Origin of the sequence: Actinoallomurus oryzae, from assembly GCF_039541955.1 — a bacterium.
Taxonomy (GTDB): Bacteria; Actinomycetota; Actinomycetes; order Streptosporangiales; family Streptosporangiaceae; genus Actinoallomurus; species Actinoallomurus oryzae.
The window spans coordinates 1-42,146 of sequence record NZ_BAABHF010000088.1 but is presented as its reverse complement, the minus strand read 5'-3'; the positions used below and the strand labels follow the sequence as shown (position 1 = coordinate 42,146).

46 protein-coding genes and 2 pseudogenes are annotated in these 42,146 nt (G+C 68.0%); 16 read left to right on the top strand and 32 right to left on the bottom strand.

Annotation, left to right across the window (positions count from 1 at the left end):
* Positions 1 to 301 precede the first annotated feature (301 nt).
* The 3 genes from ABEA10_RS50745 to ABEA10_RS50735 all read left to right on the top strand — a co-directional run bounded on the left by ABEA10_RS50745 (position 302) and on the right by ABEA10_RS50735 (position 3,308).
* The gene (locus tag ABEA10_RS50745; RefSeq protein ID WP_345475912.1) at positions 302 to 697 is read left to right on the top strand and encodes a hypothetical protein; all 396 of its coding nucleotides are present in this window, start codon (positions 302 to 304) and stop codon (positions 695 to 697) included.
* 723 nt (positions 698 to 1,420) lie between these two features.
* The gene (locus tag ABEA10_RS50740; protein WP_345475911.1) at positions 1,421 to 2,566 is read left to right on the top strand and encodes a hypothetical protein; all 1,146 of its coding nucleotides are present in this window, start codon (positions 1,421 to 1,423) and stop codon (positions 2,564 to 2,566) included.
* Between the two features lie 229 nt (positions 2,567 to 2,795).
* On the top strand, positions 2,796 to 3,308 hold the full coding sequence (locus ABEA10_RS50735) for a GntR family transcriptional regulator (RefSeq protein WP_345475910.1): 513 nt from the start codon (positions 2,796 to 2,798) through the stop codon (positions 3,306 to 3,308).
* A 1,072-nt stretch (positions 3,309 to 4,380) separates the two neighbouring features.
* Here the strand turns inward: ABEA10_RS50735 and ABEA10_RS50730 are convergent.
* Positions 4,381 to 5,112, bottom strand: a complete 732-nt coding sequence (locus tag ABEA10_RS50730) for a hypothetical protein (RefSeq protein WP_345475909.1) — start codon at positions 5,110 to 5,112, stop codon at positions 4,381 to 4,383.
* A gap of 234 nt (positions 5,113 to 5,346) precedes the next feature.
* On the opposite strand from ABEA10_RS50730, the gene ABEA10_RS50725 reads away from it, so the two are divergent.
* Both ABEA10_RS50725 and ABEA10_RS50720 read left to right on the top strand, forming a co-directional pair.
* Positions 5,347 to 5,703, top strand: a complete 357-nt coding sequence (locus ABEA10_RS50725) for a hypothetical protein (RefSeq protein WP_345475908.1) — start codon at positions 5,347 to 5,349, stop codon at positions 5,701 to 5,703.
* Between the two features lie 20 nt (positions 5,704 to 5,723).
* Positions 5,724 to 6,947, top strand: coding sequence for a hypothetical protein (locus ABEA10_RS50720; protein ID WP_345475907.1), 1,224 nt, complete (start codon positions 5,724 to 5,726; stop codon positions 6,945 to 6,947).
* A gap of 313 nt (positions 6,948 to 7,260) precedes the next feature.
* Here ABEA10_RS50720 and ABEA10_RS50715 read toward each other — a convergent pair whose 3' ends face one another.
* From ABEA10_RS50715 to ABEA10_RS50705, 3 genes are all read right to left on the bottom strand, one after another.
* Positions 7,261 to 7,626 carry a hypothetical protein gene (locus ABEA10_RS50715; protein ID WP_345475906.1) on the bottom strand — a complete coding sequence of 122 codons (366 nt, stop codon included), beginning with the start codon at positions 7,624 to 7,626 and terminating at the stop codon, positions 7,261 to 7,263.
* A 183-nt stretch (positions 7,627 to 7,809) separates the two neighbouring features.
* The gene (locus tag ABEA10_RS50710; RefSeq protein ID WP_345475905.1) at positions 7,810 to 9,285 is read right to left on the bottom strand and encodes a competence protein CoiA; all 1,476 of its coding nucleotides are present in this window, start codon (positions 9,283 to 9,285) and stop codon (positions 7,810 to 7,812) included.
* Between the two features lie 227 nt (positions 9,286 to 9,512).
* Positions 9,513 to 9,998, bottom strand: a complete 486-nt coding sequence (locus ABEA10_RS50705) for a hypothetical protein (protein WP_345475904.1) — start codon at positions 9,996 to 9,998, stop codon at positions 9,513 to 9,515.
* Between the two features lie 345 nt (positions 9,999 to 10,343).
* On the opposite strand from ABEA10_RS50705, the gene ABEA10_RS50700 reads away from it, so the two are divergent.
* Entirely contained in the window at positions 10,344 to 11,324 is a 981-nt protein-coding gene (locus tag ABEA10_RS50700) for a hypothetical protein (protein ID WP_345475903.1), read from the top strand.
* 268 nt (positions 11,325 to 11,592) lie between these two features.
* Here ABEA10_RS50700 and ABEA10_RS50695 read toward each other — a convergent pair whose 3' ends face one another.
* The 3 genes from ABEA10_RS50695 to ABEA10_RS50685 form a co-directional block, all read right to left on the bottom strand.
* Positions 11,593 to 12,024: a DUF6083 domain-containing protein gene (locus tag ABEA10_RS50695; RefSeq protein ID WP_345475902.1), complete on the bottom strand. Its 432-nt coding sequence runs from the start codon at positions 12,022 to 12,024 to the stop codon at positions 11,593 to 11,595.
* Between the two features lie 389 nt (positions 12,025 to 12,413).
* Positions 12,414 to 13,922 (bottom strand): hypothetical protein, encoded by a 1,509-nt coding sequence (locus ABEA10_RS50690; RefSeq protein WP_345475901.1) that lies wholly within the window; start codon positions 13,920 to 13,922, stop codon positions 12,414 to 12,416.
* Between the two features lie 77 nt (positions 13,923 to 13,999).
* Entirely contained in the window at positions 14,000 to 14,815 is an 816-nt protein-coding gene (locus ABEA10_RS50685; RefSeq protein WP_345475900.1) for a hypothetical protein, read from the bottom strand.
* A 315-nt stretch (positions 14,816 to 15,130) separates the two neighbouring features.
* Here ABEA10_RS50685 and ABEA10_RS50680 point away from each other — a divergent pair, with 315 nt between their 5' ends.
* Positions 15,131 to 15,328 (top strand): hypothetical protein, encoded by a 198-nt coding sequence (locus ABEA10_RS50680; protein WP_345475899.1) that lies wholly within the window; start codon positions 15,131 to 15,133, stop codon positions 15,326 to 15,328.
* Positions 15,329 to 15,592: 264 nt separating this feature from the next.
* On the opposite strand, the gene ABEA10_RS50675 is transcribed toward ABEA10_RS50680, so the two are convergent.
* Entirely contained in the window at positions 15,593 to 15,766 is a 174-nt protein-coding gene (locus tag ABEA10_RS50675; protein WP_345475898.1) for a hypothetical protein, read from the bottom strand.
* Between the two features lie 381 nt (positions 15,767 to 16,147).
* Here ABEA10_RS50675 and ABEA10_RS50670 point away from each other — a divergent pair, with 381 nt between their 5' ends.
* Positions 16,148 to 16,972: a MarR family winged helix-turn-helix transcriptional regulator gene (locus ABEA10_RS50670; RefSeq protein ID WP_345475897.1), complete on the top strand. Its 825-nt coding sequence runs from the start codon at positions 16,148 to 16,150 to the stop codon at positions 16,970 to 16,972.
* A gap of 179 nt (positions 16,973 to 17,151) precedes the next feature.
* Here ABEA10_RS50670 and ABEA10_RS50665 read toward each other — a convergent pair whose 3' ends face one another.
* Entirely contained in the window at positions 17,152 to 17,844 is a 693-nt protein-coding gene (locus tag ABEA10_RS50665) for an AbiV family abortive infection protein (RefSeq protein ID WP_345475896.1), read from the bottom strand.
* 105 nt (positions 17,845 to 17,949) lie between these two features.
* Here ABEA10_RS50665 and ABEA10_RS50660 point away from each other — a divergent pair, with 105 nt between their 5' ends.
* Positions 17,950 to 18,912 (top strand): hypothetical protein, encoded by a 963-nt coding sequence (locus ABEA10_RS50660; RefSeq protein WP_345475895.1) that lies wholly within the window; start codon positions 17,950 to 17,952, stop codon positions 18,910 to 18,912.
* A gap of 169 nt (positions 18,913 to 19,081) precedes the next feature.
* Here the strand turns inward: ABEA10_RS50660 and ABEA10_RS50655 are convergent, their stop codons facing one another.
* From ABEA10_RS50655 to ABEA10_RS50650, 3 genes and pseudogenes are all read right to left on the bottom strand, one after another.
* Positions 19,082 to 19,210, bottom strand: coding sequence for a hypothetical protein (locus tag ABEA10_RS50655; protein ID WP_345475894.1), 129 nt, complete (start codon positions 19,208 to 19,210; stop codon positions 19,082 to 19,084).
* A gap of 17 nt (positions 19,211 to 19,227) precedes the next feature.
* Positions 19,228 to 19,443, bottom strand: a pseudogene (locus tag ABEA10_RS51505) (GNAT family N-acetyltransferase); the annotation flags it as partial.
* Between the two features lie 192 nt (positions 19,444 to 19,635).
* Positions 19,636 to 20,580: a tyrosine-type recombinase/integrase gene (locus tag ABEA10_RS50650; RefSeq protein WP_345475893.1), complete on the bottom strand. Its 945-nt coding sequence runs from the start codon at positions 20,578 to 20,580 to the stop codon at positions 19,636 to 19,638.
* A gap of 212 nt (positions 20,581 to 20,792) precedes the next feature.
* On the opposite strand from ABEA10_RS50650, the gene ABEA10_RS50645 reads away from it, so the two are divergent.
* The gene (locus ABEA10_RS50645; RefSeq protein ID WP_345475892.1) at positions 20,793 to 22,643 is read left to right on the top strand and encodes a hypothetical protein; all 1,851 of its coding nucleotides are present in this window, start codon (positions 20,793 to 20,795) and stop codon (positions 22,641 to 22,643) included.
* 47 nt (positions 22,644 to 22,690) lie between these two features.
* Here ABEA10_RS50645 and ABEA10_RS50640 read toward each other — a convergent pair whose 3' ends face one another.
* The gene (locus tag ABEA10_RS50640; protein WP_345475891.1) at positions 22,691 to 23,227 is read right to left on the bottom strand and encodes a hypothetical protein; all 537 of its coding nucleotides are present in this window, start codon (positions 23,225 to 23,227) and stop codon (positions 22,691 to 22,693) included.
* Between the two features lie 1,255 nt (positions 23,228 to 24,482).
* Here ABEA10_RS50640 and ABEA10_RS50635 point away from each other — a divergent pair.
* The 3 genes and pseudogenes from ABEA10_RS50635 to ABEA10_RS50625 form a co-directional block, all read left to right on the top strand.
* Positions 24,483 to 24,710: pseudogene (locus tag ABEA10_RS50635) on the top strand (helix-turn-helix domain-containing protein); the annotation flags it as partial.
* A 381-nt stretch (positions 24,711 to 25,091) separates the two neighbouring features.
* Complete coding sequence (gene sigM / locus ABEA10_RS50630) at positions 25,092 to 25,682, top strand: RNA polymerase sigma factor SigM (RefSeq protein ID WP_345475913.1); 591 nt, start codon at positions 25,092 to 25,094, stop codon at positions 25,680 to 25,682.
* Positions 25,683 to 25,797: 115 nt separating this feature from the next.
* On the top strand, positions 25,798 to 26,553 hold the full coding sequence (locus tag ABEA10_RS50625; protein ID WP_345475890.1) for a hypothetical protein: 756 nt from the start codon (positions 25,798 to 25,800) through the stop codon (positions 26,551 to 26,553).
* 90 nt (positions 26,554 to 26,643) lie between these two features.
* Here ABEA10_RS50625 and ABEA10_RS50620 read toward each other — a convergent pair whose 3' ends face one another.
* Positions 26,644 to 27,219, bottom strand: a complete 576-nt coding sequence (locus ABEA10_RS50620; RefSeq protein WP_345475889.1) for a hypothetical protein — start codon at positions 27,217 to 27,219, stop codon at positions 26,644 to 26,646.
* Entirely contained in the window at positions 27,216 to 27,497 is a 282-nt protein-coding gene (locus tag ABEA10_RS50615; RefSeq protein WP_345475888.1) for a hypothetical protein, read from the bottom strand. The genes ABEA10_RS50620 and ABEA10_RS50615 overlap by 4 nt, the downstream gene beginning before the upstream one ends.
* A 186-nt stretch (positions 27,498 to 27,683) precedes the next feature.
* On the opposite strand from ABEA10_RS50615, the gene ABEA10_RS50610 reads away from it, so the two are divergent.
* From ABEA10_RS50610 to ABEA10_RS50600, 3 genes are all read left to right on the top strand, one after another.
* Positions 27,684 to 27,815 (top strand): hypothetical protein, encoded by a 132-nt coding sequence (locus tag ABEA10_RS50610; RefSeq protein WP_345475887.1) that lies wholly within the window; start codon positions 27,684 to 27,686, stop codon positions 27,813 to 27,815.
* Between the two features lie 434 nt (positions 27,816 to 28,249).
* Positions 28,250 to 29,323, top strand: a complete 1,074-nt coding sequence (locus ABEA10_RS50605; RefSeq protein WP_345475886.1) for an SEL1-like repeat protein — start codon at positions 28,250 to 28,252, stop codon at positions 29,321 to 29,323.
* Positions 29,324 to 29,744: 421 nt separating this feature from the next.
* Complete coding sequence (locus ABEA10_RS50600; RefSeq protein WP_345475885.1) at positions 29,745 to 30,335, top strand: hypothetical protein; 591 nt, start codon at positions 29,745 to 29,747, stop codon at positions 30,333 to 30,335.
* A gap of 239 nt (positions 30,336 to 30,574) precedes the next feature.
* Here ABEA10_RS50600 and ABEA10_RS50595 read toward each other — a convergent pair whose 3' ends face one another.
* The 17 genes from ABEA10_RS50595 to ABEA10_RS50515 all read right to left on the bottom strand — a co-directional run bounded on the left by ABEA10_RS50595 (position 30,575) and on the right by ABEA10_RS50515 (position 42,025).
* Positions 30,575 to 31,447, bottom strand: a complete 873-nt coding sequence (locus ABEA10_RS50595) for a ParB/RepB/Spo0J family partition protein (protein WP_345475884.1) — start codon at positions 31,445 to 31,447, stop codon at positions 30,575 to 30,577.
* On the bottom strand, positions 31,447 to 32,115 hold the full coding sequence (locus ABEA10_RS51500) for a ParA family protein (RefSeq protein ID WP_425551076.1): 669 nt from the start codon (positions 32,113 to 32,115) through the stop codon (positions 31,447 to 31,449). Before ABEA10_RS51500 ends, ABEA10_RS50595 begins: the two co-directional genes overlap by 1 nt.
* A gap of 181 nt (positions 32,116 to 32,296) precedes the next feature.
* Positions 32,297 to 33,871 (bottom strand): hypothetical protein, encoded by a 1,575-nt coding sequence (locus ABEA10_RS50585; protein ID WP_345475883.1) that lies wholly within the window; start codon positions 33,869 to 33,871, stop codon positions 32,297 to 32,299.
* Between the two features lie 360 nt (positions 33,872 to 34,231).
* A complete protein-coding gene (locus tag ABEA10_RS50580) occupies positions 34,232 to 34,435 on the bottom strand; it encodes a hypothetical protein (protein WP_345475882.1) in 204 nt (67 codons plus the stop codon).
* 247 nt (positions 34,436 to 34,682) lie between these two features.
* On the bottom strand, positions 34,683 to 35,330 hold the full coding sequence (locus ABEA10_RS50575; RefSeq protein WP_345475881.1) for an HNH endonuclease family protein: 648 nt from the start codon (positions 35,328 to 35,330) through the stop codon (positions 34,683 to 34,685).
* Positions 35,331 to 35,333: 3 nt separating this feature from the next.
* On the bottom strand, positions 35,334 to 35,849 hold the full coding sequence (locus ABEA10_RS50570; protein ID WP_345475880.1) for an AAA family ATPase: 516 nt from the start codon (positions 35,847 to 35,849) through the stop codon (positions 35,334 to 35,336).
* Positions 35,846 to 36,172 carry a hypothetical protein gene (locus ABEA10_RS50565; protein WP_345475879.1) on the bottom strand — a complete coding sequence of 109 codons (327 nt, stop codon included), beginning with the start codon at positions 36,170 to 36,172 and terminating at the stop codon, positions 35,846 to 35,848. Before ABEA10_RS50565 ends, ABEA10_RS50570 begins: the two co-directional genes overlap by 4 nt.
* A 24-nt stretch (positions 36,173 to 36,196) precedes the next feature.
* On the bottom strand, positions 36,197 to 36,529 hold the full coding sequence (locus ABEA10_RS50560; protein WP_345475878.1) for a hypothetical protein: 333 nt from the start codon (positions 36,527 to 36,529) through the stop codon (positions 36,197 to 36,199).
* Entirely contained in the window at positions 36,526 to 36,930 is a 405-nt protein-coding gene (locus ABEA10_RS50555) for an RRQRL motif-containing zinc-binding protein (RefSeq protein WP_345475877.1), read from the bottom strand. Before ABEA10_RS50555 ends, ABEA10_RS50560 begins: the two co-directional genes overlap by 4 nt.
* Entirely contained in the window at positions 36,930 to 37,241 is a 312-nt protein-coding gene (locus ABEA10_RS50550) for a hypothetical protein (protein WP_345475876.1), read from the bottom strand. Before ABEA10_RS50550 ends, ABEA10_RS50555 begins: the two co-directional genes overlap by 1 nt.
* A gap of 87 nt (positions 37,242 to 37,328) precedes the next feature.
* The gene (locus tag ABEA10_RS50545) at positions 37,329 to 38,339 is read right to left on the bottom strand and encodes a hypothetical protein (RefSeq protein WP_345475875.1); all 1,011 of its coding nucleotides are present in this window, start codon (positions 38,337 to 38,339) and stop codon (positions 37,329 to 37,331) included.
* An 88-nt stretch (positions 38,340 to 38,427) separates the two neighbouring features.
* Positions 38,428 to 39,204: a ParB/RepB/Spo0J family partition protein gene (locus tag ABEA10_RS50540; protein ID WP_345475874.1), complete on the bottom strand. Its 777-nt coding sequence runs from the start codon at positions 39,202 to 39,204 to the stop codon at positions 38,428 to 38,430.
* Complete coding sequence (locus ABEA10_RS50535; RefSeq protein WP_345475873.1) at positions 39,201 to 39,521, bottom strand: DUF4031 domain-containing protein; 321 nt, start codon at positions 39,519 to 39,521, stop codon at positions 39,201 to 39,203. The genes ABEA10_RS50540 and ABEA10_RS50535 overlap by 4 nt, the downstream gene beginning before the upstream one ends.
* On the bottom strand, positions 39,518 to 39,853 hold the full coding sequence (locus ABEA10_RS50530) for a hypothetical protein (protein ID WP_345475872.1): 336 nt from the start codon (positions 39,851 to 39,853) through the stop codon (positions 39,518 to 39,520). The genes ABEA10_RS50535 and ABEA10_RS50530 overlap by 4 nt, the downstream gene beginning before the upstream one ends.
* Entirely contained in the window at positions 39,850 to 40,221 is a 372-nt protein-coding gene (locus ABEA10_RS50525; RefSeq protein ID WP_345475871.1) for a DUF1707 SHOCT-like domain-containing protein, read from the bottom strand. Before ABEA10_RS50525 ends, ABEA10_RS50530 begins: the two co-directional genes overlap by 4 nt.
* Before the next feature lie 31 nt (positions 40,222 to 40,252).
* Positions 40,253 to 41,338: a DUF5131 family protein gene (locus tag ABEA10_RS50520; RefSeq protein ID WP_345475870.1), complete on the bottom strand. Its 1,086-nt coding sequence runs from the start codon at positions 41,336 to 41,338 to the stop codon at positions 40,253 to 40,255.
* 36 nt (positions 41,339 to 41,374) lie between these two features.
* Positions 41,375 to 42,025, bottom strand: coding sequence for a hypothetical protein (locus tag ABEA10_RS50515; protein ID WP_345475869.1), 651 nt, complete (start codon positions 42,023 to 42,025; stop codon positions 41,375 to 41,377).
* Between the last annotated feature and the right edge of the window lie 121 nt (positions 42,026 to 42,146).

Here is a 42,146-nt window from a genome sequence, read left to right as displayed (position 1 = left end):
GCCCTGGCCCCCGCCTGGACCAAAACGACGCCGGCCTTCCGGCCCCGGCGGTCTACGTGCCGCAGCGGGACCTGGAACCCGCCATCCCCGCCTCATTGGCGTTCGTCTCCGCCGGCACGCACATGGCCGTCTTCTCCCTCGCCCTCGGCCGGATCGAATAGCCCGGCGGAGCCTCCGCTGTCGCATCGTTGCGAGGGGGGACACGCGGGGGCTCCGCCACCCGGCGACGCGGCGCACAGGCGCGGCGCGCCCTTGCCGGCACCCTTGACAGTGCGCTCCGAGGTGGGCAAACGTCGAGCCCGTGACCAATCCGACGAGGTGCCCGCGCGGTCACCGGCTCGGCCCCGGTCGCATCGTCGTCGGCTGGTGGCCGTGCGAGTGCCCGGCCGCACTGGACAACTTCGGCGGACACCAGACCTGGCTGTGCGGCCCGTGCCGTGAGGAGGGCTGGACCACCCGGCGCTACGATCCGCCGCATCCGCGCACCGCGGCCGACGTCGCCGCCGAGATGGTCCCCGTACAGGCCGAGTGCGAGCGCGCCCAGTCCGCCGTCGACGCGCTCGCCGGCGAGGTCGGCCCGGCTGCGGAACGCGCCGCCGCGCGTCTGCGGATCGGCCGCCAGGCGCTGGAGGAGATGGAGACGATCCGTTCCTCGCTGTCCGCCGCGGAATGGCGTGCACACCACGGCGGACGCTGATCCGGCCCGGTGCCGATCGGCATGCCGATGGTGTGCCGACCAGACCGGCACACCCGGATCCTGCGGAACGGGCAGGTCCGCGCGAATCTGGCTCTACCGGTGGTCCTCCCGACTCATGTACCGCCCCTTCCTCCTGGCATATGAGCGTGCACCGAGGGGGCCGTTTCCCCCCGCCTATCAGGGCATCCACCAGCCCGCCCACTTAGGACCAGGTGCGCCTCGGGCACGACAGGAGCGCTGGTCAGCGGCGATATAGACGCACCCGTATGACGACGCGACCGGCAGGGCGCACACGCTCCTGAGCGCCGGGAGAGAGGGGCGGAACGCAGACTGTTCCGTGACGCGAGCTCGCGCGGCCGCGGCCGTACGAAACGCTCCGCGTTCCGTCGGCGCTCCACTTCCGTCCGTACGGAGCGCTCCACCGTTCCCCTGTCGTTCCGCTCCGGAGCGCTCCGCATTCCAGTGCGTTCCGCCAGCGGAATCCGCGCACCGTCCCTCCAGCTCCGGAGCGTCCCCGTCTGTTCCACGTTCTGTTCCGGCCTGGTTGTCGGCGGCCGCCGGTAGAGTCCGACCCGTGGCCACCACGCTGGCCAGTCTCCGAGCCGCAGGCGCCCACGCCGCCGGCGGCGACGAGGACAAGGGCACCGACTCGCGTGCTCGCTTCTCGCCTGTTCTCGACGTCTCGGCGGGGTGCGTGGGACCGTCCGCCGAAGGGACACCGACATGACCGAGAACAAGGCCCGCAAGAAGGCGATCCGCGAGCGCATGGCAAAGACGGGCGAGCCGTACAGCGTCGCACGCCGGCGCCTCGCCGAACAGGCGACCGAGTCGGCCCCAGAGCGCACCCCCGTACCGCTGCAGGATGACCTAGCGGACCCGACCGGCGAGGACATCGCCGCGTACGCGCGGCTGCTGTTGGAGCGGCTGCGGACCCGCCGGCCTGAGGCCGCGCGCCCGGACTGCCGCCATCCGTGGGAGTTCACCCGCGCGATCGATGCGGCGATGGCCGCCGGGCTCGACCTGGTCGACCAGGTGACCGCCGGCAACGTCGGCCCCCAGGCCGTCAAGCGGGCCACCCACCTGGCCGAGCAAGTGCAGACGGCGCAACGTGCGACCGTCAACGCGCTGAACTTCAACATGGTGCACGACGTGGCCGCCGCCTACCTGCTGGTGCGCGGGACCCGCGCCGTCCAACAGGGCCGGTGCCTGCTCGGCCAGGCCGCCCCGACCGACTGCTCACCCGACCCGGGCCGGGTCCGGTTGCGCATCCACGACGCCTTTGGCCACGAGGACACCGATTCGGGATGCCTGCAGCACGCCGCCGAAGAATGGACCCGCTGGGATCACGGCGGCGAGGTCACCCTTGAGGCCATCGGCCCGGCCACCCTCGCCGCGGCCGTCGCCGAGCTCGGCGAGCAGCTGCGCGCCGAGCGAACCCGCGCCGACGACACCAGCACCGGCACCGTGACGCTGTACGGGACCGACCTCGGCGACTCGATCGAGGACCAGGACCTGATCAACAACGGTCTGTGGAACCGGGAAGGCACCTACGGCCAACCGGACGCGGCGCTGTGCGAGGAGGAGAACTGGGACTACGTCGCGGTGATGAACGCCTGGTGCGCCCACGCCGCCGCCCAGCTCGCCCGCGACGGCATCGTCTGGGACCGGAACACCGACAAGGTGACGCTGCCCGCCACACTGCCGGTGTCGGAGGCGGCCCTCACCTGGCAGCGCGTCCTCGACGGCTTCGACGCCTGGATCACCCGCGTGGTGGATGAGGTCCGCGACGGCGTCGGCCGCGCCGAACCCGACGACATCCGCCCCGACGACGCGCCCGGCGCCCGCTGGATCACCTACAGCACCGCCTGACCAAGCCGGCCAGCGCCACGGCCGAGCGCTCCGAAAGCTCGACGCGCCCGCGGTTCAGTGCTCGGCATATCGAAAGGTCCCCGCGCGACGACCCCCCGGGCGCCGAGTGAATGAGAAATGCCGATCATCAACCACTCGCGCGCGGGGACCGACCCGACGACCACTCATCACTTATCGCGATAGGAAAGTTAACCCTACTCATCGCGATGAGTGGCGGTAAGCTGTGGTCATGGCTAGATACCAAGAGATCGCGGACTCGCTGCGCAGCCGGATTCAGGCAGGAGAGTGGCCGGTGGGCGCCATGCTTCCCGGCATCAACGCCCTGCAGGATGTGTACGTGGATGAGGACGGCAACAGGCCCGGGCTCAACACGATCCGTGCCGCCCAGCAGCTCCTGGTCGAGGAGGGGATGCTCACCACCCGGCAGGGGGTGGGCGCCATCGTCACCTCGGCCAAGTCCCTCCGCCAGGTCGACGTCATCGACACCCTCAAGCGCGCCCAGCAGGGGATTACCACGGCCATCGCGGCTCTGGAGGCTCCCACGCACGCCGTCACCTTGGACCTCTCCGACGAGCACGCCTACTTCGTCCTCACCGACGCACTCGGGGAGTGGGCCCACCGCCAGCGCGGCGAGGCCCAGGATGAACTCGCGGACGACCCCCAGGACACCACCGCGGCGTCTCGGCTGGAATGGGCCGCGACCGCGGACAAGCTGCTGGACCAGATCGAGGCGGCCCTGTAGCCGCGCGCGTATGGGTTGGCTTACGACGAGCCCGCTTAGCCTGACGATCGCGTCACCGGGTTCCAGACTGCGGCCGCTGACGAGATCGAGCAGCACGAGCGCGCCAGGCGGATCCCGTTCCTGTACGCATCCCCGGAGTACGCGGCGGCGGGTCCTCGGACGACGAGTCCCCCGACGGGTTCCGACCTGCGGCGACGAACCACCTTCGTGTAGTTAGGCCCAGGACTCCCGAACGCCCGGCGCAAGGTAGGACGGCGCGACGTTGTCCTTGGAGGACTCCCCTTCCACGGGAATCTCAGAAAAAAGTTCCGCGAGCCCATGAACCCCTCTGAACTGGGGCTATGCGCTCCTAATAGGGACCGTAAATCCGGGATAGGGTCCGGCACTTCCCGACATACGGTGACACACCCGGTTGTGTCGAGCCCCGAAGCTGTCGGGGCACCCTGTAGTGTCCCGCCCTAAGCCCCACTACTCGCGCGATCTCTGATCCCGCCGCGGCAGACCAGAGGTCGGCCCCCGGCCCGCAGTCCCCCCCCTGGGTCTCGGCCGGGTTCACATCCCGCCATTCGGCGGACGCGAGAAGGGAGGCCCAGATGCGGAAGCGTCACAAGCGCCAGGCATCGGCCGGTGACCCTTGGCGGCGCGCGCAGGTACTCGCGACTTTGGCGAGGATCGGCGTGGAGCTGCTGAAGTGGTGGACCGGCGGCGGCCCTGACCGCCTCTAACCAGAGACGATCAGGGCCCTACACCGGGAGCTCTCGCGTCCTGTCTTTGCCCGGACGGCGCGGGGGCTCCCTCTTATTTTCCCAGCTCATCAGCGTTTGGTGCTTGTACAAAACGCACCGTTGCACGCGTGAAAGACCGTAGCAGCCATGCGACAAGGACTGAACAGGTATGCCCGATAGATTCCGCTCAATGGGTGGCATGTAGGGCTTTGCCCGAACAGACGCGAACGCCCCGTCTCGTGCCCCGTTTGCCCTGCGAGGTCCTCGACGCGGCCACGCCTGGCGCCGGTCTTCACCTGCCGGGGCGCCGGATCCCGACCACGGTTGCGGGTTGGCTTAACACGCCGCTACGCGAGTCCGCGCGAATCTCCGTCCCCGGCCCGGCCTGATGCCGGCTGAACGAGGCGATGGGCGCGTTGGCGGCAGGTCGGTCCGCAGTACCGGCGCGGGCGCCCGGTCGAGGCGGGCTCCAGCACGTGGCTGCATCCGGGCCCGGCACAGCGGCGCCGCCGGCCTTGCGTAGCGATGGTGATCTGGTCGGCCAGCGCGGCCAGGCGCTCGGCCTCGGGCGCGGGATAGGGCAGATCCAGGGACGCGCGCACCGCATGGCGGAGCCGGTCGGCGATCTCCTCCAGCTCCGCGGCGGAGGGCAGGAGGCGCTCGGAGCGCTCGCGGATGCGCTGCGGGGTGTTCCAGTCCGGCAGCGCGGCGCCGGCGATGCGTTCGGCGATCTCGACACATCGCCGGGACAGCGCCTCCAGCTCTTCGAGGGCGTGGGGGTTGGTGCGGCCGAGGCGCCCGGTCTGGTGTGCGGTCGCGGGGTCGGCGGCCAGGCGGCGGCGCTCCAGCTCCACCTCGGCCTGGCGGGCCAGCGGCTGGAGCTGACGCAGCAGCTCCCGCACCAGGTCGACGTCGCGCAGGCACCGGTCCGGCTCGACAAGCGTGGGGTCGACGTCCAGGGCGGCCGTCAGGATCTCGACGGCCTCCTCGGCGCGGCCGCGGGCGCGCTGGACCACTGGCGCGCCGTCGGCCGGCAGCTGCGCGGCCTTCTCGCGGAGCTCGTCAACGAGGTCGACCATGAGCCTCCGTTCTGTGACATGTTCCGTGACAACCGCCTGCCACCCTAACGGCCCACGCGCCCGACCCGCGCGTCTCGAAAACGCTCTTGGGCGGGGAAACCGTCCGTAGCCTCACTCGGTAGACGCATTCCAGGGCTTCGCAATCCGCACCCGCGCACGCTGGCTGTTTGATTCGCGTGGCCGGTGCAGGACTTAGCCGTATGGGTTCCAGCGTGATGGACCACGATGAGGGCCATGTCCTACTCCCTTGAGTTGCTGTTCTCCGATCCTGTGACCGTCGGTCAGGTCGCCCGATACCTGGATCTCATTCGCGCCGCCGGCGCCACTGAGGACACCGCGCTGGAAGAGGTCCACCCTCTCGGCGATGAGTCGGTCCTGGCCGGGTGGACGTATCGGCCCGAGCAGCTGCCGGCCGCCTCAGACCGCGCCGAGCTGACGCTGCCGTCGCTGGTGGTGCGGGATGCGCTGGACGTCCTTGATGACGTCGCCGACTCCGATGGAGATGTACGCGACCTGAAGGGTGTCATCGAGCAAATGCGGAACAGGTTGCGCAAGGCGGTCATGGCCGAGCTCGGGCTTCCCGAGGCATAGATCAGGAAGGCACGGGGGCTGTGACAAGCATCGATCTTGAGATTTACTCCGACGATCCGAACGAGGTGGCCGCGCTCGAGGCGTACTGGCGCCTGGCCGACGATGGCGAATCGTGGGCGCAAACCGTCACCGCCATCCGCTCTGAGCTTGGGCTGAAGCCACAGGAGATGACGCGGATTGTGCAGACCTGCGCTACCGCGTATCTCCCAGAGATCACGTGCCCACAGTGCGGCGATCCGCACGCAGTCACGAGCCGCACGAACTTCGCCGAGGTGGTTCGTCAGGGAAACGTCCTGTGCAGCACCTGCCGGGCAGCGGCCCACGAGGAGCAGAAACGAGCGGAGAAAGAGCGGGCCGCCCGGCGCCGCGCCGCCGTCGCAGAACTCTTCCAGGTCATGCCCGATGGTCCGATCGACGTTCAGGACCTGACGCTGTTCGAGGCTGTCGCGCTGCACGCGCTCTTCAGCGACCCTGCCGTTGAGGACGTCGGCATGACCACGCCGACGGACATCTGGCCGAAGGAACGCCCCTGGGCTCCCGGCCGCCTGCGCTGGGACTTCGAACGGCGTCTTGTACAGGCTGCGCCACCCAAGATGCTCGCGCACCCCGACTCGCACCCGGACGCCTTCGTGTGGGAGAACGACAGCCTCACCGGCGCGTTCTACCTCGGCAAGGTCAGCTACTACCTCCTTGGCCCGCAGGAGGACCTGAGCGCTCGCCCGCCCTCGCTGCTGAACGAACTCAACCGTGTCTTCCGTGAAGGCCCATGGCCCAAGGCCTGGCTGAGGCAATGGCCTGATTTGTGGGATGAGCTGGTCTTGGCAGACGCGTCGGCGTACCTGGACATGAAACTCGGCGAGCACCGCCTGGAGATGAAGCAGGGGGACGGCACCCTCGCCGCCTTGGCCGACGCTCTTGCCACATTCAGCCTCGGGCAGGTCTTCAACTTCATCTACCGGGCCGCGAAGGACTCGGCGGCCTACTACCAGCGCGGGGGCGTGAACAAGCGGCAGGCAGCCAATAGCACCGTCGGTCGAATCAGCGCAGCCGCAGACCGGGTACGGGCTAGCGGTTGGGAGGTCAAGTCATTCAGCCGGCCATGGAACCTACCGCTGTCCGCGATCGGTGAGACCTTCTTCAGCAAGGTGATGTGGCAGGCCGACATGATGCCCGTCACGGCTCAAGACGCTCATCCCCCACTCCACGCCTCGGCCGAAGGAGACCCCTCCGAGCCGTCAGCGTGACGGTGAAGCATCTGGCACACCGTGAGAAGGCCCGCGAGCAGCAATCGAACGGCCAACGGCGATAGCGAGCCGGTTCGGGCGGATTCACCGTTCGGATGCGGGAACCGGCGCTCCGGGAAGCGCGCTTTTACCTGTCGGAAAATCATGTCGTCAACCAGCGGGCGGAATCGCGCTCCCGGCGCGACGCTTCATGGCCGTGATGTCCAGTTCTTGGACGCCTGTCGCTGCTCTGTCGGGGAACCATCTAAACCCGACACCCGTATCCGCTACTTGGCGACTGGCGACACGCTCGGGAGCGCAGTATCAGCCAGGATCACGAACCAAGTCGCTGGGCTCGCGCCTGCGGGCTCTCCTCCACCATGAGCCGGGGAAGTCCCGGAGGCAATCCGGCGGGGGGTGTCGTCTCATAGCGCCACACCGGACCGCCATCGTCGCCGACGGCAGCACAGATGAACAACGCGTGGGCCTCATGATCCCGGGCACCGGCGAGGGCCTTGGCGAGACTGCCGACCGCCTCCTCCGCGGTGACGCTGCCTTGCACCCTGGCCAGCTGCCACAGCCGCAGCGGCTTCTCGGGGGGCGCGTCCTTGGGCTGAGCGCATACCCAGACCTCGCCGGCCCCGTCGCGTGGCACGATCTCGCACGCCTGAACCGAGGCGATCGCGTCGGCAGGCACCACCCATTGATCGTCTCCACGTACCCACACACGTGCAGCGTCCGTCATAACCCGACGATAGGTCGCCGCGGCTGGCGACACGACCCACATCGGACCGGCTCGCAATCGCCGTTGGCCGTTCGGCTGCTGCTCACGGGCCGAGAACTGGTTGAGAAAGGGGCCGTTGGTCTCGAGCAGCCGCCTCTGTCAGAGCAGGGTGGTCTGCTCGTGGTCGGGCAGGTCGAAGTGGGTGACCAGGTCGGCATTGACGAGACCTGTTGCGGTGATCAGCGCCTTCTCCCGGGCGTTGCGCACGAAGATCCGCGATGAGGTGGGGAGCCGGCCCAGCGAGTGCGGGCAAGGTCTGATCACCCCGTAAAGATGACGACCGGTGTAGACGGGGATGCCGTATGCGAAGTCGCGGTCGCCTTCGTCGGAGCGTAGGAGCGCTCGTGAGGTGCGCTCGGTCATGGACAGCCGCGCGACGTGGTCTAGGAGTTCGGTGAGCTGAGCCGCGGACACCCCGCTCCACCACTGCTGTGCGGCGGCTTGCTCCTGGCGATCGCGTTCAAGGCGTGCCAGCTCTTCCTGCCGTGCTTGTTCTTGTTGCTTACGCTGCTGTTCGCGGCGTTCTGCCTCCCGGACTGCTCGCTGACGCTCCATCTCGATCATGAACAGGCGGTGCCGTTCTTCGGCCTCGGCGCGGCGACGTTCTTCTTCCTCGCGTTGGCGTTCGCGCTCGGCCTGTTTCCGGCGCGCCTCGGCCTGTTTGCGGCGCTCCTCGGCCTCGCGTGCGCGCGCTTCCCTGGCGCGCTTGGCAGCTTCCTGCTGCTGGCGCATGGCTTCATGTTCGGCTTCCGCATCGATGGAACGCTGTGTGGTCCAAGACGCCGAACGGCGCGTGGTGGCGTTGCTGCCAGGTAGATGGATTCGCCGGTAGCGGCGCCCGATGGCGTGGAAGACCAGGCCGTCGCCTAATACCCACCGCACGAAGGTGGCGAGGGTGACGTCGTCGACCTGGACCCACCCGCCCCGGGCGTAGTCGAATCTCACCAGACCGTCGTGCACCATCCACCGCTCGGCAGCCGCCGGCGGGCTTGCCGGGTTCACGGCGATCGCGGGGACCGTGCACAGCCACGGCACGCGGTCGCGGGAACTGACCCAGCAGACATCGATGTCGTCGGCGGCATAACGGTCGGTACGCATCTGGATGTCGTCGTCGGTGATCGGGGACAGCTGCGCCTCCCACGCCATCCGGTCCTCGTCGCTCGTGGGGGAGGTCGCCATCACGTCGGCCCGCCAGGCCCCATCGGGAGCCGGTACTTCAAGGTCGGCCGACCAGCCCGCGCGGCGGATCGCCTCAGCCAGCACGAGCTTCAGCAGGTGATGATCGGCCGACTCCACCGAAAGCTGGCAGTCCGGCGAGCGGCCGGGATCGTGCGCGAAGTACCGCGTCCGCCGCGGCGACAGCTTGGCGTGCACGCCGTGACCACACTCGGGGCAGGTGAGCCAGATCCGAGGCCGGGTCCGGTAGACATTCTCCCACTCCAGGCCCTGACCGAGATCCGCGAGCGTCGCATCGATCCGCCCCAGCTCGGGATGAAGCGCCGTGAAAGACATCTGACCCCCCGGGCCATAGGTGATGCCTACGAGCGAGGCGACGGTATGCGCGGGCACTGACATTTCTCGACCGTCCCGGTTCGTAAGGCCCCACGCGATCAGTTGATGTTGCGAACGCCCGGCTGGCGATGCCGGGCCGGGGTCTTGCTGGGGCAGCGGGGCGGCCGGCGACGGCGTCGGGGGTGAACGGCCGCGTCTCGAAAACGATCATTAACGCGACGTACGTCGAGGCCTCCGCGATGCAGAAGATTTCGTAGGGTGTGAGTTTTCAGAATCCGTGTACGCGAGCGTCATCGTGATCGGCTGATGCCCAGCACTGCCTCGGCCGTCGTCCAATCCGTGGCGATCGCTTCCTGAGCGTCGGCGAGCTTGACCTTGCCGTCGCAGATCGCGGTGTGCAGGTGGGTCTCGACGGCGTCTTTGGGGTTGTTCGGCCCGGCCCCGGGTTTGTGGCCGGGGGAAGGCGGTTCGACCCACAGGTTGCGCGGATCGTTCGGGTCGCCGCCGAGCTGCAAGGAGATGAGGTGGTCGTATTCGGCGTCGTGCAGGGAGCCGGTGTAGCCATAAGCAGCGGTGTTGGCGCGTTTCTCCCGGTCGGTGACACCAGATGGGGGGCGGATCCCGCTGGTGTAGCCGCCCTTACGGCAGATCGTCGTGGTGAGTGTCGCTTGGGTGACGTCGGGGTTGAGTGCGCCGGGGGTGCAGGTCGGGTCCGGAAGCGGCTGCCCGCCGTTGTGGCGGTAATGACAGCTCCCCGCCGGCGGCTGGGGCTGCACGCTGTAGGTGGGACGAGGACCTGGCCCTATAGGAATCGCGCCTGCGGGCTTTTGACCGGCGACCGCGGTATCGCTATCCGAAGGGCTGCCCGAACATCCCGTGGCAGCGACCAGCATGACGGTGGCCAGAGCAAGGGCATGGCGGCGTGCGCGGCGGACCACTGGTCTCCTCGAGGTGGGGGCGGGAGGACAACGCACGGAGGCTATCCCTGGCACGTGGTCCCCGTAAGCCACCGTCGTGTAAAGACCTCGTCACTCACCGATGAGATCTCAGGGTGACCCGGAGTTCTATTCCGGGAGGCCCGGAGAAGGGCCCTTGTCGGCGGGGAGATCTAAAGTCGTGCTGTGCCGACGGTCACCCCCCGAAAGCTGCGCGAGGCTATCGCAACGACGTTGCGTGATTACATGACCCGTGCCCAACTCGAGGCGTTCTGTCAGGAAGATCTGGACCTCGACCTTGCTGACCTGCCCGACGGCGTCACGCGTGAAGATCTGGACGGATTCAGCAAGTTCTACTTCGTCCAGACGATCCTCGAACGCAAGGGTCTAGCCGAGCTGCTTGACCTGGCGAACCGCGTGGACGACGAACTCGACGTGCCTGTTCTGCGTGACCTGACGGCCCAGGCAGGACTGGTAGGTGTGGCTGGCGAGCTGAAGAACCTGATCTTCGCGGCGGATGGACCCAAACCGAAGATCGTCTTTCGGGACGCGATTAACAATGACATCGCCGTTGTCGAGAACGAGCATCACTGCCTGGTCTACGACCGGGCGCTCGGGCCGAACGGCCTGACCTGGCGGCAGCTCACCGCGTGGTGGGCGGACCACGAGAGACTTACTGGCGTGCCAGAACGGCAAATCTGGATGAGCTTGTACAGCCGTCTGGCGAAGTCGCTGGCCAACGAGGCCGAGCAGCGCATCCTGCAAACCTACGTGAAGCGGTACCAGACTCATGGAAGTGATACACCGGCACTGATTCCTCAGGTTTACCTCCATTACGATCCCTACGCCCAGGCCAAGACCCGCGCCCTCAGCAGAACGCTGCCTCGCCAACGCATGGACTTCCTGCTCCTGTTGCCGAACCGGGTCCGCGTCGTCATCGAATGCGACGGCAAACAGCACTATGCCGACGACCTCGGCAAAGCGGATCCACGGCGCTACGCCCAGATGGTCGCCGAAGATCGGCAACTGCGGCTTCGGGGCTATGAGGTATACCGCTTCGGCGGCGAAGAACTCAGAGAAGGACCGCAGACCGAACGCCGTCTCATGACCTTCTTCGACGACCTGGCTACACGGCACAACCTCAGCTCTCCGCCGACGACCAAGTAAGGGTGCGTCAGCTTCGAACACCGGCCGACGGGAACGGAACCCCGAACACCCGGCGATCCGCAAGGATCCGGAAGGCGTGGGAAGAAGCAGGGCGCCCGCCGTGCGATCACCGATGGACGGCCACGGAGTTTTATCTCGGGACGCGCACCGGTGATCGAGCCTGCCTGGATTGTGGAGAGTCCCCGGTGGACCGGCCAGCACCGGGACAGGGTGTAGAGCGAACACCAGACCAGTGACATGGGCGTCGAAGGACCAAACGATTCTCAACTCAGTCCGTGTCGCCCAAGTCCACCTTGGGGCGCCGCTGCCGCCACAGGGCCAGCATGAACGGCCCGTCGATCGGCGCCGGCTTGGCCGGGCAGATATCGAAGTGGGTGATCCGGCATTCGTCGGTCGGGTTGCCGCTGCGAAGATTCACCGCGGTGCCGTCACCGGCGACACGCCACCGCTTCCCCGGCGGGATCTTCGACATCGGATAAGGACCGGGCTCAAGAATCAGCCAACGGCCGTTCTCCGTCCGATGCCATGAGCCGGGCGCCCCGCAATCCCGGCAGGTCGCTGGCGTCCCATCACGCGGGTCGGCGACCGGGTCGACCAACTGCTCGACGACGGTCTTCACCGATGGCCGCTCAGGCTCATGCTCGGGAAAGTTGACTGCGTTGTCCCAGCAACTGTCACAGGCCACGGTGCGCAGCGGCACCGGGCGCTCCTGAGCGCCTTCAGTACTGCCGCAACTCTCGCATTCAAGCGCTGCCACGCCCGGGAGAGTAGCCGCATTTCGGCCTCTCCCGCCGCTGTCCGGCGGCATCTCCGCGTGCACTCGACAGCCGGCCGGTTGCGGAGCCGACGTCGCCGCGTGGCAACCGCACCGCCTGCTCAGCATCCCGCCCAGTCGCGTCGGCGTCGGCGCCTTGCTGCTCAGGCCACGTTCGAGCGAAGGACGCCGAATTGTTCGACGGATGTGCGCTCGTGGCGACTGCGCCCGTCCGCGGGCCCTATGCCAATCCGGCCGGTCGACGTAGGCGGCTGGGCGAGGATAGGTGCGCCCCCAGCTCGGTAGCCGTCTCCAAATGAGGCAGTCTGTTGGTATCAGCCGACAACCGGCGGAACAGTGTCATCACCTCCGATGCCAGAGCAATCGTCATCCTCTGAAAGCCAGGTGATGCGTTGACGCTCCTGGTTGGCTCCGGAAGACGGAAGCCGTCCGATGGCTGACATTTGCCCGCCGGGAAACGCGACACCCCCCATGCCGCCGAAGCGGTTGACCGACCTATCTCCCAGCCTGTCGGCTCCCGAGGCATCGCCAAGCCCACCATCACTCCTGCTAGCAAAGCCGGCGGCTGGGCGGGAACCGGACTGGTTAGGCCGGTTTAGCCATTGAATGTGTCCTCGAACCCGCAATAATTCACAAGGTGTCTCGGGTTGAGAAAGACTTTGAGGGTTCCCTCTTGATGTGCTACGGGTCGAAAATTTGAAAAGTTCTTTTTTGTAGTCTGAACGGCTAAGTGCATAGAATTGATCGAAGGTAGATCTCGATGTTTTGGGCGCTACGTAATCTGCGCCTAGCGTGTTTGTCATCTCTTGGATTACTGTAAGGCATGCCTCACTTAGCTCGCGTTCGCCGCGCCTACGTCGGCCGACTAGCTCGGCTACGAGGTCTGGCCTATTTGCTGCCGCGGAAGACACCACAATATACTGGGCGAGTTTCTTTACCACTGCATCTTCGCTACTCATGGCTGCGATACGCCATAGGCGATGCATCATTCTCGGGAGACGTTGCGGGGGGAGATCTTGAAGAAGAAGATCGCTCAAAGATGGGTGATCTTCTGTCTGGTTGCGCGAAAACAGCCAGACGCCGCTCCCTACCTTGTTGAGCTGACCCTCGTGGCTGTCCTCTGGCTGCATCAGGAGCAATTTTCGCAGCTCGCGATAGCTTGACCGGTAGAAGGACGCGAAGGAGGTTACCGTTGCCTCGTCGATATCTCGTCCAGGGTGATCGTTCGATCCGTTGAGCGCCATCAATTCATTTTGGCATGATCTAAATAGATCGTGGCATGCCGAATTGCGATCGCGCCCGTCGCTGGAGAATGCTGAGTACGACGCGCCCATATCGATACAGACCATGATGCGTGGCATATTGGACGCGCGGGCGGAATCGTATGCTTCGGTCAACCAGCGAAGTAGCCTGATCGAATCCAGAGCGTCGTCGACATCGTCGACCTGCCCCCACATCAGCCCTAGGCCATCCTTGAACACGCTGTTGTAGCCTGGATGTGCTGCTCGTAGTTGGTCTTTAAGGCCTGCATCGATTACTCCGCAAGGAGTCAGGACGCCAACGCCGCACAGAATCGCTGAATTGCGCGGCCTCTGAGAATCGTCTGGCGCGCTAACGTGCGCTTTCCTTTGTGACGTGGCTACGACGGAGAGGTCAGGTTCGCCGTCGATGTTGTCGTCGCCTTCACTTCGCTGCTGAGCAGAATCGGCCATGCGCCGATGAACCTCGTCGACCGCCTCAAGATCCGCCGTCGAACGGATTAGCCGGGCGGCGGGGGTTCCTAGAGATGAGGCTTCAAGGAGTTCCGCAAAATCGTGATCCACAACGCCTCCGTGGGGTTCCTTTTGATCTGGCTGCGGCACCCAACAGCTCGTAGGTCCTAGGGTTGGCTCTTGGTGTGTCACTGGAACCGCCTTCTTCCGCGCCCCTCGACGTCTCCGTCCTGCGATGTCCGCTCGCCGCGCGGCATGTTCTTGCGGTAACGCCCCATCCAGCTTTCTGCCGCCTTCGGGGTGAGGCCGGCTTCCTTCGCCGCCGCGGTTGCGGTAAATCCAATCGCGCGCAGGCTCAAGACCTTGCGCATCTTCTCATCATCGATCTGCTTGAGCACGCGGCTAGCCTCGTCCTCGGCCGCCACCTGGACGGCGGGGTCGATCGGCCCGCCGTGCCTATCCGGATCGGGCAGCAACCCGATCGGACGGACTCTGCGGCGATGGTTCCACCATTTGCGATAAAGGGAGGGGAACTGCATCACGCACGCATTGACGAAGTAGGTTTTCAACGACGCGCCACCTGCTGGTGACCAACGACGATCTTCAAAAACCCCTCTGGTGAAGACCAGCATCCCGTCAGCGACCATCTCGTACGCAAGGTCGTCACGATCAGCGGCGGTGAGTTCAAGCAGCCCATCCACGTCGCTGATCTCGCGGCGTAGTCGCTTGCACTTGGAGATGATCATCCCGGTCTGCAGGAGATACTTCAGCACGGGAACCGCATATCGGATCAACTCAGCGTTCAAGTCCTGATGCCGATTTCCACCAAGCCCTTGCTGCAAGACAGCCTCAACGATCAGCTGATCAACCGCTAGTCGCTTCTCAGCGTCGCTCTCGTCCGGCGGCGCACTTGGGGCAAGCTCTTCTTCGATCTGCTCGACAAGATCAGCTGTTTCCAGGAGAACGTCTTGATCATCACAATGATCAGAGTCGACCTCGTCCACTGTCTGCGATGAGCTTCGTTGGTCGGCGGGCCACGGGCCCGGCACATTACCCTGCCACGTCACCATCCCGTGGCCCTCCTCATCTCCATCAGTCCCCGGGGGACTTGGGTGGTCAGGTCATGCCTTTGACCACACATAGGCGCTGGAACGCGACTTCCCCTCGCCCGAGCAGGGACTAATTTTCTTACTCTGCGGATACCTGGCTTCTACCTGGACAAACGCTCTGAACCTGGACCGGGTCACCTGGATCGCGAGGGCATACAGCCCTGTTCCGCCTAGGTCGAGACGTCAACTCTCCCAACCTGAGGACAGGCCATGACGTCACGTTCTACTTCGAATCCACCCGCCTTGCTGACCCTGCGCGCCGCTCTGGTACTCCTGCTCGCCGTGCTGACCGGCGCCGTCGCCGGCACCCTCACCTACTTCGCCCGGCGTTCCATCCCGGAGGCGCTTCTGGCGGGCGGCGCGGCCACCGGGGGTGCCATCGGACTCTTCAACCGCCTGATCGCCTAGCGCGAATGCGCCGCTCGCGGGCTCCGTCGTGTCGTCGGCGGTCGAGCAGCCCACGGCAATGGCGAGGGTGGGGATGGTACGCGTCAGCCGACCCATGGTGGTGGGCGGCGTGGTGGCCGGATGCGGGCTGCAGGAGGCTTCCAGCGAAAAGGGGGGCTCACGCTGTCCGTAACAGCGTTGGCCGACTTACTGCGGGTGCGGCCGGAATACGCCTGAAAGGGGCCGCGCCGCCCCACGCCATGGGCGCCCTCCGGTGAGGTGACGTCAGTGGGCCTCGCGGAGCAGCGTGGCGCCGAGGGCGGCGACCATCGCGGCGGTGGCTGAGTCACCGATCAGGGGGACGACCCTGACTTCGACCTCGCCGCCTTTGTCCCACCGGGTCCATGCCTCGGCGGCGTGCGGGACGCACCCGGTCTCGCCGGTGTGGTTCCCGAACACGTCGTAGATGCGCCGCCGTACCCGCTCGAGCCCGGGGGGTACCAGCGATCCAGCGTCTGAGCAGGGACGCGATCAGGTAGACGGTGGGTAGGACGGCAGATCGGTTCGCGGCGTTGTAACCCGGCGGTGTAGTAGTCGAGTGGCACCTCCACCACCTGGTCGGTCAGGACACGAAGCCGGGGTTCCGCGTGGTGGGCACAGACCGAGTTCGGCCCAGCCGGCAACCAGACCACGGCAACAAAGCGGCGACCGAGTCCCGTGTGACGCCCGACGCTGCCCGGCAGAATCGACCAGAGTTGTCGGATCCGGGCCGCGTCCTTCGTAGCTAGGGTGAGCGGCCGCCCACCAGGTGCGCTGCCACGACCATAGGAGATGCGACCGATGCCGCACCCGAAGGCCAAGGTCCACCACATGTTCGAGCTCATCGAGCCAACCGCCACCGTCACCTTCTCCGAGGTGCCCAACGAGGCGTTCCTGGCCCTCGGCATGCGCAACTACTGGGACGGATACTTCGCCGGCCGGGCCGCGCCACTGGGGCTGGTACCGGCCGAGGTGGTGCACGCGGTCTTCTACAACTTCGCCGACGGCGAGGTGGCACGCCACATCCCGTGGGTCTGGGGGAAGACCACCCCGAAGGAGGCGATCGCCGTGCGCGAGCGGGGCAGCGCCACCGCTCTGCGGCAGATGATCGGGGAGCTCGCCGACTCCCCCGATCTGGTACGGGTCGCCGACCTCGCCACCCGAGCAGCGATCAGCGCGCCGATCGAGGGCCGAGCGTTGTACGCCGGGCTCCGGACGCTCGACGTGCCCGAGGAGCCGGTGGCCAGGCTCTGGCACGCGGCCACGCTGCTGCGCGAACACCGCGGGGACGGCCACAACGCCGCCCTCGTCGCCCACGGCATCGGCGGCACCGAAGCCCACGTCCTCCTCGCTCTCTCCCGCGGAATGAGGCCGGAGGAGTTCGGCCGGATCCACCACCTGCCCAAGACACAGCTGGCCGCCGTCGTCGACGGCCTGCGCGACCGCGGCCTCGTGGACGCCGCCGGCGGGTTCACCGACGCCGGCCGGAAGACTAAAGAGCGGATCGAGGCCCTCACTGACGAGCTGGCGGCGCCGGCCTACGACGTGCTCAGCGCGGACGAGCTCGACGAGCTGGTCGCCGGGCTCGAGCCGATCACCGCCGCGGTAGAGGCCGTCGACGACTGAGCGGGCGCATGCGGGCGACGGCCACGACCCGGGGCTTGAGCAGCAACCGCCCGGTGAGTGGCGTTAGCGAGCCGGAGGGGCGTGGCTTATCGCCACTGGGCGGGCCGATGCGGGTGAGGGCTTTGGTCCTAGCAGATCTTGTAACCGGCGGATTCGTTCGCCGTGGGTCGGTCACGGTTCTACTGAGCGGTTCCGTGGTCTTCTTGTATGGGTGGTCGTGAGGCGGCTGCCCACTCCTCAGGGTGCGAGATCGGAAGCAGCCGGAACTGCTGTGGGTGGGTGCTGTCGTACGGCGTGACGGCTTGGAGTTTCATTCGGGTGTGGTCGTTGATGAGCAGCATCTCGATCACTCGCGCGGCGGTCTGCAGGTCCTCCGCGATCGTCCCGGCCGGGATTGCTGTGGGTGACAGGACGGTTCCGTCGTCTGCGCGATCGACGTAGAAGCCTCGCTGCTTGGCGCGGTTGGCCTGGTCAGCTGCGGCCGCGGCCTCCTGCTGCTGTTGCCTGGCGGCCTGGTCCCAGGCTTCCTGGTCGGTTCCCAGGTCGCGCATGGCGCTGTAGTCGCCCCAGAACTCGGCGAGGTCTTCGCCGAACAGGACTGCCTGGAGATACTTCCGTGTGTGGCTCATGCCGTACTGGGCGAGTGCGTTTACCGTGCGGGGTGTCTGGTCCCCTTGGCTCCAGGCGTTCTGGAAGACGTCGTAGATCCAGAGGGCTTTGCCGAGTTCTTCCTGTGCCAGGACGGTGAGCGATCGCGCGCGCCCGTAGGAGCCTGCAGAGAGCAGGCATCGGGCATCGCTGACCAGAGAGGAAGCGTTGTCCATCAGCGCTTTCCAGAACTCGCGTGCCTCGTCGGGGCGCATCTCCACCATCGTTTCAGTGTGCCGTGTCCGTTGCGGAGGTTAAGACTGGTTTTCGACCGTGATGCCCGGTGCGGCTGCGGGCCCGGTGTCGGTGGACGCGCCTATCGTGGCCAGATGCCCGCGCGTTCCAACGACTTCCAGGCGGTTGTGTACTTCGTGGAGCGGCACCTGGCCGCCGAGGCCACGGTGAGCGAGTCAGCGAGCCTCACCGACCGGGTTACCGGGCAGAGCCGCGAGGTCGACGTCCTGATCAGCACCAAGGTGGCGGATCACCCGGTATTGATCGGTGTGGAGTGCCGGGATCGTGCCCGACGCGACGACGTCGGCTGGGTCGAGGCGATGCGCGCCAAGCACGACGACCTGCCCACCGATCGCCTGGTGCTGGTGTCGGCCTCGGGGTTCACCGCGGCCGCCGCCGCCAAAGCCCGCCACTACAACATCGAGGCCGTCACTCCAGGGCAACCCATCCCCGAAGACGGTCCCCTCGCCCAGCTGCGAGCCCATCGCGCCGAATTCCGCGACATGACCTACAAGGACCTCACCTCGCTGCGCGGTGTGACCGAGGTCGAGGGGCAGACCCACGCGGTCGACCTGACCGCCGACCATGTCGTGTTCGACGCCGAGGGCCGCCAACTCGGACATGTCGCCGATCTGGTCCGCTCCACCCTCGATCAGGCCGACATGCGCTCGGGAATCGCGACAGCCGAGCAGGGCGACCAGTACGTAATCGTGGAGGTCAACCAGCCCCGCTACCCGACCGGCCAGCTCGAACCCGCCGTACCCTACCTACAGCGCCAAGGTGCCTCGCCGCAGTTACTTCCGCTGCTTGCGCTGCGGCTGGTGTGCGCGGTACATGTCGACATCCAGCCGGTGGAGCTGGCCGCCGGCACGCTGCGCGGCACCGGATACCTCTACGGCTCTGGCCGCACCGCCGGGCTAGGCGCCCTAGTGGTCTTTACCCAGATCGGTGACGACTCCCACCTGGCGGTCCGGCTTACCAGCGCCCAAGGCGACACGACCGACTGGACCGCCGACCGTTCCACCCAGACCCTGCTGCCCCATGCTGACGACCAGTAATGGCGGAATTTCCAACGGAGTTCATCGGCGCCGACGTGGTCGAGGATGAGGCGGCTGATGGAGGCCCGGCTCTCGGTCGGTGGCGGGCAGGAGGCGGGTGTCAGACGGGCCGAGGGGCGCAGGCCGGTCTGGCTTCGCCCGCGAGAGCTGGCAGCCGTGGAAAGGTGGGTCACTGAACCGGCGGGCGGACCAGGCTGCCGCGGAGGTCGCCTGGCCGTTCGCCTTCGGCCGGTGGCTGGTAGACGAACCCGAGCGCGGTCCACATCTGGAACAGGCCGCGATCCCACGCGCCCAGCACGATCTTCCCCTGGTAGTGGCCTTCAGGTACTCCATCAAGACGCGGGCGACTCCGCGGCGTCGGTGGTGCGGGTCCACGTACAGCAGCTGCGCGGTGAGGTGGTCGCCTGCGTCGACCACATACATCCAGCCCAGGCTCGCGCCTCTCGGATCGTCGGCGATCAGCACCGTCCATGCCTCATCCAATGAGTAGGGCGCGCGGTGCCCGCCGTGCTCGACGAGCGACCACCCCATGTCGTTGCTGTTTATCCAGTCGAGGTCGGCGGCGGCCGCGCGGCGGATTACGTACTGCGGTGGTCCGGCCGTACCGGGGGCGCCGGACATGTCGCTCTCCTGTTCATGGGGCGTGGGCGCCAGGGCCAGCGAGCTGGCTTGGGAGGAGACGACATCCCCGAAGGCCGGGAGGCCGGCGGGGATGTCGTCTCCTCAGCGCGCGGCTCGGTCGCGTCGGCGGCGGGCGGCGCGGATTTCGGCGTCGGCGATCTTGTCGTCGAGCAGGGTGTAGAGCTGGGTGGTTTCGGTGGAGGCGTGGCCGAGGCGTCGGCGTACGGCTTCGATGGAGACGCCGGCGTTAATGAGTTCGGTGGCGTGGGCGTGGCGGAGCTGGTGGATGTCGATGTCGACGCCCGCCGCGGTGCAGTAGCGCGTCCACCGGTGGTGGGCGGCGTCGTAGGACAGCGGCCCGCCGTTGCCGTTGATGGAGGCGCGGAAGAGCGGCCCGTGGGTGTAGCCGACCCGGGCCAGGTACAGCTTGAGCAGGGTGAGGTAGCCGCGGTCGTCCAGCAGCACGGTCCGCACGCTGCCGCCCTTGCCGTGGATGCGGGCGTGCTCATCATCCAAGCGCAGATCCAGGTCTTCGACGTAGATGCCGCAGGCCTCGGCGGCGCGGGCGCCGCAGACGTAGGCGGTCTCGAACAGCACCCGGTCACGCAGCCGGTCCAGTGGCAGGTCCTTGCGCGGGCGCCGGCTGCAGATGGCGTTCAAGACCTTGGCGACGTCGGCGGCCGCGGCCGGGCGGGGCAGGGTCTTGGGTGGGCGGATGGTGTCGATCCGGTCCATCGGGTTGGCGTCGAGGAGGTCGTGGCGGATCGCCCACTTGCAGAACGAGGCGACCGCGGCGCGTTTGCGTTTGCGGGTGGTGGCCGCCAGGCCGGCGATCTCGCTCAGGTAGGCGCGGACCGGCGCGGCGGTCAGCTCGCCGATCTCCTCGCCGTGGTGGGCGGCGAAGGCGATGAGGTCGCTGCGGTAGCCGCGGATGGTGTTGACCGAGGCGCCGGCGTTGGACAGGTCGGTGAGGAAATCGGACAGATGCCGCGTGAGCGGATGCTCGAGCCCGAGCCGCTCGGTCACGATCGGATCCACGCCCACCATCCTCAAAGTTGCCAGATAACTGGAAAACGAACCGCGCCGGCCGTCGGACGCCCGCCCAGCTCGCGCCGGGCGTCCGACGGCCATTTTGCCAGATAACAAAGGTTATCCCGCAACAATGCCGCCCGCCCTATTAGGAGCAGAACCTATAGCCCGAGCGCTTTTGACTCCCAGGCATGTACTATCGCAATAGCGTCGATCGCAAAGGATCTTTTATGAGCCATAACCGCTCACCCGTCGAGCCGCATACGCTCGCCCAGCTGGCGCGGCGCGCCCGACTCGCCTCCTCCCGCGCGCGCGCCCTCAACGCCGAGGGACGACTGCCCGCCCCCGATCTTCACGACGCCGACGGTCGGCCGCTGTGGAACGCCGCCACCATCGACGCCTGGTGCCGCACCACCGACCGCAAGGTCGCCGACGACGCCGTCTGGATCTACCGAGTACCCGACGCCTCTGCCACTGCCGAGGAGCTCTTCCACGGCATGGTCGAATTCGTCCCCTATCCGGGCGCGAGGACGGCGGCGGTCTTCGCCAAATGCTGGGGGACCGAGCACGGCCACCTCGTCTACGTGCGCGAGGTCGACGGTGAGCCCGGCGACCGCGGCCTGGACTACGCCCTCCAGGCGCGCGCGGCCGCACAGGTCGTCGCGCCGCGATTCTGGCCCGACACCCTCGTCCTGGTCGACTCCGGCCTGCCGTATCGGCCTAACGCGCTCGAAGATCCACCCGACATCGTGCTGAACATGTACCAGCTCAGCATCGACGAGACCGACGCACCGGACAGCGAGGGCATCTCCCCGGGACCGGAAACCCTGCGTGAACGCGTCGGCCGCCTGCTCGGCCGCCCGGCCGCCATCGCGCCCGAGCCACCCCCACGCCCCCACGCCACCGCAGTCCGCGGCTACGGAAGCCCGGAAGCGACCGACGTCGCCCGCGTGATCGGGACACCGATGCCGACCTGGATCCGCGGCACCTGCCGACGCGAGGCGATCGACCGGGCCCGCGCCTACTCCGGCACCTTCACCGTGCCCGACACCGCCTCGGCCTGGCAGCCCACCCTGGAACGGCTCAAGGCCGCGCACCGGAAACTGGCCGGTTCGCACCCGGCGGCATTCGCGCTGCTGGCCGCCGACGCCACCGCCACCCTCGCCGAAGTCCGCGGCATCCACGCCCAGACCCGGCAACGCGGCCCCGGCTGGTACCTGGTCGCCCGCCCGGCCGCACCCGCCCTGCCGCTGGATCTCGAACTGGAGCTCGCAGGGCTGCCCAAGGTGACCGACCTGCCCGCCGAGCAGATCACGGCCGAACTGGCAGAGCTACGCCACGCCGAGGCGAACCTGCCCGCCGACGACGACGGCGAAGGCGACGCCCTCGCGCACGCGGTCGCGCTGCTGACCATCGCCGCCGAGTCGATCGACCCGAACCTGGCCGTCGATGCGGTCATCGTGGAGGCCGGGACGATGGACGGCGAGGCCGCGGACCAATGGCGCAGCACGCTACGACGGCACCCGGACCCGGATCATGTCTGGAACACTCGGCGCGGGCGCCGCCTCCTCGAGTACGGCCACCACGCCCCGGACGACGTACGCGAGTTGCTCGTCGATCATGCCGACCGGATCATCGCACTGGTACCCTCCCGGGCCGGCGGACTGGACTTCATCGCCGAATGGCCCACCGGCCTGCCCTCCGGGTGGAACGAGACCACGATCATCGCCGGCGACCACGACGAAGGCCGCGGCTACGGCCCGGTCCTGGCCCTGACCCGCACCGCCGAGGGCCTGTGCGCCGACCTCGTCCCGGCCCCACCAGGAAGCACCATCTTCGGCGGGTTCACCTGGGGCTACGCGGGAGGCGGCCCGAGCCAGCTGTACGAGGCTCTGGTGCGCGTCGCCTGCGCCATTCCCCTGGGGTTGAACGATGAGTTCCGCGCCCCCTACGACAGCGAATTGAGCGAGATCATCACGACGACCGAGGGACCGCTGCGGCTACGGTGGGCCGACGTTCTCGCTTGGGCACGCCACGACTTGCCGCCCGGGGGCAGCGACCAGACCGGCGAGCGTCAATAAGCCGCCGCCCCTCGATGACCAGGTCGGCGCGTCGGCCTGGTCCCCTGCTAGCTCTTCCCGCAGCCGCCCTGCGCCCGCTGGTCCCGCGCCATCTGCTCGACGCTCTTGGTGCGGTAGTCGCTCATCGCCCGCGCATCGGGGATGAACTTCCAGTGACCGCTCTCGTACGTGAACACGTAGGAGGCGACGGCGAGGCCGAGGCGACTCACCCGCACATGTGCCTCGTACGCACTGTCGAGGGTGATCTTTTCGATCTGGAACTTCGCCCCGGCGGCCGGGTCCGGGCAGAGCTTGAACAAGCGAATGTAATCCGCGCGGGAGATGAGCTTCTTGGCCTTGGTGTAGTACAGGTCCCAGGTCGCCCCGTAGTCCCCGGCCGCGAAGCTGTCGAACTCCTCGGTCGCGGCGGCGCGGACAGCCGCTTCGGTGTGCGGCTCGACCCCGCTACTCGCCAGCGCGGTCGATGGCACGGCCCCGGCTGCGGGCGGCGGCGTGGCGGGCTCGGCCGTGTCGCCGGCTTTGGAGCATCCGGTGGCGGTGATGGCGACGGCAGCAAGGATGGCGAGGGTTCGTGGGTAGTTCACGCGAGTTGGACGCGTGCGGGGGGTGGGCGGGTGGCAGGGTGTCCGGATGCGGGCCCCACAGATAACAGGGGCACTTCACGCGCAGGCCGGCAACCGTTGCCGCAGGTGGCGAGCCGCCAGGGATCAAGATCATCTGAGTGTGGGTTTTGGCCGTACTTGGGCTGGACCCGCTGCAGCGCCTCGCTCCCGGCTGTCCGCAGCGACCGTGGTCGTCATCGCCATCCTTCTGCTGGCCCGCTGGACTCCGGAGCAGATCACCACGGTCCTTCTCGCCGCGACATTCACCGTCGCAGCAGGAGACCTTCGGCCGGTCCTGCAGAGGTGAACTCCTCGAAGGTCTGTACGCGCCGCCCGCCGAGGCCGCGACCGAGTGGGCACGCGGACGGCACTGGGCGAGATGAGAATAGGCAGGCCCTTCGGCCAAAGGCCGTCGGAGGGTCTCAAACGGCCGCCAATAGACCGTAAGCCGGCGGAAGCCGGCCTGCCCCCGCTCACCTCCGCAAGGTGGGCGGGGGTATGGAGACTAAGAGGTGACGGCCCCCTGCGGTAACAGGAGGCCGTCTTCGTATGTCCTGGCTCATGCCTCGTCTCACGCCTATGAACCGAAGATGTGCCTGCGGACCCACGCGTTGCTGCCCCTTAGACGCTGTTGACGTCTCTATGGCCCCATCACGTCGAGGTCGGGCCGACGGCTCTTCAGGACGAACGCGCTGTGACCTGCGTGAGTGACTTGCGGAGCTCCGGCTCCGCCGGTCGCGCGGATACGTATTTTTACGGATGTCCTTCCGGGAGGTCCTCCCAGGCTCGCAGGCCAAACCCGAACGCCACCGAACAATCTCAGACGATTTACCGGGCCCTGGCCGTTCGTCCACAGTGTGGGGTGGGAGTAGCTCTACGGGCTTATGTGGCGGTAACCACGAGACCGGCAAGGCGGCTCCCAGCAGTCCTCGTCTCACGCCAAGGCTGAAAGAAAGGTGCTTGACGGTGTCGTTCCCAATACGCGCGGTGTTGCGTGCCTTAATCACGCGCGACGCCTCTCCAGCGGAGCTGCCGGCGCCCGGCTCGGTCCCCCTCAGGCGAGCACATGAGTCCGTGGTGATCCTCATCGTCGTGACGGTGGGAGTCTTCTGGCTTATCGCTCACGGCTACCCGACCGGGGCCGCCCTTGCGGTCATGGGTGGTGCGGGTCTCATCGCTACCGAGTTCGTCACCCGATCGATGAACGTACGTCTGAGGGATCGGTAGCACTCCGCAGATGCCTGGTGCTGGACGACCAGAGCAGCCGCTTGTCCCTTCCGCCGGTCCGCTGTACCGGCTCGCCAGTGAGCTGCGTGAGCTGCGCCGGCGGAAGGGACTCACTTACCGTGAGTTGGCGGCCGAGACGGGGCTGGCGATCTCGACGCTGCGTGGTGCGGCATCCGGAGAGACGGTGCCGACCTGGCGGGTTGCGCAGGCCTTCGTAACCACCTGTGGTGGAGATTCCCAACAGGTCCGGAATCTGTGGGAAGACGCATGCGCCGCAGCAGGTAAGCCTCCCGAGGAGGAAGCCGGACCGGCCGGCCCGCCTGACCCCGCTACGGCATCGACTCCCGAAGAGTTCACGATGCTCATGCGGCGGCTACGTGCATGGGCGGGCAATCCGTCGCTGAAGACACTCAACGAGCGCTCGGGTGGATACCTGCTACCTCCGGCCACGGTGAGCGAGGCGCTACGTCGGCAAACGCTTCCGCGGCGGCGAGAACTGCTTTCGGCGTACGTACGCGCCTGCGGGCTCACCGATGAGGAGGCCCAGGCGTGGGAACAGGCATGGACGTCGCTGAAGGCGCATGAAGCCCCCGAGCTCACCGGCACCGTGGTGAGCGCCATGCTGGAAGGTCCGGCCGAGCTCGCGACGGCGCCGGACAAGAAATTGCTGTCTCTCCACGCCGAGGGCAACCCGGACGCGTTCCCCATACTCGTACGCCGCCACTACGACAGGATGATGGCGGTTGCGATGCGTACGCTTGGTGACGCCGATGAGGCCGCCGACGCGCTGCAGGAAGCACTGCTGGCGGCCTACCGAGCGGCCGACCGCTTCCGCGGCGACGCAAGTGTGGTGACCTGGCTGCACCGGATCGTCGTCAACGCCTGCCTCGACCGGCTACGCAGACGCTCGATCCGGCCGGTCGTGCCCATGGGCGATGACGCGACGCTCGAGTCGATCGCCCCGAACAACATCGACTCGACGCTGGCGCATGAAGTCTCGGTGGAGGTCTCCGACGCGCTACGGCTCATCCCGTTCGAGCAACGGGCAGCATTGGTCCTGGTGGACATGATGGGGTACACCACCGACGATGCGGCGCGCGTCCTGGATGTCCCGCCGGGCACGGTCAAAAGCCGGTGCGCACGAGGCCGAGCCCGCTTGGCCCCGCTGCTCAAGCACCTCAAGACCACCGAAATCAGCGACAACACCTGAGCTTCTCCGAGGCCAGCTTCCCTGGCTCCATAAGTTGCCACCCCGGGTTGTCAAAGTATCCGACAGTGGATACTTTATAGCTCCCGACACCCCAGGTATAAACTCAGGAGGCAGCATGATCGTGATCACTCTCGGCTCAGAACGGATCGTCGACCCGACTGACGACGACCTTGGCCGAGACCGCATCGGCTACAGCCCGACCATGAGCCCGCTCGCGCTCTACGACGCCAGTCATGGCGCCTGGCACCTCGGCGAGCGCGCCCACAGAGAACACTTCGCTCTGATGACCTTTGACGGCGTAGGCGTCCTCGCCGTAGAGATCAACCACATCGCGCCGGTCGCGGCCACCTCTGGCAGCCGTGAGGGCTCCCGGCGATCGGTGATCCACGGCCAGGTCCTTGCCGCCGGGCACCCGGTCTACGACGCCTACATCGGGAAGCCAGCCCCGATCCCACCGCAGCGCAACCCGATCGGCTACTACGACGCCCCTGAAGAACAGACGCCGTGCCTGTGCGGCTGCGGTGAAACGACCCCCGCCGGCAAGGACTTCATCCCCGGCCACGACCAGACTGCACTGCACGACCGGGTGCGCCAGATCGGAACCGTCCAAGACTTCATCGGCTGGTTCGACCGCACTCACGGCAACTGGCCGGACATCAACGTCATCTACGAGCCCGTCAGGCTCGAAGACGGAACCCCGAGCGGAGAATCAGCCCGCCAGCGCCACCGCCTCGGCTGTGGGCACTTCTACCTCGACAGCTCCGGGAAGATCCTCAACACACCCCGCATCGCGACCGCCGAGGAAATGGCGTCCCTCAAGCCCTGCAAGACCTGCAAGGACGCATCCGCAAAGGCCGCACTCGCCCGCTGAGCCTCGACAGCTGCAGGCCCCGGAGGCGGACAGTCTTGCGTCGCTGGTTCTGCAGCGGTCAACACGCTCACGGCTTCTCCTCCCGACTCGTCACGCGCGGCCGTCGCGGGGGCCGCCGGGGGCGGTCGCGTAGTGGTCGAGCATCTCGTCGTCCTCGCCGACCGTTCCGGCCAGGAGCCGGGCGATGTGGCCAGCCTCCCACGAGCCGGGCCGCCCGGCGGTCAGGACGTGGCTGCCGTTCTCATAGCAGGAGGCGACGGTGGCCAGTACTCCGGCCAGCCAGCCGGGGAAGTCCTCCTCCGTGTTGACCACGCGGCGGAGCGCGGCGACGACCTCGCGGGCGTAGTCCTCACGCGGGTTGGCGGGCCGGGCCTCGGCGCGGCCGGTGACGATAAACGCGGCGCCGATCGGGTGCCGTTCGACGGCGAACCCGCGCTGGCGCAGTACCTCGGCCACCGCCGGCAGCAGAATCCGGGGTTCCTCACCGGTGCCGTCGTCCCGGGTGGCCCAGATCAGCATCACGACGCGTTCGCGGTCGGGACCCTCGTCGGCGACGTCGATGCCAACTCCGGCGCCGGTCTCGCCAGCGATGCTCAGCCCGGCGTCGCGTAGCGCGGCCTCGACGTCACGGGCCAGTTCGGCGTACGGGTCGGTGCTGTTGGTCATGACGGCTTCCCTGCCTTGTCGGTCGTCTCGGCCAGACCTGCGTCATCGCCGCGCTTGGCCACCTTCTCCCACTCAGTGACGGTGCTGGGCGAGACACCGCCGACCTCGGCCGTGCGGCGGACGCTGACGCCAGCGGCACGGGCAGCCAGAACCGCCCGCCGGACGCGCTTGGTCCAGCCTTCGACCGCCCGCCGTGCCTCCGACAGCGACGCGGCCTCGGCCGCCAGCACCTTGACCGCATCGGCCTGCTGCTGCTCGGGCGTACGGCTTGTGTCCACTCGGGCCTCCGCTCCACCAATCGTGTATCACCAACATAACATTTTGTGCCAGTGCCGGTACAGTGCTGGCCGTATCGAATCACGACCTGTGGCGCACAGTTGGCGGCCTGACCCGTCGTGCCCATGCGGGGCTTTCGCCGTCGCCGACTGCCTCGGCGAGCTGACACTGGAGATCGCCCGGCCTACATGGCCGAGGACCACGCCACCCGCCTGCTCGCCGACTTCGCCGATGACATCGGCCTCACCATCGGCGAGGTCCTGGCCCGCCGCCGCTACGCCTACACCGGCAACCGGCGCAGCCTCCACGGCTACCTGTAAGGAGGGCTCGGCCTCTGCATCACGGTCAACGAACTTGGTCCTCGCCCCAACCGCTCTGGGTTGTGAGCATCAGCGTTTCTTACGCACAGAGACGGAAAGTCGAGCTTTAGCAAGATCGAATACTATTCGGTATTCTACGCAAACCGGGACACTTTACACATCTAATCGATTTGTAAATCTATGCGTGGAGAATGTCACATAGGCGCCGACGCAAATCGCTTGCCTGTGAATATTTCAGGCATCTGATCAGCCTTCTGGACTGACCCTCTTCTCCAATGTCAACCCCGTTGGACGATCTGGGACAGGGATGACCAGGCCTCTGAGCAGCAAGGTTCCTCACCACGGACGATCTGAGACGCCAAACACGAGAGCAAAGCATGCACTCGGGATGAGATCCTTTCTCTCTCCCCCGTTAACGATCAGTGAAGAGAAACATGGCCAGCGAGACCCCCGACCGGACCCTGCGCGATGTCTACTACGCACAAATACTGGAGTACTGGGACTTTTGCGGCACACCGAGTATGCGGGTGATAGAGAAGATCTCCAAGCAGCTCCCCGAACTCTACGGAGAGCAGTATCGGGACCTGCCGTCGCTGAGCCGCACGACCGCCCACGGCCTCATACACGGGAAGCGGAAAGGCCTGCCAGCGACGGATCAAACCTCCTCGCTGATCCTGTCCCTCCAGCGGCTCGCGTTCATGTCCGGGATCCTCAGCGAAGATCCGGGGCCTGCCGGGCTGCGCGAATGGCATGATCGTCTTCGGCGCTTCCGGAAACTCGGCGCTGATACACCCGCACAGATCCTCGAAGACCGTCGGCCTGCCCACACTGGTCCGACCGACAGCACGATACTGACCGAGCCGGCTGAGCAAGACGATTCACCGCCCGCTGCGCCTGGGGCCGAGCACGAACAGCGGCAGGCGCTGACGCTGACGCAGCAACGTTTCTACGACTCCTTCGGACCGTACGGACTCACGTTGCTCGCGGCCGCCGATGATGACCACGATCCCGACGCTGCCTATCGTGTGGCCGTCCTGCTCTACCTGGAAAGGCATCACCCCCGGGAGGCGCTCGCATGGCTGACGAAGGCGCTCCGTAGTGACCACTTCGGAGCGGCCAGACTGAACGAGGCCGACGACCCGATCCAAGCGGCCGCCGAGCATGCGCACAGGCTGGCATCTTTCGCCTTCGCCGCAGGAGATTCCGAGGTCGCGCAGATCTTCTACGAGCGTGCGGCCCGGCATGGTCACGCCGAGGCAGCCTTCGAGCTCGGCGTGCTGTTCACGGAAGCCGATGAGCCGACGCGGGCCACCTACTGGTTCAACGTGGCGGCGGAAGGCGGCCATGAGTACGCGAGATCGCGCTTCGAGGACATTCATCGAACCCTGCTCGGCGAGACGTTCGCCCCGCCTCGCCCTGAAGGCCTGTCATCGATGGCGTACACGGACGAGCTCTTCCCCATCGACGATCCGGAGGCAACGCCACCATTCGGCCTATCCGCGGTCTGAGGCCGGTGCCCCGGCCGACACCGGAGGAACGGCGCTGTCCTCATGTGTCACGAACCGTCGGAGATGCCGCCAACCAGTTCGCACCCCGGCATCGTGAACTCCACCGCCGCCCGCCGCACCCCCTCATGCGAAGGAGTTCGTTCCGAATGCCCTGCCTCGGTGTCATCCCCCTGGTGCCCCCTGGAGCAGATGCGCTCCAGCGCCGCGCCGACACAGCCCTCAGTAACTTGCTCGTTGATACCTGGTCGTTGCACACCGGTCGAGCGCTGCCGCGCGACGTACCAGTCGAGGACCTCAGCTCACAGACCCTCATCGGGTTCTGGGCCGACCCGGCAATGTCGGACGGGCTGACATGACCATCCGACCCGACGAGCGACCGAGCGAGGTTGCCTCTCCCACTCGCCGACCTATGTGGCCCTCGATGCGCACCGCCCTGGTCGCCTTCGACATCAACCACTTCGGAGACGAACGCCGCGGCAACGACATCCAGCTCTACCTCCGACAGGCAATGTATGAGCTGATCGGCGACGCCTTCTTTTCCGTCTCACCCGTCTGGGAAAACTGGTACCGGGAGGATCGCGGTGACGGCGTCTTCGTCATCGCCCCACCGTGCGTCCCCGCCGAGGCCCTCATGGACCCGCTCGCCCAACATCTTCTGGCCGGCCTTCGCCGCCGGAATCAGATGGCCAGCACCCTCACGCATCTACAGCTCCGCATGGCCGTGCACACCGGCCAGATCCACCGCGACCCCCACGGAATCGCCGGCCACGCAGCCCTCCACCTCTTCCGGCTACTGGACGCGACCACGTTCAAGAAGGCCGCCGTCAACTCCGACGCTGACCTCGCCCTGATCGTGTCCGACCACCTGTTCGCCGACGCCAGGCACAGCGGACTCATCGAAGCCGAGGCCTATCAGCCCCTTCGGGTCTCCATCAAAGAGACCCGCGCCCGTGCCTGGCTCTGGCTCCCGCCACTCCCCCACCGGCGTTCTCCCTTCCAGCCGATGAACTGAGGCCGGATCCCCAAGCCGGGGGGAGACAGGCCACCACGAGCTGGCGGCTGACGTGGCGGCCGTCTCCCCCCAACGCCCGCTGGCCGCGATGGCCAGCGGCACGCGAAGGGGGGCCAGCGACTAGCTGGCCCCCCTTCATCAATCCGGCTATCGCAGGACGGGCCGCAGGCCACTCCCGCACTGTCGCCCCCCGCCTACACGGCGGGGGCTTTGTGCTGTTCGACAGGGGTCGGCGGGGGCTACTCTGGCGCGCCGAGGAGAGCGACTAGCGCCTTGATGTCCTCAGGGGTGAGGTGCCGCCGAATGAGATCGGCAACCGCCTCTGGTGACTCCCAGGGGACCCCACCACCGTTCCTCTTTACCGCGGTAAAGACCCCCGTGCCGTCTGCGTCGTCGCGTCCGCGGTTCCCGCCTTCGACCCGTTCGCTTGAGGGTGGCTGTCGCGGCCGTGGGGAAGGCTTCGACGCTTCGGCAAGTGCTGCTTCCTGCTCCTCGGGGGGGAGCGACGCGATTGACCGGGCGACCCGCACCGGGACGTCTCCGGCCCGGACACGCGCCTGAATCGCCGGCGCCAGCTTCAGCAGCGCCCGCCGCTGTGACACCCAGCTCTCGTGCCGCCGAAAGCGTTCAGCGGCGACCTTCGCCGACCCGCACTCCTGAACCATGGCCTCGACGGCGAGGGCCTCCTCGACCGGGTCGAAGTTCTTGCGGTCGATGTTCTCGGACAGCAGGGCGTCCAAGAAGGCCGCGCGAGACTCTGCGACCTCGTCACGAATGACCGCCTCGAGGGCCTTGAGGTCGACGTGGAGAGCTGACCGGTAGCGGCGTTCTCCATTGGCTAGGACGTACTCGGCCGAGCCAACGTGGTCGGCGTGCTCGGGCCAAAGCTTCAGGTAAGCGGCGCGACTGACGACAACGACCGGCTGTAGCTGCCGGACACGCATGCTCTCGCCGAGCTCGGCCAGCTCGTCAGCATCCCCGAAGTTTTCCCGCGGGTTGAGTGGGGTTGCCGCGATCTGCGCTGGCCGGAGTTTGGCGACTTCCGTGCCGCCGCCTGGTACGTCCTCGACGGGCGCGGTAGCGAGCGAGGAAAGCCTGACTCTCTGCCCCATCACCGACCGCCCCCGTAGCCCAGTTCGAGGGCGAGGCGGAAGTAGTCTTCGCGGGCTTCCATCGCGATCCGGTTCTTCGGGTACTGGGTGACAACGACGCCTTCCGCGGACGCGCGCGTGTGAATCTTGTACCGACGGATGATGGACCGAGCCCGCGGCCAGCCCTTGGCGTCGACGTACGCCTCTGTCTCTTCGAGGTCCGCACGGCCGTCGCGTGGGTCCCAGGCATTGATGAAGGTCCGGAACGAAAGGCCCCTCGGCTGGATAGCCATGGTGATCGTTCGGGCCGTGGCGTCGAAGGCGAGCGGCTCGGGAGGGATGGGGATGACGACGTCAGTTGCGATGTCGAGGCAGGCGGCGAGGATGTGTTCGTTCTCCAGGTTGCCGGGAGTGTCGACGAACACGTGCTTGTAGCCGGAGGCCGCACTGCCGAGGGTGTCGTGGACGACTGCGGCGAGGTTGACCGTGGTGGTCGTCTTCCCGACGCCGCCTTTCTGGTTCGCGATGACGTGGATTTGCGCGCCGAGGTTCTTCAGGTTGGCGATGCCGTCGGGGTCGTCGTGTGCCTGGGTGAAGTCGAAGGGCAGCTTGGCGTCGCCAACGCGATCTGCCCACCAGATCGCCGAGCCTTGGGGGTCTGTCGAGACGACGAGGACGCTTGATGACATGAACGCTCCGTATGCTTCCCGTGTTAGCGGTACTTCGGGCGTTCGCATCTTCCCAGACCGACAGCCGGCTGGTTAGTGGGCATGCGGAAGACGAGACTCTTTACCGCGGTAAAGAGTGGGTGTCGTCCCGGGAAGTCACAGGTTGCCGTCTTTACATTGTAAGGGTGCTGGGCTGGGACGATCATGCCACAGCCTCTTCGTCGTCGGTGATCTTTTGGCGACGGGCCCGTTGCAGGGCCAGGGCGTACCGCCGACGGGATGCGGTCTCCTCGGCGTCGACGGCGGCTGGGAGCGGTGAGGGGAGGGCCTCGGGGGGTTCGGTGGCCCACTCAATCGTGAGGCCACCTGTGAGGCTGGTGTGTTTGTGGCGTGTGTTGGCCCGGGTGATGCCTGCGTGCATCTGCTGGCGGGCGTGTCGGCGGGCAGTGGCGGTGGCAGCGTGTCGTTCGGCGCCTTCGGCGGCCCGCAGGGCCGCCGTGGCGGCGTAAATCTGCCCGTCCTCGTCGACGGGCCGGTCGAACCTGGCCCGCAGGGCCCGCAGGGTCCTGCCGAGCCGCCAGGTGAGCACACCGGCGAGGCTGTCGGCTGAGCGGACCTGGTGGGTGAGTAGCTCGATGACCTCGGACGGCGGGGTGTGGCGTAGGACGAGCACCAGCAGCGGCACCATCCGGTCCAGCTCGGCGTCGGTGGGAAGCCGGTGTGGGCCACGCTGGGCTACCCACCGGTCTACACAATCGGACAAAACACCCAGTGCGGCAGTCCGTTCGTCGTCACTGATCCGTCCTCCCCGTCGGTTCGGTGTTCGGCGTGGATGTGCAAAGACTCGCGTGGGTGTGGAGGGGTTCTTTGCCTTCGCGTATAGGGGAAACGCCTCGCAGTAATAGGCAGAAAGCGAGTCGAGATCGGTATCGGTGCTGGCCAGCGAGGCTCCGTCCGACCCGGTGACCGTCGTGGGGGTGGTGGTGGCCCTCCGTGCGGACGTGGCCGCTCCATAGCGGACGAGCCCAAACTCAGCAGTCTCCTCAAGGGCCTGGCCGGCGTGGTCGTCCCAGTCGCGGACGTGGGCGTCCAGGTCCATGGGTTGCGGGGACAGGTCGCCGGCGGGGAGGTCGGCGGGGAGCTGGGCGGGCGGGAAGCACAGCACATAGCGGGCGTGCTCGCCCGGCGCCGAGTGTTGAGTCTGGCGGACCAGGCCGAGTTCGCGGACCACCTGCCAGTGCCGATACGCCGTCGTCTCCGACACGCGATGCCACTTGGCGTAGGAGGCGATCAACCGGCCGGTGTTGGGGATCCGCCCGGCCGCGTCCGCCCCGGCGGCCGAGGTCAGGTACCCGGTCATGTGCCGCACCGCGCGGGTGGTCAACGCACGCCGCCACTGCTCGGCCGCCAGCTTGCCGACCTCGGCTTCGGCCTCGGCCGCGTCCTTCAGGTCCGAGATCCGCTTGTCGGCCTTCGGGCCGGGCCGGGCCGGGCCGAACTCCTCGACGGCGCGGGCGGTCACCAGCCGCACCAGGCGCAGCCAAGGCCGGCGTCGCATCCCCGGCAGCAACAACTCCGACCCGAGCGCTGCCGGACGCGGCACCGTGGCGCTGTACCGGGCCGCGGCCGCCACCGCCGTCAGCGCCACCGCGACGAAAGCGTTGTTGATCCGCTCGAACCACGCGGCCACCGCCGCACGACACCTTGCCACCACGGCGGCCGGATCGGGACCCAGGCTGGTCGGAGGCGGCCGGTCGCCGCCGTCGTAGGCGGGCATCCCGCGCATCCGTGGGCCCAGCAACGGCCGGTCCTCATCGGGCGGGACAGCAGCGTTCAGCGCAAGGTAAAGGGTGTGCGTAGATCCGGCGATGTCCGCGTCAGCGCTGTGTGACGCGCCCGCACCCGGGCATATGGGACTCGCCGGAGGGCAATCAGTTATGCTGTCCTCCAGACTCAGGCCCCGAGCATCCGGGCATGCGAAAGCCCGGCCGGTCGGGGTGTTTCACGAGGGCCCTCGCGATCAGCCGCCAAGCAAATCCGCGACGGGTCCTCGAGTCGTTTTAGGGGAGTGGTGCTGGCGCTCCCCGGCGCCGTGTGGCTACCTCGTGGTGATCTCCTTGATTTCCTTTGGTCGGCGCTAGGCGCCGACGGGCAGGCGCTCCTGGCGGACCTGTGGCTGAGGGTGGATGCCTGCCGCGTGGGCCATCGACACGACGTCCACGATGTAGTCGCCGACGTGGGCGTAGCCTGCTGCTGCGGCCGCATCCACGACCGTGGTGTTGAGGGCCATCGGCAGCCTGACAGTCCACGGCTTCCTGACGCCCTTGCTCGGTCTCGGCATGTCCGATCCCTCCTACGCTCACGATCGTCGGGCCCAAGTCCTATCGGATTCTGAATCCGGAACCAAGGAACTGTGGTTACGGCGTGTCGTGCTGCCATGACTCCGCAGCGTCTCGAACTCGCGATCACCCGAAGCTCACCGCCGGCTATGCCGGTGGCCGTGGCGTTTGTATGCATGGTGTCCCTTGTGGCTGGTGTGACTTGCTGGCCGTAAGAGAGCCCGGACCGGGAGCCGGTCCGGGCTGTTGTCAGCAGGTGGCGAGCATTCGTCCGAGGGCGGTCTTGTCGGCTGTGGTGATCGGCAGCCGGTACGCGGTGGCGACCGTGATGTAGCGGGTGGCGTAGCCGCACCGCTCCTCGCGTTGCGGCATCCACTCGGCCGGTCCTTGGTCGCCCTTGGCCTCGTTGGCGGAGCCGTCGACGGCGAGCAGGTTCCGGCGGTCGTTGGCTGCCTTCTCCCGCTGGGCGAGCGACCACTGCGCGGCGCCCATCACCCACATCCGGTGGAGCGGGTAGATGTGGTCGATCTGGACCAGGGCGGAGGCGCTGCCGCGGCGGAAGGTCAGAGTCTTGCCGGTGTAGCGGTCGTGCAGGGTTCCGGCGGTGACGGTGCACTGGCCGCGGCGCCGGAGGTTGGTCAGGTCACGGGCAAGGATGTCGTTGCGGGTGTCGCAGTGGTTGTGGTCGGTGTCGACCCAGCCAGTGCCGAACCGTGCGCGGCTGTAGCCCGCCGAGGATCCGGGGGCGGCGATGCGGAGGTGCGCGAGCTGGCCGTGCGGGTCGGCCGGGGCCGAGTCGGCGTTGCCGGCGCTGCAGGCTGTGAGCGCCAGGCAGGAGGAGGTGACGGCGGCCACCGCGGTGAGGCGGGCGGTGACAGGTGACTGGTGCCAGGGCATGGCTCAGGCGTCCTTTCCGGCGAGGTGGATTTCGGCGAAGCCTTCGGTGTGCAGGTGGGGGATCGATTGAAGGAGCTGGCAGTGTTGGGCGTCGACGACGTCGACGGGCACGCGGCGGCCCCAGCGGGCGGCCCCGTGCAGGCCGGGCCGAGTGGCGTTGCGGGTGTGACAGTCCGGCAGCGGGGTGGTGAGCACGATCGCGATGGCGGGCACGTGGTTGGCGCGGGCGAGCTCAAGTAGCGGCCGCCGCGCGTCGGTGGTGAGGTTGGTGGCGTCCACGACGGTGGTGAGCCGCCGGTGCATCCGTGCGGCCAGCACGGTGTGCAGGACGGTCACGGCGTCGGCGGTGGCGTCTTGGTCGCAGTCGTCGTCGCTGACGGCGCCGCGGAGCGCATCGAGGCTGAGGACCTGGGTGGGACCCCAGCCGGCCGCGAGGGTGGACTTGCCGGCGCCGGCGACGCCGATCAAGACGATCAGCGCGGGATCGGCCCGAAGCTCGCTCAGCACGTCGGTGCTCATCGGCTCGTGACCGGGGCGAGGCCGCTGTGGATTTCCTCCAGCGCCAGGCGGGTGTGATCCAGGCCGGCGAGGGCCTCGCTCAGAAGCGTCTGGCCGTCGGGAAGCCAGTCCTCGACGCTGTCGGCGCTGGTGAGGACCTCACCGATCAGGCCGACAGTCGCATCGATCTCGTCGATGAGGACCGCCAGGTCTGAGCGGCGCATGCCAGCGGTCTCTTCGCCGAGCTGGCCCAGATTGGGCCTGGCCGCGGCACGCGCGGCGGTGAGAGCCTGGCGGACCGTGGCGACGGCGGTCTCGGGCCGGGAGGTTGTGTCGGCGGTCATCGTCGATGCCTTCTTTCGGGTAGTTCAGGCACGGGCGCCGACGGTGGCGCGCCGGCGGCGGGTTTCGCGGCGGTCGGCGCTCTCGCCGGGCAGGTCGTCGTTTCCGGTCCAGGCGTCGTCTCGGTCCTTGACCCCGAGTGCCGCGGCGAGCTGCGCGCGATGCTCGGCCGCCTGGGATGCGGTGACCGGGACCCGCCACACCGCCTCAGGGACGGGAGAGAGAAGTTCGGCTTGAAGCCGGCGCACGGCCTCGCCGTGCCGGCACTGGCCGCAGGGAGGTTCGCCGTGGATCTCGTGCGTGAGCATGCCGAGGTGAGATCCGCATTCGGGTCGGTAGTGCGTCGGCTCGGGTGTCATGCGGCTGCTCCGTCCTTGGCCGCGCAGTCGTTGCAGACACCGAGGCGGCGGGCGGGCTGGTAGCCGCGGTCGACGCCGCATCCACGGCAGATCCGGCGGGCGGCGATGGCCTTGGCGATCGCCTCGCGCTGGGCGGGGGAGGCGGTGCGCTTGGGTTTGGCCAGGCTGATGTCGTACAGGTAGGCGACCCGGGTGCGGGGGTGGCCGGCGTAGCGTCGGGAGACCCACAGCACCTGGGCGGCGATCGGCTGCCCTCCGGGACGCAGGGGCGGGCTGCAGGCGGCGAGCTGGCGCCGGGTGAGCAGGTGCGGCGGCGCCAGCTGCCAGGGGTAGGTCGGGATCCCGTACCGGGTCCCGGACGGGTCGTAGAAGCGTTGCCGGATGCGGCTGGAACGGCTCATCACTGGGCCCGGCTGCCGCGGCGGGGCTTGCGGCCGGTGCCCCGGCAGGCATCGCACGGCCGGTGGGCGCTTTTGAAGACCGCGCCGAAGTGCTTGCCGCTGCCTCGGCAGGTCGAGCACTTGGTGAAGGGGTGCAGGTGCACCGAGATGCGGTAGGCGACCACCAGAACGGCTACCAGGACGGCGAGGGCCAAAAACCCGCCGCCGCTGCTGGGTGCGTCCTCCTGCCCGCTGCGGGCCTGCTGGATGTGGCGGGGGACGTTCACGACCAGGGTGAGCGTGGCGTCGTGGTGGGGTGTCATGCTGGTCATCGACGGGTCCCTTCGATGAAGTGATCTGTTCGGGAAAAGGGGGCTCCGGCGGTGTTTGGCGACAGGCGCCGGAGCCCCGCTCTGTGGTCAGGTCGTCGCGTCGGTCCGCCGCACGATGCGGGGCAGGATCCGCCAGGAGCCGGGACGGCACCGGGCGGCCTGGGCGCGGACGTGCGCGGCCGACCCCAGCCGTTCACCGGTCTGCTCGCAGCTCCAGACGGTCGCCCAGTCGGGCCGCAACCCCACGGCGGAGATGACCAGGCCCGCCGCTGCCCCCACCAGGAGCAAGCCGAGCGCGATCAGCGCCCACACCGGGTGCGAAGGGATGACGAGCATCGCGCCGATGACGACGAAGAACACCGCGATGCTCGCCCGGGACGGCATCTGGGGGTGCGGCGCGTCGATGGCGCCGGCGGCCACGTCCCGCTCGGCGACGGCCATGGACACCAGCGACTCGGCGGCTTGCCCACCGACGCGCCTGGCCGCGTGGTCCGCGATCTGATCGATCAGCTCCGCGCGGGCGTCGCGGTCGGCGGTGAGGGACAGCTCGGTCCACAACGTGATCTCGGCGATCGAGACGGCCGGGCCGAACGTGGCCGCGACGTCGACGAACGTGAGGTCCGGGCCGCCGGTGCGGACCAGGTCGTTCTCGCCGAAGACCCGCGTCGGGCCGTGCGGGCCAATGTGGGCGTGGACGACGCCCGGGACCGGGCCGGAGCCGGTGGTGACCGTTTGCAGCCCCGCCCACCGGTCCTCGCACCAGATGCGGCCGCCGGCCTTCAGGTCGCGGGCGGGGGTCCAGCTGGCGGCCGCGACGGCCCGCTCGGTGTCGGCCAGGTGACGCAGCAGGCTCGCGGAGGAGGCCAGGGACTCGGCCATGTCCCGGCCGTTCTCGTGCTCGATGGGGTCCGGGCCCCACGCGGCGGGGTGCTGGCGGGCCAGCTCGGCGTCGATGTCGGCCAGGGCGTCGAGCAGGCCGGCGCGGGTGGCGGGGTCGGCGCTGGTGTGCAGGCGGCGGCTGATCGCGTGGGCCGGGCCGTCGGTGGCGAAGTAGCGGCGCTGGGCCTTGCGGCGCTCGATGATGCTGGTCAGGGACATTCCGGGTGGCTCCTTCGGTCGATGACGGTGGTGCTGTTCGGGGCTCCGGTGGTGTTTGGCGACAGGCGCCGGAGCTGGTTTCAGGTGGTCAGTGCTGTTCGGTCTCGATGACGACGCGTTCGTCCTGGCGGATGACGGTCTCCCAGCACTGACCGCAGGCGGTCTTGCCGATACGCCGGCGCATCCCGTGGTCGCGGGCGTCGCACAGCTTGCGGGCCTTCTTGGCCAGCGGGTGGGTGCCGGCGAGGTAGTCCGGTTCCCACTCGTAGTTATTGATGCTGCTGCCGGTGCGCTTCTCCCGGTCCTGGCGGCGGACGGTCCGTACCGCGTTCACGGCGTCGGCCGCCGACAGCTTCCCGGAGCGGACCCGCTCGCGGGTCTCCGGCGCCAGCCGCATCAACTGGAGGTAGTAGGAGACGGTGGAGACGGTGATCCCGGTCCGCTGGGCGATCTTGGTGTTGGTGTAGCCGCGGTCGCGTAGCTCGGCCATCGCCTCGGCCTTGTCCATCGGGTTCAGGTCGCGGCGCTGGACGTTCTCGACCAGCATCAGCTCCAGTGCCTCGGCGCTGTCGACCGCGGGGCGGACGATGACCGGCACCGTGGTGAGGCCGGCCTGCTGGGCGGCCGCCAGGCGGCGGTGCCCGGCCAGCAGCTCATACTCACCGTCGCCGCGGTCGGGATGGGGCTGGACCAGCAGCGGCTGCAGAATGCCGTGCGCGGCGATGGAGTCGGCGAGCTCGGACAGGTCGCCGAGGTCGTCTCGGACGTTGGCCGGGTTCGGGTGGACGAACGCGGTCCGTATGACCATGGCGTGGCGGGTCTGCGCGCCGGCGGCCGTGGCGCCCTCGTGGCTGATGGTGGTCATCGGGTGGTGTCCTTTCCGGCCGCCGCGGCGGCCTGGGGGGCGCGGCGGCGGATGATCCGGACCGCTTCGCGGGCCGTGACCGACTGCGCGCCGGCGCGGATCGCCTGGCGGCGTTTGTTGTCGGTGACCGCGTAGTTCCAGTACGGCGACGGGCGGTCGCCGTAGGCGGTGCCGGGCTGGAACCAGGCCCGCTGCAGGCCGATACCGGCGGCGAACTCGTGCAGCTCGGCCTGGGTGTCGGCGAACAGGTGGGACCAGTTCGCGGTGAGGGTGCCGACCGTGGCGGGGATGCGGGCGTCGTCGACGTAGACCGTCATCTCGGGGTCTCCTTCCTTTCCTCGGGCGTGGTGGTGTCGGCGGACGGCTCCGGCATGGCGACAGAACACCGGGGCCGTACGCCGCACATCGGGCAGCACCGGGACGCGCCGCCTTGGCGTTTGAGTTGCCGTTCGCGGGCCCGCGGGCCGGGCCAGGTCCGGGCGAGCTGCCAGCCGATGCCGGCGGCCTTGACCACGGCCAGCAGCCGGGCGCCCTGACCGGCCTGGTGCGCGGCGAGCCGGGCGGGCAGGTCGTCGGTCCACCCGAGGTAGTGCCGGGCGTGCTTGTACGGCATGTCGAAGTGCAGCAGGTAGACGGTGCCCGCGGTCATCGCGCTGGCCTGTCTGCGGGCAGGTCGGCCAGCAGCGGCGCCAGCTCGACGGCGGTCTTGGCCTCCAGCGCGGCCGCCAGGCGCTCCTCCAGCTCGGTCGGGTTCAGCCGCCCGGCGCTGAAGTGCTCACGCAGCGTGGTGGTGACCTGGTCACGTTCGGCGTCGCCGATCCGCAGCCACTCCGCCTCGACGCGCCGGGCCTCATCGCGGTGGGCCGTGGCCGCGCTGCGCCGCGTGATGTGGGCGCGCAGGACGGTCAGCAGGCCCCACCCGCCGAAGATGACCGCGGTGACCGGCAGCAGCAGCGGCATCCGCACCTGGATCGTGGCGCCGACGCACACCGTGGTCCCCAGGACCGTGACAGACACCGCCGCCCTCATCCTCGAGCGCGGCCGAAGATCACCGCGGTCGTTCATCGCCATCGCTTGTCGACTCCTTGGAAGAAGTAGCGGCTACTTGTGCGTCCACCGCCGGGAACTGGTGGTGGAGCTGGCCGTCGAGCCGGCGGCCGGCGGCCTTCTTACCGACGCGGCGCATCGGAAGGCTGCGGGAGCCATGTGCAGGGCCCGGCGTGTGCTCGCCGGAAGCGGTGATGAACGAAGCGGCGCCCTCAGGCCACTGGCGACCGTCCTCGTGGTCTGGCGCCCACGCACCCCACTGCTTGAAGAAGAACGGCTCGCCGATGGCCTCACACTGGTCGCGAAGAGACCGGACCCAGTCCGGGTGCATCGGCCGGGCGCCGGGCCCAGACTCCCCGCCGGCGATGACCCAATCGATGCCGGACCAGGCGTCTTCGGCTTCGCGGACGGGGCAGTCGGCCCAGCGGTGGCATTCGGGGGTGTGCGCGGCCGGATGTGCGCAGGTTCCGTCCTGAGCATCGACGTAGCCGCAGTCGGGGACGGGCCGCAGCCATCGGGACAGGTCGAGTGGTCCCAACAGCGGCTCGGCTGAGATGAACCGGACGGCGGCCGGCGTCTGCAGCAGCGCGGGGATGCGCAGGTCGGCCCAGTGCTGGTTCTCGACCGAGACGCCGAGCCAGACGTTCGGCAGCGGCCAGTGCAGCGGCGTCGGGGCGTCGAGCAAGTCGAGGTCGCGTTCCATCTCCCGGAGCCGCGGCTCGATGCGGGGCATGAGCGATCGCATGCGTCCGTGCCGTTTGGTGAGGATCTGAAAGGTGTGCTGCGGGCTCCACCACATCCGAGTGAACACCGCAACGATGAACGCGTCGGGCACCGCATCGTGGAACAGGTCGCTCATGCTGTTGACGAAGACCCGTCGCGGTTTCTTCCACTTCAGCGGCTGGTCGAGACGCTCGGGCCGGAGCGTCACGTCGAATCCGTTTTCGAAGTGGTGGCCGGGCGTGCCACGCCACCGCTCGGCGAACGTCTCGGCGTAGCAGTGATCACAGCCCGGCGAGAGCTTCGTGCACCCGGTCACCGGGTTCCATGTGGCGTCTGTCCACTCGATCGTGCTGTGGTCGCTCACCGCGGCTCACCCGCCAGCATCGGCTCGTTCACGGGGTCACCGGCCCTCGTCGCCGGCGGTGGGCGCCGGCAGGATCTGGGCCAGCGCCGTCGCCAGGTCCTCGTCCTGGGTCGCCGGTTCGACGGCCAGCTCACGCAGGTTCTGTTCGGCGATGCCCTTGGCCGTTTCCAGGTCGGTGGCGTGGCCCTCGCGGTCGTAGTCGGCGAACGTCATGGTGGGGCGGACGCCCCACCGGAACGGCTGCCCTTCCGGGTGCGGCGGGTTGTCGGGGTGGGACCCGTAGTCCCAGATGGTCGCTCCCCAGCCGTTGAGGCTGGTGGAGTGCCAGGTAAGCCCGTGGCCGTCCTCGTCGTGGTGCCAGCTGACCTGCGCGTGCGCAGGGTCAAGACCGGTGCCGGGGTGCAGGAACGCGTAGTAGGCCTCGGCCTCGGAGATCAGCCGGTGCGGGTCGTCGTCGGGGGTGCGGTCGTCGGGGCGGTTGCTGTCGGCGTGCTGCAGCGCGGTGAAGCGGTCGCGGCGGTCCTCGAGGTCGGTCGCGGCGTCCATCCAGGCGTGCAGCGCCCGGGCGTGGGCGGTGACGGCCTCGGGGATGTCCGCGTGGATCGTGAGGCGCTTGGCGTAGCGGAGGATCTCCGTGCGGTGCAGGCGGGTCGTGCTGGCGGGCAGCGTGTCGTTCATCGTGTGCATCTGGCTGTCCTCGTTCTCGGGTCCGGCGGTACGGGGTCAGGCGTCGCTGGGGCGGGTCGTCGTTGCGGGGGTGTGCTGCTCGGTGGCCTCAAGCGCAGCCTGGAGCTGCTCGGCTTCGCGC

Bases quoted from the DNA above. Each gene is read 5' to 3' on its own strand.
- ABEA10_RS50725 (WP_345475908.1), top strand. From the start codon at position 5,347: ATGTCCTACTCCCTTGAGTTGCTGTTCTCCGATCCTGTGACCGTCGGT.
- ABEA10_RS50575 (WP_345475881.1), bottom strand. From the start codon at position 35,330: ATGCCCTGGCACCAGTCACCTGTCACCGCCCGCCTCACCGCGGTGGCC.
- ABEA10_RS50625 (WP_345475890.1), top strand. From the start codon at position 25,798: ATGATCGTGATCACTCTCGGCTCAGAACGGATCGTCGACCCGACTGAC.
- ABEA10_RS50555 (WP_345475877.1), bottom strand. From the start codon at position 36,930: ATGAGCCGTTCCAGCCGCATCCGGCAACGCTTCTACGACCCGTCCGGG.
- ABEA10_RS50710 (WP_345475905.1), bottom strand. From the start codon at position 9,285: ATGTCAGTGCCCGCGCATACCGTCGCCTCGCTCGTAGGCATCACCTAT.
- ABEA10_RS50585 (WP_345475883.1), bottom strand. From the start codon at position 33,871: ATGCCCGCCTACGACGGCGGCGACCGGCCGCCTCCGACCAGCCTGGGT.
- ABEA10_RS50650 (WP_345475893.1), bottom strand. From the start codon at position 20,580: ATGGTGGGCGTGGATCCGATCGTGACCGAGCGGCTCGGGCTCGAGCAT.
- ABEA10_RS50560 (WP_345475878.1), bottom strand. From the start codon at position 36,529: ATGACACCCGAGCCGACGCACTACCGACCCGAATGCGGATCTCACCTC.
- ABEA10_RS50570 (WP_345475880.1), bottom strand. From the start codon at position 35,849: ATGAGCACCGACGTGCTGAGCGAGCTTCGGGCCGATCCCGCGCTGATC.
- ABEA10_RS50515 (WP_345475869.1), bottom strand. From the start codon at position 42,025: ATGCACACGATGAACGACACGCTGCCCGCCAGCACGACCCGCCTGCAC.
- ABEA10_RS50645 (WP_345475892.1), top strand. From the start codon at position 20,793: ATGAGCCATAACCGCTCACCCGTCGAGCCGCATACGCTCGCCCAGCTG.
- ABEA10_RS50620 (WP_345475889.1), bottom strand. From the start codon at position 27,219: ATGACCAACAGCACCGACCCGTACGCCGAACTGGCCCGTGACGTCGAG.
- ABEA10_RS50530 (WP_345475872.1), bottom strand. From the start codon at position 39,853: ATGACCGCGGGCACCGTCTACCTGCTGCACTTCGACATGCCGTACAAG.
- ABEA10_RS50540 (WP_345475874.1), bottom strand. From the start codon at position 39,204: ATGACCACCATCAGCCACGAGGGCGCCACGGCCGCCGGCGCGCAGACC.
- ABEA10_RS50680 (WP_345475899.1), top strand. From the start codon at position 15,131: ATGACGTCACGTTCTACTTCGAATCCACCCGCCTTGCTGACCCTGCGC.
- ABEA10_RS50535 (WP_345475873.1), bottom strand. From the start codon at position 39,521: ATGACGGTCTACGTCGACGACGCCCGCATCCCCGCCACGGTCGGCACC.
- ABEA10_RS50735 (WP_345475910.1), top strand. From the start codon at position 2,796: ATGGCTAGATACCAAGAGATCGCGGACTCGCTGCGCAGCCGGATTCAG.
- ABEA10_RS50565 (WP_345475879.1), bottom strand. From the start codon at position 36,172: ATGACCGCCGACACAACCTCCCGGCCCGAGACCGCCGTCGCCACGGTC.
- ABEA10_RS50670 (WP_345475897.1), top strand. From the start codon at position 16,148: ATGCCGCACCCGAAGGCCAAGGTCCACCACATGTTCGAGCTCATCGAG.
- ABEA10_RS50600 (WP_345475885.1), top strand. From the start codon at position 29,745: ATGCGCACCGCCCTGGTCGCCTTCGACATCAACCACTTCGGAGACGAA.
- ABEA10_RS50595 (WP_345475884.1), bottom strand. From the start codon at position 31,447: ATGGGGCAGAGAGTCAGGCTTTCCTCGCTCGCTACCGCGCCCGTCGAG.
- ABEA10_RS50545 (WP_345475875.1), bottom strand. From the start codon at position 38,339: ATGTCCCTGACCAGCATCATCGAGCGCCGCAAGGCCCAGCGCCGCTAC.
- sigM (WP_345475913.1), top strand. From the start codon at position 25,092: ATGCTGGAAGGTCCGGCCGAGCTCGCGACGGCGCCGGACAAGAAATTG.
- ABEA10_RS50730 (WP_345475909.1), bottom strand. From the start codon at position 5,112: ATGGTCGACCTCGTTGACGAGCTCCGCGAGAAGGCCGCGCAGCTGCCG.
- ABEA10_RS51500 (WP_425551076.1), bottom strand. From the start codon at position 32,115: ATGTCATCAAGCGTCCTCGTCGTCTCGACAGACCCCCAAGGCTCGGCG.
- ABEA10_RS50665 (WP_345475896.1), bottom strand. From the start codon at position 17,844: ATGGTGGAGATGCGCCCCGACGAGGCACGCGAGTTCTGGAAAGCGCTG.
- ABEA10_RS50605 (WP_345475886.1), top strand. From the start codon at position 28,250: ATGGCCAGCGAGACCCCCGACCGGACCCTGCGCGATGTCTACTACGCA.
- ABEA10_RS50610 (WP_345475887.1), top strand. From the start codon at position 27,684: ATGGCCGAGGACCACGCCACCCGCCTGCTCGCCGACTTCGCCGATGAC.
- ABEA10_RS50660 (WP_345475895.1), top strand. From the start codon at position 17,950: ATGCCCGCGCGTTCCAACGACTTCCAGGCGGTTGTGTACTTCGTGGAG.
- ABEA10_RS50550 (WP_345475876.1), bottom strand. From the start codon at position 37,241: ATGACCAGCATGACACCCCACCACGACGCCACGCTCACCCTGGTCGTG.
- ABEA10_RS50580 (WP_345475882.1), bottom strand. From the start codon at position 34,435: ATGCCGAGACCGAGCAAGGGCGTCAGGAAGCCGTGGACTGTCAGGCTG.
- ABEA10_RS50740 (WP_345475911.1), top strand. From the start codon at position 1,421: ATGACCGAGAACAAGGCCCGCAAGAAGGCGATCCGCGAGCGCATGGCA.